This window comes from Porphyrobacter sp. TH134, assembly GCF_002855495.1.
GTDB lineage: Bacteria > Pseudomonadota > Alphaproteobacteria > Sphingomonadales > Sphingomonadaceae > Erythrobacter.
Map to the genome: position 1 here is coordinate 1 of NZ_PKRO01000022.1, position 48,406 is coordinate 48,406.

A 48,406-nucleotide genomic window follows, 5' to 3' on the forward strand; every position below is an offset into this window, starting at 1 on the left:
TCAGCCGCTCAGCGCAAAACCTCTGCATCCAAAGCGTGAATCAGATTTTACGCCAAACGGGAATCCCCTAATCCCCACTTTCGCAACAGGTCTATTGTTGCGCTGCCACATCGCGGTAATCTCGTAGACGGCGCCCGCTGGCATATGCAGGGCAAAATCCTTGCAGCCGGGCAAGGCGTGGAACAGCCGCACGCTCACCCCGGTTTCGGATACATCGCGGATAACACACACGAATTCGCCCTGCGCGGAGACCAGCTTGGCCGCGCGGATCAGCAAGGTAAAGCGCGGCGCGGCGCGCTGGTCGGATTCCGGCGTGCCCGGCGCCGGGTCAAGCCGCGCTGTATTGGTCCCTGTGTCCATCGGTTATTGTCCCAATCCGTCAGCCCCTGGTCCTGGCACTGGCGAGACGCACGAGGGCAAACCCCGCACTTCAAGCCAAGGAGGGTTACGGGAAAGGCGTTAAGGGCGAGATAACCGGGGCGGCTGCGGCCGTCAGGGCGGCTACGCCAAATGACGCAGGTGGTACGGGCGGCGGGACTCGAACCCGCACGAGCAAAGCTCAGGGGATTTTAAGTCCCCGGCGTCTACCATTCCGCCACGCCCGCATCGGTCTGGCCCTTGCCACAGATTGCGGCATGAATGCCAGAGCTTGCCACCCGCAGCATCATCGCCCATCCCGCACACAGCAATTTCACAAGCGGGGCGCGGGACATGGCGGGCGAAGCATCTGACGCGCATTCGGTGGTGGCGACCATCCAGCCGGCGATTACGTTGCTGGGCCTCGGCATTGGCGCCGCGCTGGCGAGCCGCGCGCTGCGGCTGAACCCGATTGTCGGCTATCTCGGGCTCGGGCTGGGTCTGGCCAGCCTTGGCATGGCGCAGGATTTCAGCGGGCCGGTGGTGGCCGCCATGGCCGAAGCGGGCGTCATGTTCCTGCTGTTCAATCTTGGCCTGCATTTCTCGCTGGGCCGCATCCGGGCCGAGGCGGGCAATATCTTCGGCTTCGGCAGCTTGCAGATGCTGGTGGCAGGCGGGGCCTTTGCCGGGCTGCTGGCGCTGCTCGGCCTGCCGGTGATGTTTGCGGTGATTGCGGGCTTTGCGCTGGGGCTCTCGTCCACGGCTGTCGTGATCGGGCTGGTGCGCGAGCGGGGGCAGGAAGATTGCCCGGTGGGCCGCGCGGCGCAATCGATCCTGATCTTTCAGGATATCGCCGCGATCCTGCTGCTGGTGACGGCAGGCGCTTTGGCGAGCGGGGGGGCGTTGGCACCCGCATTGGGTATTGCCGGGGCCAAGGCGCTGGCCGCCTTCGCCATCGCCGTGCTGTTCGCCCGCTATCTGACCGAGCCCCTGTTCGGCCTGATCGCCCGCGCTGGCACGACCGAGGTCTATACCGCCACCGCGCTGTTCATCGCGCTTGCTGCCGGGTGGGCGACGGGGATGGCCGGGTTATCACTGACGCTGGGCGCGTTTCTGGGTGGGATGGCGGTGGCCGATTCGCGTTACCGCATTCTGGTGCAGACCGAGATCGACGCCTTTCGCGGGCTGTTTTTGAGCTTTTTCTTCATCTCGGTCGGCCTCAGCATCGATCCGGCGCTGCTGATGCGGGACTGGGCGCTGGTGGTGGGTGTGGCGCTGGGGATGATCGCGCTGAAATGCGCCTTCAATGTCGCCGCCGCGCTGCTCAACCGCTGGTCTGTGCCCGGCTCGATCCAATTGGGCTTTCTGCTGGGGCAGGGGAGCGAATTTGCGCTGGTGCTGCTGGCGCTGCCTGCGGTGGCAGGGCTGGCCGAGCCGCGGCTGGTCTCTGCGCTGGTGACCGCGATTGCGATCAGTCTGGCGGTCACGCCGCTCATCTCCAACATCGGACGCAAGCTGGCCGGGCGCCTGCGCGCCGGGCCGCCGGATGCCAAGCTGGCGGGCGATGATGCGCCGGTGCTGATTATCGGCATGACCCCGGCGGGCCGGACGCTGGCCGATGCGCTGGACTTCAACGACATCGCTTATCTGGCGCTGGAGGCGGATCACGACCGGTTCCAGCTCGCGTTGGCCGATGGCTACCACGTCCACCGCGCCAATCCCGCCGATCCGCGCAGCTGGGATGCGATCGGCATCCACCGGCGCGAGGTGCTGGTGGTGGCGACCGGCGATACTGCCGTCTCGCGCGAGGTCACACCGCTCGCGCAGCAGCGCCTGCCCGGTGTGGCCCGGATTATTGCTGTGCCGGGGCCGGACGAGCTCGATGACATGACCGCGCTGGGCCTGCTGCCGGTCGACATGAGCCTGAGCGGCGGAAGCGAGCGGCTGATCGAGCTGGTTTTCGCCGCGCTCGGGCAGGAGCGCGCGCTGCCAGTGCCGGGTCTTGCGCGCGCGGCGTAGCATGTTTGCGAAGGCGCCTGCGCGCCTTCGTCCTCGGTGCGTTTTAAGCCCTGCGGGCTTGAGCACCTGCGGGCGGGCAGTCGCCCTTGCGGCCCGTCCGTTGGCGGGCCGATACATTGCTTAGGTTGGTGTGTCGCGCTGGTCACGGCCCCGCAGGGGCCGCGAGCGCACGGCGCGAGCCGCAGGCGCCCCGTAGCAAAGCGGAGGGAACAGCGCCGAGGACGTGCCCGCGGAGGCGGGCACGCAATCCTATTTATTCAAGCGCTCGCGGATTTCCTTGCCGGCCTTGAAATAGGGCACGCGCTTGGACGGCACATCGACCGTTTCGCCGGTGCGCGGGTTGCGCCCGCTGCGCGCTTCGCGTTCGCGCGTCGAGAATGCGCCAAAGCCGCGCAGTTCGACCCGGCCGCCTTCGGCCAGACGTTGAGCGATTTCATCAAAGAAAATATCCACCACCTGCTCGATCTCGTCGGCGCGCAGCTCGGGATTTGCTTTGTGCAGTTCCTGCAACAATTCGGATCTGATCATCGTGATCTCCGGGCGTGCATCAACGGGTTGTCCGCCATGTTACGCCGCAATGCGGGTTGCCCCATGTTACCTGTTATCGCCCTCGACCCGTAAGGCGGCCCCATTAGTCGCACAGCGGGGGCAGATGCAATCCCGCATAATACGAAGATATACAAAGTGTCACATCATGGGAAAGTGCGCAATGTGCATTTATGTCAACGGCCTGAGCGCGTCGGCGTCACCGCAAGGTCCGCAGGATCAAGACCGAGGCGCTGCATCCGGCTGCGGATCTCGGGCCATTCTTCGCGCAAGAATGCCTCGCGCTCGGCCATGCGCAGCCGGGCGGCGGCGCCGCGCACCACATACATGCCAACCCCGCGCTGGACTTCGACGAGGCCGTCGTTCTGGAATTGCTGATAGGCCTTGGCCACCGTCAGCGGATTGGCCCCCTGTTCAGCCGCCAGCGCCCGCACCGATGGCAGCATCGAGCCCTCGGGATAGACCCCGTCGATAATCGCCGCCGCGATCTGGTCGCGCAGCTTGAGATAGACGGGCCGGGTTGAGCTTGGGCGGTTGGGGTTCATGGCATGCCAGACATCGGTAAGAGCGTCCCTCGCGAGGTGCATCAGTGCCATAATACAGCCATGCGGTCAATTTGTTTGCGTGCGCGCCGCCGGGTTCCCATCCTCGGTGCTGTTCCCTTCGCCACGCTACGGGGCACCTGCGGCTCGCGCACGTGCGCTCGCGGCCCGTCCTGTGGCGGGTCGATGATTTGCACTGCCATGATCCTGCTGCACGCATTCCATTACGTCCTGACGCAACAAAAGCTTCACATGGGCGCGGCAGGCGCTAGGGTGCGCGGGCATGGGATCGCGTCCGAGGGGGCGCGCAGAAGGGATATCTGCTTACATGGCCACCGCCGATCTTCCGCACGGGGACAGCGCCGGGACTTTCCTCGGCCACCCCAAGGGCTTGTTCGTCCTGTTTTTCGCCGAAATGTGGGAGCGGTTCTCCTATTACGGCATGCGGGCGCTGCTGATTTTCTACCTGACCAAGCATTGGCTGTTTTCCGATAGCCAGGCTGGCGTGATCTACGGAGCCTATACCGCGCTGGTGTACATCACCCCGGTGCTGGGCGGCTATCTGGCGGACCGTTATCTGGGGCAGCGCAAGGCTGTGACCTATGGCGCAGTGCTGCTGACCTTCGGGCACTTGCTGATGGGCTTTGAAGGCAATGGTGGGCAGGACGCCGCCAGCCTGAGCATCTTTTGGCTGGCACTGGCCTTTATCATCGTCGGCTCGGGCTTCCTCAAGGCGAACATCTCGGTGATCGTCGGGCAGCTTTACCCCCGCACCGATGTGCGGCGCGATGGGGCCTATACGATCTTCTACATGGGCATCAATCTTGGCGCGTTCCTCGGCTCGCTGCTGTGCGGTTATCTCGGCGAAACCTATGGCTGGGCTTACGGCTTCGGCGCGGCGGGCGTGGGGATGTTGCTGGGCCTGATCGTCTTCATCGGCTTCAAGCCGCTGCTGCTGGGCCGGGGTGAGCCGCCTTCAGCGCTGGCCAAGGGTACCGAATGGGGCCTTTATGCCATCGGCATCGCTGCTGTCGGCGCGTGCTGGTGGATGGTGCAGAACCAGGCTGTCGTCGGTTATCTGCTGGGCGGCTTTGGCCTGCTACTGGTGGCCTATGTCATCTTCACCGCCGTGGTTAAGCTCGAACCGCATGACCGCGACCGGATCTTTGCAGCCATGTTCCTGATCCTCGGATCGATTTTGTTCTGGGCACTGTTTGAACAGGCGGGTTCGTCGCTCAATCTCTACACCGACCGTTATGTCGACCGGGGCGGAGTGCCCGCTTCGGTGTTCCAGTCGATCAACGCGGCTTACATCGTGCTGCTCGCCCCGCTGTTTGCAACGCTGTGGACGTGGCTGGGCCGCAAGGGGCTGGAGCCTTCGGCGCCGGCCAAGTTCGGCCTCGCGCTGATGCAGCTGGGCGGGGGCTTCCTCGTGCTGGTGGCAGGGGCGGCGACAGGGGACATGACCCCGGTACTGTTCATTTTCCTGATTTACCTCCTGCACACCACCGGCGAGCTGTGCCTCAGCCCCGTGGGTCTTAGCGCAATGAACCGTCTGGCCCCGGCGCACATGGCATCGCTGATCATGGGAACGTGGTTCTTCGCCTCGGCCACCGGCAACTTCGCTGCCGGACTGATCGCGGCGGCAACGGGTTCGGAGAAGGCCTCGGGCGAGGGTGCGGGCAAGCAGGTTGTGCTCGACGTTTACAGTCAGATTGGCTGGATCGCGATTGCTGTGGGCGTCGGCGTGCTGGTGATCAGCCCGCTGATCAGGAAGCTGATGCACCTCGACACGCTCAGGGACGATTCGATACAGGCGCAGATCGAGGACGTCTTCGGCGACGCCCCGGCAAGCGCCCGCCCGGCCGAGTAAGCCTCGCCAGACACCTAATTCGTCCAACGGCATGGACAGACCTTGCGTTTCCCGTCACACATCGTGACCGGGAAACGCAAAGGGGTTTGGATGATTATCGACATCAAGCGGCGCGCGCGCATGGGTGCGCTGGCCACGATTGCGAGCGCATTGGCGCTGAGCGCCTGCGCCACGACCGGCAGCAGCGGAGACACCGCCAGCGCCTCGGCCAAGTCGGATGACAAGGCCTTCGCCGCCACGCCGGCGGGCGAGCCGGTCTTTGCCTCGACCTACAAGCCCTTCCCCAATATCGCCACCGCGCTGACCGGCGCGACGGTCTATGATGGCAAGGGCGGGAAGATCGAGAACGGCACGGTCTTCTTCAGCGGCGGGAAAATCGTCGCGGTGGGCGGACCCGACACCCCGATCCCGGCCGACATCGCGGTGTTCGACGGCACCGGCAAGTTCGTCACCCCCGGGATCATCGACATTCACTCGCACCTTGGTGATTACCCCTCGCCCGGCGTGCAGGCGCATTCCGACGGCAACGAAGCGACCGCGCCGACCACGCCGGAGGTCTGGGCCGAACATTCGGTCTGGCCGCAAGACCCCGGCTTCAGCCGCGCGCTGGCCAATGGCGGGGTGACCGCGCTCCAGATCCTGCCGGGCTCTGCCAACCTGATGGGCGGGCGCTCGGTGACGCTCAAGAACGTGCCTGCCCGCACGGTGCAGGGGATGAAGTTCCCGGGCGCACCCTATTCGATGAAGATGGCCTGCGGGGAGAACCCCAAGCGGGTCTATGGCTCCAAGGGGCGGATGCCTTCGACCCGGATGGGCAACCTCGCCGTCAACCGCGAAACCTGGCTCGGCGCGATCGATTACGCCAATGATCCGAAGGCTAAGCGCGATCTCGGCAAGGAGACGCTGGTGGGCGTGTTGAAGGGCGAAATCCTGATCCAGAACCACTGCTACCGCGCGGATGAAATGGCGCTGGTGCTCGATATGGCCAAGGAGATGGGCTACAAGGTCGCCGCCTTCCACCACGCGGTCGAAGCCTACAAGATCGGCGATCTGCTGCGCGAGAATGACGTGTGCAGCGCGATCTGGGCCGATTGGTACGGCTTCAAGATGGAAAGCTACGACGGCATTCTGGAAAACGCCGCCTTCCTGCAACGCGAAGGCGCGTGTGTGGTGATCCACTCGGATGACCAGAACGATATCCAGCGCCTGAACCAGGAAGCCGCCAAGGCGCAGGCTGCCGGGCTGCGACTGGGGATGGATATTCCCGATGCGACGGTGATCCAGTGGCTCACCTTCAACGCCGCCAAGGCGATGGGGATCGACAAGATGACCGGCAGCCTTGAGGTCGGCAAGATGGCCGATGTGGTGCTGTGGAACGGCGATCCGCTGAGCGTTTACTCGCGCCCCGAAAAGGTCTGGATCGACGGCGCGCTGATGTTCGATGCGATGAACCCCAAGATAAGGCCCGTCAGCGATTTCGAGCTTGGCCAGCCCGGTGAAGGAGATGTGAAATGAAGCGCCTCCTTGCACTTGCGGTGAGCGCGCTCGCCCTTTCGGCCCCTGCCTTGGCGCAGGATGTCACCATCACCAATGCGAAGGTCGTGATCGGCGACGGGAGCGCGCCCATTGAAGGCGGCACCGTGGTCGTGCGCGGCGGCAGCGTGGTCTATGCCGGGCCAGCCAGCGGCGCGCCTGCGGGCGGCACGGCGGTGGATGCGGGCGGCGCGTGGGTCACGCCGGGGCTGTTCGCCACCGTGACAACGCTCGGCCTCGCCGATGTGTCAGCGGTTGACGAGAGCAACGACATCACCGCGCGCGAAACCCCGTTCAGCGCCGCGCTGGATGCTTCGACCTCCATCAACCCGACCTCGCAGCACATCCTTGTCCACAAGGCCGCCGGGATCACGCGGGCAGCGACCGCGATGATGCCCGCAGGCTCGATCTTTGCCGGACAAGGCGCGATCATCGATCTGGATGGCGATGCGACCCCCGTGATGCAGGCGCGTGCGTTCCAGATGATCAATCTGGGCGAGGCCGGGGCTGACCGCGCGGGCGGCAGCCGCCCTGCGGCCCACGCGCTGCTGCGCGCGGCCTTGCGCGAAGCGCAGGCGCTGTCAGGCAAGACCGGCATCCCCGAAACGACCGAAATCGGCAAGGCGGATGAAGTCCTGCTCAGCCGCTTCGATGCCGAGGCGCTGGTGCCGGTGGTGACGGGCAAGCAGAAGCTCTATGTCGCGGTGGACCGCATGGCCGATATCCGCGCCGTGCTTGCACTCAAGACGGAATACCCCCGGCTCGATCTGGTGCTGGTCGGCGCGACCGAAGGCTGGCTGGTGGCGCGTGACATCGCGGCAGCCGGCGTTCCGGTGATCGCCAACGGGCTCAACGATCTGCCCGAAACCTTCGAGCAACTGGGGGCAACCCAGTCCAACGCCGGGCGGATGGCCGCCGCAGGGGTCAAGGTGGCGATCAATGCCGACACCCTGCAAAACCCGCGCCGCTTGCAGCAGGTGGCGGGCAATCTGGTGGCGCTGACGCGGATGCCGGGGGCGAGCGGGATGGACTGGGGCAAGGCCTTCGCCGCGATCAGCTCTGTCCCTGCCGACATCAGCGGCATGGGCGGCAAGGCGGGCGTGCTGAAAGCGGGCGCGCTGGGCGATGTGGTGCTGTGGACCGGCGATCCGCTGGAGGTCGGCTCTGTGCCGACGCGGGTGTTCATCGGCGGGGTCGAACAGGATCTCACCAACCACCAGACCCGGCTGCGCGACCGCTATATCGACCTTGATGAAAGCGACCGGCCCAAGGCTTACGACTGGTAATGCGGATGCTGACAAAGACAGGCGCCATGCTGGCCGCGTCGCTCCTGCTCGCCGTGCAACCGGCACAGGCGCAGGACGCACCGGCCGATCCCAACGCGCAAAACCCCGCGTGGCATATGCAGCAACAGGCCTATCTGCTGGGCCTGACGGCTGAGGACGGCTGGCATTTCGAACCGGGCGGGGTGCGCTGGCGCTGGCTGCAATACCGCGCGGCGCAGGCCAAGCCCACCGTCGCGGACGTGGTGACGGTGCATTACGAGGGCAAGCTGCTCGACGGGACCGTGTTCGACAGTTCGTACGCGCGCGGGGAGCCGGCCACCTTCCCGCTCGCCCGGCTGGTCAAGGGCTGGCAGATCGCCATCCCGCGGATGGGCGTGGGCGAGATCATCGAGATCGCGATTCCCGCCGACCTTGCCTACGGCCCGGTCGGGCGCGGGCCGATCCCCGGCAATGCGACACTGGTGTTCAAGGTGGAACTGATCGGGATCGGCGGCTAGGCTTCCAACCTCGGTTCGGGGGATGGGGTAATGAACAACGCTTTGTGGCTTTTGGTCGCGGCGAATATCGCCTTTGTCGGCACGCATTTTGCCATGTCGCACGCCCTGCGGGCACCGATGGTGGGAGCACTGGGCGAAAAGGGCTTCAGCCTTGCCTATACCGCGGTCAGCTTTGCGACGCTGGCGTGGGTCTATTTCGCCTTCATCGCCGCGCCGCCTGCCGACTTGCCCGGATCGGGCGCGGCGGGCTGGACCGCGGCGACGATCATCACGTGGCTCGCCATGATCCTGCTGGCGGGATCGTTCATCGGCAATCCCGCGCTGCCCACACCCATGGCCGAAGCACAGGCGCGCGCCGAGCCGGGCGGGGTCTTCAAGGTCACGCGCCACCCGATGATGTGGGCCATCGGGCTATGGGCGGCCTCGCACATCATCCTGTTCTGGAGCACCCGCACGCTGATCACAGCGCTGGCGATGGGTGTGCTGGCGCTGGTCGGCGCGAAGATGCAGGACGCCAAGAAGCAAACGCTCATGGGCGCGGCGTGGGCCGAGTGGGAGCGCAAGACCAGCTATTGGCCCCGGCTGGGCCGGCTCCTCAGCGTTGGCGCGGTGCCGCTGCTTGCGGGCACGGCGCTGTGGCTGGCGGGCAGCTGGGCCCACCTGTGGCGCGCGGGCATTCCGGCAGGGGTGTGGCGGTGGATCGGGTGATTACTCGCCCGTAAACACCGCCGCGCGCTTCTCGATCAGCGCGGCGACCCCTTCGGCATGGTCGGCGGTGGTGTGCATCATCGCCTGTGTGTTGGCAGCGAGTTCCAGCGCGGTGTCATAGCTGGTCTGCTGGCCCTGCCGCAGCAGGTTCTTGGTGTGGCGCAGCGAATGGGGCGGGAGCAGCGCAATCTTCGCCGCCAGCGCGCGGGCTTCATCCATCAGCGCGTTTGCCGGAACCACGCGGCTGACAAGGCCCCAGTCCTTGGCCGTGGCCGCATCGATCACATCGCCGGTGTAGAACAGCTCCGCCGCCCGGCTCATCCCGATCACGCGCGGCAGGATCCAGGTGCCGCCATCGCCGGGGATGATCCCCAATTTGAGGAAGGTGACGCCGAACTTCGCCGCCTCGCTGGCGATGCGGATATCGGCGAGGCAGGCGACATCGCAGCCCAAGCCTATGGCGGGGCCGTTAACCGCCGCGATCACCGGCACCCGCAACCCGTACAGCGCACGCAGCATCTGGTGGATATTGTCGCGGTAGCCATCGGAAATCGCAGGTGTGGTGCCGCCGAAGGTGCCGGTCTTGTCGCGCATCGCCTTTACGTTGCCGCCCGCGCTGAAAGCCCGGCCCGCGCCGGTCAGGATCACCACGCGGCATTCCATGTCGCGGTTCACAGCGTTGGCGACGCTGACAAACTCGTCCCCGTCGCCCGGCGCGCCCAAGGGGTTCATGGTCTCGGCCCGGTTGAGCGTGAGGGTGGTGACAGGGCCGTCTTTGGCGATCTGGATCAGGGACATCAGGAACCTTGCAGGAATGTGGCGAATAATTCACCTTGCGTATAGGCGGGGGGTGCCAAGGGCAAGGCTCGCGCCCCGTGGCCTGTGCTATTGATAGGGCCGATGCGGAGAATGTGATTGCCCAGTTTGAGCCTGCTTGCCACGTCGCCTTCGCTGCTGAGCGCCGCTCTGGCGGTGGCCACGCCGACGCCTGTGGCCGAGCAGCCCGATATCGCGCCCGTGGCATGGACTCTGTCCGCCGCGCAGGAAGCCCCCGCCGCCCCGCCCGAAGAAACCCCCGCGCCGCCGCCCGAAGATGACGCAGCGCCGGTGAACGAAATTCTGGTCGAGGGCACCTATGGTCCGCCCAAAAGCGATCCGCTGGAAGACCTGAACGAAGAAAGCTTCCGCGTCACGCAGGCGCTCGACGGGGTGTTCCTCGAACCGGTCGCTTACGCCTATCGCGATGGCCTGCCCGAACCGATCCGCGATGGCCTCGGCAATGTCGTGCGCAATCTGGGCGAGCCGAGCAACGCGCTGAATTACCTGCTGCAAGGCAAGGTCGGCAAGGCGTTCAAGACGCTGGGACGGCTGGCGATCAATTCGACGCTGGGGATTGGCGGATTGTTCGACGTGGCGGGCAAATCGAACATCAACCTGCCCTACAAGCGCAACGGGTTTGCCAACACGATGGGCTATTACGGGATCGGGCCGGGGCCATACATGTATCTGCCCGTGACCGGCGCGACCACCGTGCGCGACCTGATTGGCAACACGCTCGATCAGGCGCTGCTGCCGTTTGCCGTGGGCGCGCCGTTCAACCGACAGGATTATTCGGCGGCCTATTTCGTGGTCAATTCGCTGGAGCTGCGACTGGAGTTCGATGCGGAAATCGCTGAAATCCGGGAGACAGACGATCCCTATCTGGTGCGGCGCGAGACCTACCTTGCCCAGCGCCGCCGCGAAATCGCCGCGCTGAAAGGCAAGGTGATCCCGCGGGATGAGGACCGCTTCATCCTGCGCAGCCAGGACCCGGTTGAGCCGCCGACACCGCAATCAAACGCTCCGGTCGAAGCGCCCGAAAACCCCGAAGCCCTGCTGATCACCCGTCCGCGTTAAAGGCGGGGCGCAGCGGCAAAGCTGTTACGCCCGCACTTCCTCGCCCGTTTCCACGCCCGTGCTGTTGTGCTTCAGTGCTTTCAGCACTGTATCCACGATCTGCGGGGCGTTGAGGCCAGCCTCGTCATATTGCTTCATCGGATCGTCGTGATCGATGAAGGTATCGGGCAGGCGCAGGGTGCGCACTTTCAAGCCGTTGTCCGTAAGGCCTTCGTCGCTGGCGAAGGTCAGCACGTGCGCGCCCAGCCCGCCGATGGAGCCTTCCTCGACCGTGACAATCACCTCGTGGGTGCGCATCAGCTTGGCGATCAGGTCTTCGTCCAGCGGCTTGGCAAACCGCAGGTCGGCGACGGTGGTGGAGAGGCCCTTGGCCTCTAGCGTGTCGGCTGCCTTCAATGCTTCGGCGAGGCGGGAGCCCAGCGAGAGGATCGCAACCTTGCTGCCTTCCCGCACCAACCGGCCCTTGCCGATTTCCAGCTTCACCGGAACTTCGGGCATGGGCACGCCGGTGCCGTTGCCGCGCGGGTAGCGGAAGGCGATCGGGCCGTCGTCATATTCGGCCGCCGTGTAGGTCATGTGGACTAGCTCGGCCTCGTCGGCGGCGGCCATCACCACCATGTTGGGCAGGGTAGCGAGATAGGTGATGTCAAAGCTGCCAGCGTGCGTGGCCCCGTCGGCGCCCACCAGCCCCGCGCGGTCGATGGCGAAGCGCACGGGCAGGTTCTGGATGCACACATCGTGCACCACTTGGTCATAAGCGCGCTGGAGGAAGGTCGAGTAAATCGCCGCAAAGGGCCGCATCCCTTCCGCCGCCAGGCCCGCCGCGAAGGTCACTGCGTGCTGTTCGGCAATGCCAACGTCAAACGTGCGGGTGGGGTGCGCCTTTGCGAACTTGTCGACGCCCGTGCCCGACGGCATGGCGGCGGTGATTGCGCAGATGCGGTCATCCGTTTCGGCGAGCTTCGCCAGCGTCAGACCGAACACGTCCTGATAGGCGGGCGCGGACGGCGCGCTCTTGGCCTTTTCGCCGGTGACGACGTTGAACTTGGGCACGCCGTGATACTTGTCGGCGGAGTTTTCAGCCGGGGCATAGCCCTTGCCTTTTTCCGTCACGACATGGATCAGCACCGGGCCTTCGGAGGTATCGCGGACGTTCTCCAGCACCGGCAGCAGGTGATCGAGATTGTGCCCATCGATCGGGCCGACGTAGTAAAAGCCCAGTTCCTCGAACAGCGTCCCGCCGGTCACCATGCCGCGGGTGAATTCTTCCGCCTTGCCGATGGTGTCGTGCAGGCGGCGGCTCATCTTCTTGACCGCGCGGCTCGCAAGGCTGCGGATGCCGAGGTATTCGCTCGAAGACACCATGCGTGCAAGATAGGCCGAAAGCCCGCCCACCGGCGGCGCAATCGACATGTCGTTATCGTTGAGGATCACGATCAGCCGGTTGCCCGCCTGGGCTGCGTTGTTCATCGCCTCGTAGGCCATGCCCGCGCTCATCGAGCCATCGCCGATCACCGCGATGCCGCGGCCTTCCTTGCCTTGCAGCTTGTTGGCAATGGCAAAGCCCAGTGCCGCGCTGATCGAGGTCGAGGAATGCGCCGCGCCGAAAGGATCATATTCGCTCTCGGACCGCTTGGTGAAGCCCGACAGGCCTCCGCCCTGCCGCAAGGTGCGGATCCGGTCACGCCGGCCGGTGATGATCTTGTGGGGATAGCACTGGTGCCCCACGTCCCACACCAGCTTGTCATCCGGCGTGTTGAACACATAATGCAGCGCCACGGTCAGCTCGACCACGCCCAGCCCGGACCCCAGATGCCCGCCTGATGTGCTGACCGCATCGATCATCTCGGTGCGCAGTTCATCGGCGAGTTGGCGGAGCTGTTCAGGCTTGAGGCGGCGCAGATCGTCGGGCGTATTCACCTGATCGAGCAAGGGCGTGTAAGGCGATTGAGTCATAGCGCCAGCCTTACACACGGAAATCAGGCCTGTCGATTGAAGGCTTGAGCCAGATCAATGTTGCCGGGCCAACCGTGCCGAACCGCGCGGCTTGCCAGAACGCCTCAGGCGCAGGATTTGCACAGCCCGCGGATTTCCAGCACCGGACGCTCCGCCTTGAAGTGGCGGGCAACGGCGATAGCGCGCACGGCGCGGCTCACGTCTTCATCATCGACATGCGCGGCCTCGCCGCATTCATCGCACACCAGGAAGATGCAATCATGCGCGCAGCCGGGATGCGTGTTGGCAAGGTAGGCATTGGCGCTTTCCACCCGCATCGCCAGATTATTGGCCACGAACACATCAAGGATGCGGTAGACCGAATTGGGGGCGACCCGCTTGCCGCGTGCGGCGGACAGGTTGTCGGCAATGTCATAGGCAGAAACGGGGCGATCATGCCGGGCCAATTCGGCGAACACGGATTCGCGCATGGCGGTCCACTGCTCGCCCGCCGCGCTCAGCGCGCGCGCTGCTTCTGCCACAAGGCCGGGGCCGGAATGTTCATGATGGCTGTGCGCGTGCTGTCCCATAGCGCGTGATATAGGCGCGCCGGGTCGAATCGCAAAGCGTGCTTGTGCGGGGATCTAGCCCGCGTCGCGCAGGAAGCTGGCCCGGTAGAGCGAGGGGAACATCGTCTTGAGCGCCGCCACCTTGGGCGCATCCCAGCGGGTGATGTACCCGTGGCGCGGGTTGTTCGCCATGAAGTCCTGATGATAGGCCTCGGCCGGGTAGAAGGCCTTGTACGGTTCGATCGCGGTGACAATCGGCTTGTCCCACAGGCCTGATTTGCCGAGCTGCGCGATATAGGCCTTGGCGACGGCGGCCTGTTCGGCATTGGTGGGCACGATCGCGCTGCGGTAATGCGCGCCGACATCCGGGCCTTGCCGGTTCTTCAGGGTCGGATCGGCGACCACCGCAAAAAAGATGCGCAGCAGCTGGTCGTATCGCACCACAGCCGGATCATAGGTGATCTTCACGCTTTCGGCATGATTGGTCACGCCGGAGACCACGATGTCATATTTGGCACCCGCAGCATTGCCGCCGTGAAAGCCGGATACCGCTGCCGTCACGCCCTTCACATGGCTGAACACGCCTTCGACGCCCCAGAAACAGCCGCCTGCAAAGACTGCGGTCTTGAGGCCCTTTGCTTCCTTGGCGATACGGGTGGCAGCCGGCGCAGCAACGGGCTCTTCTGCGGCCGTGGCTGGCCCGGCGCAGGCGCTCAGGCTCAGCGTGGCGGCGGCAAGCACAAGAGCGATGGTGCGCATGGGATCAGCCTTGGTCAGGCGCAATCACGAATTCATCTGAAGGTGCAGGTGCCTGAGGCACTTCAGCCGCCTGTGCGGGCGAGGCGACCGCCGCGCTCCAGCTGTCCGCCTGCGCGCCCACCACCAGCACCGCCCCAAGGACGAAGCCAATGCCGAAGTTGCGGTAAAGGTCAGAAGCAAAAAGTCGCATGGGATGCTCGCAGTGAATGGGCGTGATTCGCAGTGGTTTCTGCCGGTCAGATGCCCGCCACCGAATTGCGGCGGGATGAACATGGCAGTCAGGCCGGATTAGATCATGGCCCATAAGTGGTTACGGAACGCCTGAAGAATAGTTGCGCGCACACGGGGCAGGCCGAAGCGTGCGGCGGTTGCGGCGGGGGGAGGCGTGCGCAGGCCTTTTCTTCAAGCGGGCGGCAAGCCTCGGCGCACAGCGCCGCAAGGCCGACCGGCCGCCCGCAGGTGCTGGGTCCCGCAGGGATCGAAGCGCACCGAGGACGCTCGCCCGGAGGGGCGAGCGCAAACTATCAGTGCCGGAAGTGCCGCATCCCGGTGAACACCATGGCAAGGCCGGCTGCGTCAGCCGCGGCGATCACCTCGTCATCGCGGATTGATCCGCCCGGCTGGATCACGGCGGTCGCCCCTGCTTCTGCGGCGGAGATCAGCCCGTCAGCGAAGGGGAAGAACGCGTCCGAGGCGACCGCGCTGCCCACCGTGCGGGGGGCGGCCCAGCCGTGGGTTTCGGCGGCTTCCTGCGCCTTGATCGCAGCGATGCGCGCGGAATCGCGGCGGTTCATCTGGCCAGCGCCGATACCCGCGGTGGCCCCGTCCTTGGCATAGACGATGGCGTTGGATTTGACGTGGCGGGCCACGGTCCAGGCGAACAAGCAGTCCTTCAACTCCTGTGTCGTGGGCGCGCGCTTGGTGACGACCTTGAGATCATCCGGCCCGATCGCCCCATTGTCGCGCGACTGGATCAGCACGCCGCCGGCAATGGTCTTGAGCGCCAGCCCGGGGCGGCGGGGGTTGGGCAGGGCGCCGCATTCGAGCAGGCGCAGGTTCTTCTTCCTGGCGAAGATTTCGCGCGCTTCGGCCGAGACGCTGGGGGCGATCACCACCTCGGTGAAGATCGCGCTGATGGCCTCAGCAGTGGCGGCATCGAGTTCGGTATTGACCGCGACGATCCCGCCAAAGGCCGAGACGCTGTCACACGCCAGCGCCGCTTCCCACGCCGCCAGCAACGAGCCGCCCTGCGCGACGCCGCAAGGGTTCGCGTGCTTGACGATCACCACGGCAGGTTCTTGCCCGGCAAATTCCGCCGCCAGCTCCAGCGCGGCGTCGGCGTCGTTGAGATTGTTGTAGCTCAGTTCCTTGCCCTGAAGCTGGCTCGCTTGCGGAACGCCCGCGGTGCCCGAGACCTGCGGCACATAAATCGCCGCCTGTTGGTGCGGGTTTTCGCCATAGCGCAGCGTATCGGCGCGTTTGAGGGCGATGGGGAGGGTGTCGGGGAACGGCGCAAGCTCGCCCTCGGGATCGCCAAAGGCGAACCAGCTGGCAATCGCCGAATCATAGGCCGCGGTGCGGGCATAGGCTTTGCCTGCCATCCGCGTGCGGAACCCTTGCGTGGTCGCGCCGCCGTTCGCGTCCATTTCCTCCACCAGCGTGGCATAATCGGCGGGATCGGTGAGGATCGTCACGAACCCGTGGTTCTTCGCGGCCGAGCGCACCATCGAAGGCCCGCCGATGTCGATATTCTCGATCACCTCCGCGCGGTCCGCACCCTTGGCCACGGTCGCTTCGAAGGGGTAGAGGTTGACCACCACCAGATCGATCCCGCCGATCCCGTGGGCCTGCATCGCGGCGACATGTTCGGGGTTGTCGCGCAGGGCGAGCAATCCGCCGTGCACCGTGGGATGGAGCGTCTTCACCCGCCCATCCATCATCTCGGGAAAGCCGGTGAGGTCGGACACGTCCTTGACGGCGAGGCCTGCATCGCGCAGCGCCTTGGCGGTGCCGCCGGTGCTGACCAACTCGACGCCGCGCGCTGCAAGGGCCGCGCCGAGTTCCGCCAAACCGCTCTTGTCGGACACTGACAGCAGCGCCCGCTTGATCACACCCTTGCTCATCGCAAAAAATCTACCCTGTTTTCCTGAACAGCCAGGAGAATTGCCCCCCGCTGCGCAATGCCAGCCCTTCGATCACCAGCTGTTCGGTTGCATGGGGCCGGCCGTCACCGTCGACCCACAGGCTATCCTCGGCAGTCAGAGTGATTGCGTCGGCGCCGCCCCTATCGCCGCCGAGCCGGAATTGCCAGAGCCGACCGTCGGGCAGCAGCAGGCTGGCCCCGCGCTTGTCGGGCGAAAGCTGCACCTCGACCCCGCGCCCCAGATGGAACCGCAGCGCGAAGGCGATCTTGCCGCGCTTGCCGTTCTTGCTCGCCGGGATCAGAATATCTTCGCCCGCCAGTTCGGTGCCATCACCCGTCAGCGTTACGATGCGCTGGTGGGTGAGGCCAAAGCGGCTGGCATAGCCATCATGCGCCGCTTCGATCCGGGTCGCCTCGCGCCCGCCCCGGCTGGGCACCATCCGGCGGTCGAATTCGACGGTTTCGACCCCCTTGCCCAGCTGCCCGTTCAGCAGCACGGCGGTGGAATTGGCATTGTCGAGCACCAGCGTCGAAAAGGCGGCGGTCGCGCGCAGCCCTTGCCCGATGCGCGCAGGCACCTGTCCGCCAGCGAGCGCGGCGCCGCCGCAATTGACCACGATCCGCTGCGGCCCGTCCGACAGTTCAAACGCCAGCGTCGACGCGCAGCCGGTGCGCGCGTGGCGGGTGCGCGGCGGCGGGGCGGTGTCGAACTGCAGCAGGGTCTCGCCCGCCTTGATCCGTTGATAGCCCCAGCTTTCGGTGACGCTGAGCGGGCGGGTGCGCACGCCGGACGCTTCGATCACAGCGTTCACCCGGTCGGCAGACACAGCGCCCTGTCCTTGCCAGCTGCCCAAGGCGCCGTCCCCGTGACGCAAGGCCAGCAGCGGCGGCACCAGCAGTTCGCGCATGACCGCCAGCGCCGGGGGCGGGGTGACCTGCGCTGCGTCATAGCAGGCCAGAATATCGGTCAGCAGGCGGATCGCATCCAGCTGCGCGCCGGGGCAGCGCGACAGCACGCCGCCATCCGCGCCCACCATATCGCCCAGCGCCTTGACGAGGCCCGCTTCGCCGAACAATCGCCGGGGCTTGCCGAGCGGCAGCAGCAGCCCCGCCGCCACGATCCCCGCCCAGGCGGCGACCGCGGCAAACCCGGCAGCCTCGCGCGGGGCGCGCTTGTCGAGCCAGCCCGCCGTGTCACCGATGGCGGCCAGCAGCCGCGATTTTAGCGCCTTGTCCTGCCCGCCCAGCATCAGCGGGGCATGGACCAGCCATGCCACCAGCCTGAGGCCCGCCAGTTCCACCTCCCACGCCGGCCCCTTGCCGGGCGTGCTGTGCGCATGGAGCCACCGGGTCGCGATCCGTTCCGCCACACCGGCCCCATCGGCCCGCGCTGCACTGGCGGCGAGATCGGCCAGCCAGCCAAAGCTGTGGACCACCCGCTCCACGCCGGGCGCATGGCGCGCCGCCGGAGAGAAATCGAAGCTGCCGATAGCGAGGCGAACACCGTGGATCAGGAAATGTCCGGCGCGCAGGGCCGTGCCGGCGGCGCGATCGCCGCGGTTGGGGCTGTCCACCGTCGCGAGCACCCGCAAGGGCTGCGGACGGCGGAAGGGGGCCGCCAGCGCATGGCCCGGCACGCCCAGCCGATAGGCCAGCCGGATCAGCGTGTCGCCCGGCCCCGCCTGCACCGCGATCACATCGGACAGCGCGAGCGCGCGGGACGGCTCGGCCAGGCGTGGCTGCACTGGCTGCGGCGCAGCCGCTGCGTCGCTATCCGCCCCCGCCAGCATCAGCATCGGCGCATCCGCCACCCGCTCCACCAGCGCATCGGCACGTTCGCCGGCCGCGGTGCGCAGCAGCGTTGCCATTACCTCGCGCCTTTCAGCGCCGCGATATTGGCAGCATAGTGATCGGGCCCGCCCTTGAAGGTGGCAGAGCCTGCCACCAGCACATCGGCCCCCGCCTCGACACACAGCCGCGCGGTTTCGGCATTGACCCCGCCGTCGACCTCAAGGTGGATCGCCCGGCCCGAGCGCGTAATCATCGACCGGATGCGGGCAATCTTGTCGAGCTGGGAGGGAATGAAGCTTTGTCCGCCAAAACCGGGGTTGACGCTCATCACCAGCACCAGATCCGCCAGGTCCATCAGGTTGTCGAGCACTTCGACCGGCGTGCCGGGGTTGATGACCACGCCGGCCTTCTTGCCCAGCGCCTTGATTGCCTGAAGGGTACGGTGGATATGCGGCCCGGCTTCGGGGTGGACCGTGATGATGTCGGCGCCGGCATCGGCGAAGGCCTGAAGATAGGGATCGACCGGGGCGATCATCAGGTGGACGTCGAACGGCTTGGCCGAGTGCGGGCGCAGCGCCTTGATGACATCCGGCCCGATGGTGATGTTCGGCACAAAATGCCCGTCCATCACATCGATATGGATCCAGTCGGCCCCGGCGGCGTCAACGGCGCGCACGTCTTCGCCCAGCCGGGCAAAATCGGCGGACAGGATCGACGGGGAAATCAAAGGTGCGGGCATGGCGGCGGCAATGGCCTTTATGATGACGCTTTACCAGCCATACGGGAGGCGCGAATCGGGCGACAAGGCGCGCGGGGCGGTTTTTCCACCATGTTGCGCCTTTGGCCGCGGGATTAAGCCGCAATTCAGGCGCGGTCCGCCATAGGGCACGGCCTGCCAACGCCGCAACCAGCGCCAACAGCTTGCGCGCAGGCCGCTCTCCCCTTAACCAAGGAAGCCCATGAACGCTTTTCTGCCTGTAACCCTGCCTGATACCCGGCGCGTTCCTGCGCTTGGGCTGCGTATGGCAGCGGGGCTGGCGCTGGCCGGTCTGGTGGCGACGCCTTCGGGCGCGCAAGGCCCTGCCTATGCGCGCACCGGCCCTAATGATCTGAACATGTGCGCGCCCGGCCAGGGCCCGGCGGTGCGGGTGACGATCAGCGGGCTGAAATCGGGGCAAGGCAATGTGTTCGTGCGGGCCTATGTGGCCGACAGCCGTGACTGGCTGGTGAGCAAGCGCTACATCATGCGGGTCGATGTCAAGCCGCAAGCCGGCGCTGTGACCGCGTGCGTTCCACTGCCTGCGGCGGGTGATTATGCGATCGCGGTCCACCATGATGTCAACGGCAACCGCAAGTCCGATCTGTCGGACGGGGCCGGCATGTCGAACAACCCGAAGATCAAGAAGATCCTCGGCCTCATCCCGCGTGCGCCATCGGTCGACAAGGTTCGCTTTTCGGCCGGCAGCGGCGTGACCCGGGTGCCGATTACCATTCAGTACATGTAAGGTGTAAGGACGCGCGCTAACCGCCGCTGCGCTGGCTGCGGCGGTGCGCGCGCAGTTCCCACAGCACTTGCGGCGCGGCGAGCAGCGGGTAGCGTTCGCGGAACGCTGTCAGCTTGACCGGCATCCCGGTGTGCCGTTCGATCTTCCAGGCGGCATAGCGTGCTGCGCCTTCAAAAGTGGTGCTGGCCTTGACCAGCCGCAGCAGGTTCAACGGCTTGCCCATCCGGCGGCGGCGGTTCCACCAGCCCAAAATGCGCCCGCGCTCACCCGGCATCAGGCGCGGGGTCAGGATCGCGCCATGCTGGCCGGCCGGAATCCCCGCCGCCTCCAGCGCCTGCGGAAGCAGCCCGGCGAAATGATCGGCGTTGACGCTGAGGATATCATTCTCGCGCCCGCCTTTTTCGACCCGGAATTCCGCACTGTACGTCGCGCGGAACAGCGCGCGCCAGTAATCTTCGGCCGTGCCGCTGACCGGCCCCAGCGCCGCAGCCAGCCGCGCGGCGGTGGCGGACGCGGCGGCAATCGCAGCGACAACCTCGGCGCGGGCTGCGTCATCTTCGGCCCAGATCAGGGCGCTCGGCTGGACGAAGCGCGCCCAGATCGTGGTATCGGTCAACGCTCCGCCAGCGGCGCGGGCGAAGGTGACAAGGCGCATCGTGGCGACCTTGGCGCGCAGGGTCACCCCGTCATGATCGCGTTCGTGATAGCTGACGCGCGGCCAGATCGCGCTTTCCTGCGTGCCGGGGAGCAGGAGGTAGAAATCGAGCACGCCGTCGAGCGATCCGGTGCGCAGGTTCGATCCATAGAACAACACGGCGCGCGCGCCTGCTGCATCAGCCAGTGCGCGGGCGAAGGTGGCAACCGCAGGGTCGACGGGCGCCGCAAGGCGCGCGGCGATGCGTTCGGCCAGCGCCGAGACATCGCCGGTCATGGTGCGACGAAGGCGAGTTCCGGCCCCTGCTCGATGCGGTAATCGCCGGCGGGGAAAGCCTCACCATCCAGAATGAACTGGTCACCGATCGACAGGCTGAACTGTGTGGCGGTCAGCTGATGGATGCCGCGTTCGCGCAGCCCGTTCCTGATCTTGCCCATCAGCACCAGTGGCACCAGTGCGGTGGTGCGGCGCGAAATCTGATCGACAGCGACCAGCTTCAACCCGCCTTTCAACGCGCCAAACGGCTTGATCCCCGCAGGCAGGCGTTCCAGCGTCGAGGCGAAGAGCAGCTGGCGCATGGCCGGATCGCCGTGGCCGCTATGGGCCATCGGGGCATCGGCGCTGCCGAGACCGATCTGCATCGGCGCGCCCTTGCGCCAGGCATTGCTGCGGGTGGCGAACATTGATTGCAGCAGCGCCCAGGTGCCGGTGACGGCAACCACCATGCTGTCAAACGCGCCCAGCTTGTGCGCGCTCTGCCCGGCCTGGGTCGCCTTGGTGAAGGCCCCGGCGCCCATGATGAACCCGGCAACGCGCGAATCCGGCGCGTCCTTTCGGGACACCGCCATCGGGCGGCGGTAGACCCGGCTGCCGTGATCCAGCGCCTCGATCGCGTCCTGCAAGGTCCAGTCGTCGGGCACGCCAAGATCAACGGTCAGCGCATTGGTCTTGCCTTTGGGGAGCACCGCAACGGCGGGCCAATCATCCCCGAAGATCGCCTGCCCGCAGGTCAGCACATCGCGCACCGTGCCATCGCCGCCGTTGATAACCAGCAGGTCGATGCCCTTGGCAGCGAATTCGGCCAGGGCGACGGGCAGCTGTCCGCGCTCACGCGGCTGGGCGATGTGGACATGCGGACACACGCCGCAATCGAAATCGGCCCCCAGATTGCGGTGGCTGCGCGGATTGTAGATCACCCCGACCGTGGGCGCCTGCCCGGCATCGCGAACCCGCCGGACGCGCGTTTTGGCGCCAAGATCGGTCCGCGGGATTTTCGCAAATTCGTAGATAGGGGTCGCCATTATCGTCCTATACGTGTCGGAAATGTAACTTTCCACTGCAATAATGTCCCGGAACTGTAACCGGAAAGGCCGGGCAGATCGGGTTGCTGCGGGAAAAAACAAGCCCATGCCGGGCGCGCGGCAGCGCTATTCGCCGCCTTCCAATGTACGGATGGTGAACTGGCTCACCAGCCGCTGCACACCGGGCAGAGCCGAGAGGATTTCGCGGTGAATGCGCTCGTAGCTGTCATCATCGCGCACCAGCACCTTGATGAGATAGTCCGATGGCCCGCTCATCAGATAGGCTTCGGCGATCTGGGGCGTGCTTGCCATGGCCTGTTCAAAGGTCAGCATGGTCGCCTGGCGCTGATCGGTCAGCGTCACCTGCACAAACACGGTCGAGGGATTCCCGCGCGCCGCCTTGGACAAGCGCGCGCGGTAACCGAGGATCGCGCCGCTTTCCTCCAGCGCCTTGACCCGCCGGTGCGCGGCCGAGGGGGAGAGGCCGACCCGCTCGCCCAACTGCTCGCCGGTCAGACGCGAGTCTGCGGCCAGCAGTTCAAGAATTGTTCGGTCAATGCGGTCCATATGCCAAATCCCTGCGCTTTTGTGCCGTCACACGCAAGATTTGCGCGCAGTCCGCGGCTGTGCGCCCCCGTTATCGCTGAGATTGTGCAAGTGAAATAAGTTATAACTGCGCGCACAAAAATTTCAGGAGAGAGATCATGCGCGTCGGCGTTCCCACAGAGATCAAGAACAACGAATACCGCGTTGGCCTGACCCCGGCAGCCGTGGCTGAATTGACCCGTGCGGGCCACACGGTCGTGGTGCAGGCGGGCGCCGGGCTGGGTGTCGATTTTGCCGACAGCGCCTACGAAGCAGCGGGCGCGGAAATCCTGCCCGATGCAGCCGCGGTCTTCGCAGCCGCCGACATGATCGTGAAGGTCAAGGAACCCCAAGCCGCCGAGGTTGCGATGCTGCGCGCTGACCACGTGCTGTTCACCTACCTCCACCTCGCCGCCGACAAGCCGCAGACCGAAGGGCTGATGGCTTCGGGCGCGACGTGCATCGCCTATGAAACCGTGACCGCTCCCGACGGTACGCTGCCCTTGCTCAAGCCGATGAGCGAAGTGGCTGGCCGCATGAGCGTCCAGTGCGGCGCGCATTATCTTGAAAAGCATCAGGGCGGACGCGGGGTGCTGCTCGGCGGCGTGCCGGGGGTCGAACCGGGCAAGGTGGTGATCCTTGGCGGCGGGGTTGCGGGCGTGAATGCGGCGCAGATGGCCGTGGGCCTGCGCGCCGACGTAACGATCTTCGACATTTCCAACCGCCGCCTGGCCGAGCTTGACGCGCAGTTCGGCAACCAGATCAAGACCGCCTTCGCCTCCTCAGCCGCGATCGCCGATGCGGTGCGCGATGCCGATCTCGTGATCGGCGCGGTGCTGGTGCCGGGCGCCGCTGCGCCCAAGCTCGTCACCCGCGCCATGATCGCGAGCATGCGGCCCGGCGCGGTGGTGGTGGATATCGCCATCGATCAGGGCGGCTGCTTTGAAACCAGCCATGCCACCACGCACGAAAACCCGGTCTTCGTGGTCGACGGCGTGATCCATTACTGCGTCGCCAACATGCCCGGCGCGGTGGCCCGCACCTCCACCATTGCGTTGGGCAATGCGACACTGCCGTTTGTGCTGAAGCTGGCGAATATGGGCGCAGAAGCAGCGCTGGCCGCCGATCCGCATCTGGCCGAGGGGCTGAATGTGTCGCACGGCAAGCTCCACGTCGCTGCTGTGGCCGAAGCACTGGGCCTGCCACTCGGCTGAACGGCATACTGGCATCGACGAACGACCCTTCATCGCCTGTCCCCTGACCGCTAGGCAAGCGGGTAACGCGGGCCCCACGCCCGCCAAGGGGACAGACGATGATGCACAGGCTTTCTCTCACCGCGGCGAGCGCGCTCGCCCTTGCCATCCTTCCCGCAGGGCCCGCGCTGGCGCAGACGGCGCCTGCCGCTGCCTCTGTGCAAAGCGAAGACGCACGGCTGACCGCCTTTCTGGACGCCGAGTTTGCCGAATGGGTGAAGCGCCAGCCGCAGCTGGCAACCCGGCTCGGGATCAAGGACGGCGGCGATCGCTGGAACGACACCAGCGATGCTGCTGCTGCCGCCGAGGTCGAATGGCGCAAGGCGAGCGTTGCCAAGATGCGCGCGCAGTTCGACCGCGCCAAGCTGTCACCCGAAGCACAGGTCAATTTCGATATCTGGGCGCTGGAGGCCGAGCGGGCGGAACTGCAATTCGCCAACCGCATCTATCGCCCGCCGTTCTACTCGCGGCTTTATTCGGCGCACAGCCAGCTGCCCGATTTCCTCGTCAACACGCATACGGTCGCCGATAAGACCGATCTGACAAACTATATCGCCCGGCTCAAGGGCATGCCCGCCGTGCTCGATCTTGCGATTGAACGGACCAAGGCAAGCCAGGCCGCCGGGATCAACCCGCCGCGGTTCCAGATCGAAACGATCATTGCCGGCAGTCGCAATCTCACAAGCGGCGCGCCTTTTGGTGAGGGCGATGATGCCGCGCTCTGGGCCGATGTGAAGGCCAAGACCGAAAAGCTGGTCGCCAATGGCACCCTTCTCCGCGCCGAGGCTGATGCCTTGCTGGAGGAAGCCCGCACGGCCATCCTCGCGCTTGCGCCTGCCTATGGCCGCGTCATCGCATGGGCCGAGGCCAGCTTGCCCACCGCCCCCGGCGGCAAGGTCGGCGCGCTGACGCTGCCGGGCGGCGATGCCTATTACGCTGCCGAGCTGAAGCTCAACACCACCACCGACATGACTGCCGAGCAAATCCACGCCACCGGCCGCAGCGAAGTCGCCCGGATCGAGGCGGAGCAGGATGCGCTGGCCAAGCAGGCCGGCTTTGCTGACCGCCACGCCTATTATGCCGAGCGCGCGCGGTTGAACCCGCCGCGCCAGTATGATGATGCGGCGCGCAAGGAATATCTCGACACTGCCAACGCCTTTGTCGCGCGCACCCGCACGCTGCTGGCGCCGTATTTCGGCACGCTGCCCGCTTACGGGATCGAAGTGGTGCGCGAGCCGGCGTTTTCGGAAGTGGCAGGCGGCGCGGCCCATGCCTCGGCCCCCAGCCCGGATGGCAAGCGTCCGGCCAAGACCTATGTCCACCTCGTCGGCACCGTGCCCGACCCGGCGGCGATGTACACGCTGATGTGCCACGAAGCGGTGCCCGGCCATAATATGCAGGGCGATATTCAGGTGCGCCAGCAGGGCGGCCCGAAGTTCCGCGCGGTCACGGGCTATGTCGCGTTCGGCGAGGGCTGGGCGCTCTATGCCGAAAACCTCTGCAAGGAGATGAACGCCTTCCCCGATATCGCCGCGGATTTCATGCGGCTGGACGCCGAACTGTTCCGCGCCGCGCGGCTGGTGGTTGATACCGGCATTCACGCGATGGGCTGGACCGAGGACGAGGCGGTGACCTATCTCAATGAAACCGGGCGCCAGCCGATCGAGCGGTCACGCTCTGAAGTGCGGCGTTATATCACGCTGCCGGGTCAGGCGACCGGCTACAAGATCGGGATGCTCAAGATCATGGAGCTGCGCGCCCGCGCTGAAAAGACCTTGGGCGACAAGTTCGACATCAAGGGCTTCCACGATCTGCTGATCGCATCCGGTTCGCAGCCGCTGTCGATCCTTGAGCGGCGGGTGGATGAATGGATCGCCGCATCGGCGGGCTGACCACGCCTTGGCCAATAGCCCGGAGGAGCGGTTGCAATCCTCCTCCGGGTGGCCGACACCTGCTGGCCTGAACGCGGCGATCCGCCGGCAGGAGCAGCATGGTGACATCAACAGCAAGCGCCCATCCCGACGATCCCCATTACGTCACCCGCACCGGCTGGCTGAGAGCCGCAGTGCTGGGCGCGAATGACGGGATCATCTCGGTCGCGTCGCTGATTATCGGGGTCGCAGCCGCCACGCCCGATCCTGCGGCGGTGCTTGTCGCCGGGGTGGCTGCGCTGATGGCCGGGGCGATGTCGATGGCGGCGGGCGAGTATATCTCGGTCTCGTCCCAAGCGGATTCCGAACAGGCCGATATTCGCCGCGAGCAGGAGGCGCTGGCGCAGACCCCAGCCGCTGAGGAGGACGAACTGCGCGCGATTTACCGTGCGCGCGGCCTCAGCGCTGAAACGGCTGCTGCCGTCGCGCGCGAACTGACGGCGATCGATCCGCTGGCCGCGCATGTGCGCGACGAGCTTGGCCTGTCGGACCACCTTGCCGCGCGCCCGCTACAAGCGGCACTGGCGTCCGGGGTGACCTTCAGCACAGTGGCGGCGGTCCCGCTGGTGGCGGCGTGGCTGGCTCCGGCTGATGCGATCATTATGGTTGTGGTGGCGGTCTCGATTGCCGCCCTGGCGATCCTTGGCGCGTTGGGCGCCAAAGCCGGTGCCGCGCCGCTGGTGCCCGCGATGCTGCGGGTGGTGGGCTGGGGCGTGTTCGCCATGGCGATCACCGCTGCGGTTGGCCGCCTGTTCGGGGTGAGCGTTTGAAGCGGACGGGCACCGCGCATGGCCCGCCCGCTCCAGCCGTGTCTCAGGATGCTTGCAGCTTGGCTTCGCGGAAGCTGACGAGCTTGCGCTGCTGCTCGTCCCACAAGGTCAGCACCAGCGGCCGCAGGGTTTGCGACAGGGTAAAGCGGTTGACCTCGCGCAGTTCGGGATAGGCCTTGAGCACATCCGACAGCCGGTAAAACGGGATCCGGCTGACGAGATGGTGGACGTGATGCACCCCGATATTCGCAGTGAACCAGCGCAGCGGTTGCGGCAGATCCAGGTGCGAGCTGCCGCGCAGCGCGGCTTCGTGGAACGACCAGTCCGCAGCCTTGTCCCAATGCGCCGCTTCGAACTGGTGCTGGATGTAGAACAGCCACACGCCGGTGGACGCGGCGATCAGCAAGGTGGGGATGATAACCAGCGCCGTGGCGGCAATCCCGAACTGGAACGCAAGGCCGGCTAGCACGATGGTGGTCGCCAGATTGGTGACAATCGCGTTGACCCAATATTGTGACCCCGCCTTCATCAGGCCAATCGGCAAGCGGTGCTGCAGCATGAACAAGTAGGCCGGCCCGATGCCGAACAGCACCACCGGATGGCGATAGACACGATACTTCAGGCGTTGCAGCCGGCTGGCCGACCGGAACTCTTCCACCGTCAGCGTATCCACATCGCCAAAGCCGCGCGCATCAAGATTGCCGGTGTTGGCGTGGTGCAGCGTGTGCGACCGGCGCCAGCAATCATAGGGGGTGAAGGTCAGCACGCCCAGCGCCCGGCCGGTCCAGTCATTATGCGCCCGTTTGACGAAAAACGCGCCATGACCGCAATCATGCTGGATGATGAAGACTCTGAGCAAAAACAGCCCGGCCAGCGGGGTGAGCAGCAGCGCGGCCGCATAACCGGCCTGGACCGCAGCCAGCATTGCCAGAACGATGCCGATGAAGGGGATGACGGTGATCGCCAGTTCCCAGATGCTGCGTCCGGCCTGCGGGTTCGAGAACGGTTTGAGGTCGGCGACAAGTTTGCGCGGTTCAAGCGGAGCGGGGGTGAGGGTAGCGGTCTGGTCGGACAGGGAAAGTCTATGCAAGGTCGTCAATTCCGGCTGTTGGTGCCCGCGTCCTTGTCGGCCCGCCAGATGCGGCGGTCAACCCGGCTATGGGCGTGCTGTGGTATTGCTGAGAAAAATGGCAATCAGATTGCGCAGCCCGGCTGGGCGCTGGTTTGCGTTCAGCCGTGATCCGATCCGCAGCCAAGGCGGCACCGGCGGGGTGCGGCTGGCGGCTTGACAGTCGGGCCGTTGCAACAGGCCTGAACCAAGGGGCGGGATGGGGCGACTGTCACGCGGTCAGGCACCGACCCGCGGGTTGCGCACGCGGCTTTGGCGGACCAGTTCGGCCATGCGAATGCTGGCGCCGGCAGCGGTCACGCGGGCATGATCCGCGCCGACCGCCTTGGCCGTTTCCACCGCTTCGGCAAACAACCGTCCGCCAACCGAAATCACCATCGGCTGATCGGCAACTGCCAGGCGGCTGCGTTCGATGGTGGCGCGCAACCGGCTCACCGCATGCTGGCGCAGCATCGCGTCGGACAGACCGATATCCAGCGCATCGGGGTGCTGTGCGCTGACCTGATTGGCGAGCGCTTCGTTGCTGCCGGGAAAGGCCATTTCGACCCGCCAGCCCGCATCGGTGAACTGGTCGGCCAGCAGCGAGGTGCCCAGCATGTGCTGTTCGCCCGGCGCAGTGGCCAGCAAGATGCTGTAGCGGCTGTTCTTCATCGGCCGCCCGTTGGCCTCGTAACGCACCGCGTGTCCGGCCATTTGCAACATGCTCAGCCCGATGGTGAGATCAAGCTCGCTGCATTCATCAGCAAACCACGCATCACCCATGGCCCGCGCCGTCGGCTCGATCAGCAGGGTGAGGATGGCGTTGCTGGTCCAGCCTTCCTCCGCCAGTGCCGCGATAAAGGCGTTAAGGCCAAGATCATCGGCATTCAGCGCCAGCGTCACCAGCTGATCGATCTGCGCTGCGACAGCGACCGGCGCCTTGCGGGCTTTCGCGGTGGGTGCAGGCGCCTGATCGACGCGGCTGTGCAGCAGCAGATCCCAGTCGGAAAACAACCGTGCAGGCGCGATATGCTCGCTCAGCACTTCGATATGATCGTGCCGCGGGTCCTGCTTGATCGAGGTCCACAGCGCATCGAGCTTGTCCGGCGGGCCTTCCAGCGTTTGCAGGAATGCGCCTTCTTCGTAAAGCAGCATGCCGGTGATGCTCATCGAACGGTTGCGCCCGCGCGCTTTGCCGACCAGCGCGTGCAAATCGCCGGCGCTTGGGGAGGCCGTGGCGATGCTCTTGTATGTCAGGCAACCAATCCAGCCTGAATCGCCGGCAGCGCTGCTCGAATCTTGCAACATCAGCTTGTCCCCTCGTCAGCGGCAGGGGATCAGCGGTTGGCGGGAACGCGGAGGCCCCTTGCCTGAATTACCCGGTAGATGATCCCCATCCACCACCTTGTCTGCGCTGACGACAGTGCGGCTGCTACAACCGACTCGCCGCCGCCCGGTTCCGATCTTTTTTATCGGGCTGCGATGGAACATCAGGCAAGCGGGCCAAACCGTCAAGTGACAAGCGTGCAAGCCGGCGTGATTGCCCGCTCCGGCAGGATACCCTTGATCCGGATCGGTGCCCTGTTCGTCGATTAAGTCACGCGCTTCGTCGTGTGGCGGGCCCGGTGGCGGGGTGGGGTTGCTAGCGCTGCAACAACGGGGGCGCACCGCGCCGCAGCGCGGGTGCATGGCCGATGGTCAACACCAGCGCGCGCATGGCCCCGTCGCAACGCAACTGCCGGACGCCCTTCTGCTTCCTGAAGGGCGGGCCTGGCCGGGATGGGGAGTAAACATATGGATCGCAGGGATTTCTTGGCGCTCAGCACCTTTTTTACAGGTGCCGCGCTGTCGCCCTCCATCTTCGGCAAGGCGATTGCCGCCAGCCAGTTGCAGGATGGGATCGAAATGGCCGTCAAGAAACGGCTGGCTGACGCAGCGCTCAGCGCGGCGACCGCTGCCGGGGCGACCTATTGCGACGTGCGCGTCGGGCGCTACCTGCGCCAGTTCGTCATCACCCGCGAACGCAATGTCGAAAACATCGTCAACACCGAAAGCACCGGCACCGGGGTGCGCGTGATCGCTGACGGGTCGTGGGGCTTTGCCTCGACCAACACGATGACCGAAGATGCTGTCGCCGAAGCCGCCCGCCAGGCCACTGCGATCGCCAAGGCGAACGCCCGCATCCAGTCCGCAGCGGTCCAGCTTGCGCCCACGCCGGGGGTCGGCGAAGTCAGCTGGCGCACGCCGATCAAGAAGAACGCGATGGACGTGCCGATCGCGGACAAGGTCGACCTGCTGATGAGCGTCAACGATGCCGCGCTGGGGGCAGGCGCCAGCTTCGTCAATTCGCTGCTGTTTCTGGTCAATGAACAGAAGTATTTCGCCTCGACCGACGGGTCGTACATCGATCAGGATGTCCACCGCATCTGGGCGCCCATCACTGTCACGGCCGTTGATACCGCGACCGGCAAGTTCCGCTCGCGCGAGGGCCTGTCGGCACCGATGGGCCTGGGCTGGGAGTACATGGACGGGCGCGCCGAAGACAAGTTCGTGCTGCCCAACGGGCTCACCACTTACGGTAATTCCTATGACATGAAGGAAGACGCCATTGCCGCCGCCAATGATGCGCAGGCCAAGCTGAAGGCGCCTTCGGTCAAGCCGGGCAAGTATGATCTGGTGCTTGATCCCAACCATCTGGGCCTGACGATCCATGAATCGGTCGGCCACCCGCTCGAACTGGACCGCGTGCTGGGTTACGAGGCGAACTACGCCGGCACCAGCTTCGCCACCATCGACAAGCGCGATGCCGCCTTCAAATACGGCAGCGAGATCGTGAACCTGTTTGCCGACAAGACCCAGCCCGGAAGCCTCGGCGCGGTCGGTTATGACGATGAAGGCGTGAAGACCAAGCGCTGGGATCTGATCAAGGACGGCACGCTGGTCGATTATCAGACCATCCGCGATCAGGCCCATATCGTCGGCAAGACCGAAAGCGATGGTTGCTGCTATGCCGATAGCTGGTCGTCCGTGCAGTTCCAGCGCATGGCGAATGTCAGCCTCGCGCCCGGCAAGACCAAGATGAGCCCCGCCGATATGATCGCAGGGGTTGAAAACGGCATCTACATTGCGGGCCGCGGATCGTTCTCGATCGACCAGCAGCGCTACAACGCGCAGTTCGGCGGAACGGTGTTCTACGAAATCAAGAACGGCAAGCTCGGGCCAATGATCGAGGATGTCGCCTACCAGATGCGCACGCCGGAATTCTGGGGCGCCTGTTCGGCGATCTGCGACGAAAGCGATTACCGCCTGTTCGGCTCGTTCTTCGACGGCAAGGGTCAGCCCAGCCAGATTTCGGCCGTGAGCCACGGTTCGTCGACCACCCGGTTCGACGGGGTCAACGTCATCAACACCGCCCGGTCGCTGGGTTGAGCCAAGCGCAGGAGAAGCAGACATGAGCATTCTTACAGAAGCGCAGGCGAAAGCCATTCTCGACAAGGTCATCGCCTTTTCCACCGCCGACGAAGCCAGCGCGCAGTTGAGCGGCGGCACGCGAGGCAACGTCCGGTTTGCGCGCAACGATATCTCCACCTCGGGGATCGTCGATGATGTCGAACTGGCCGTGCAGGTCGCCTTCGGCAAGCGGGTCGGCACCGCCACCATCAACCAGTTTGACGATGCCGCGCTCGAACGGGCGGTGCGCCGGGCCGAGGATCTGGCCAAGCTGGCGCCGGAAAACCCCGAATTCATGCCCGCCGTGGGCAAGCAGACCTATCAGGCGACCAACACCTTCAGCAAAGCCACCGCGGCGCTGACCGCAGAGGCGCGGGCCAAGATCGCCGAAGCGTCGATCCTGCCCTGCCGTGACAAGGGTTTGATCGCCGCGGGTTTTCTTGAAGATGGCAACACCTTCTTTGCCCATGCCAATTCCAACGGCAATTTCGGCTATCAGCGGTCGACCGTGGCCGATTACACCTGCACCGTGCGCACCGAAGACGGGCGCGGTTCCGGCTGGGTTGCCAGCAATGTGCAGGACGTTGCGGCGATGGATGCCGGCAAGGATGTCCAGATCGCGATGCGCAAGGCGGCGGCCTCCGCCGATGCCCAGGCGCTGGAGCCGGGCAAGTATACCGTCATCCTTGAACCGGCGGCGGCTTCAGGCCTCATCAGCTTCATGATGAACTTCTTCGATGCGCGCTCGGCCGATGAAGGGCGCAGTTTCCTGTCCAAGCAGGGCGGCGGCAACAAGATCGGCGAGCAGATCATGGACCCGCGGGTGAATATCTACACCGACCCGGCCCACCCCGGCGTGCCCGCCATGCCGTGGGACGCGGACGGCCTGCCGCGCACGCGCACCACGATCATCGATGCGGGCAAGGTCGCCAACCTCCAGTATTCGCGGTATTGGGCGGCAAAGCAGGGCAAGCCGGAAACCGCCGGGTGGGGCAACACGATCATGGAGGGCGGCACCAAGTCGACCGCAGACCTGATCGCCAGCACCGAACGCGGCATTCTGGTCACGCGCACCTGGTATATCCGCATGGTCGACCCGCAGACCGTGTTGCTGACCGGGCTGACCCGCGATGGCACCTTCTACATCGAGAACGGGCAGCTGAAGTATCCGATCAAGAACTTCCGCTTCAACGAAAGCCCGGTCATCATGCTCAACAATATCGAAGAGCTGGGCCGGTCGGTCCGGGTCGAGGATGGCAGTTTCATGGTGCCGTCGATGAAGATCAGAGACTTCACCTTCACCTCGCTGTCTGACGCGGTCTAATCTTCCGGCGATGCGGGCGCGGGTGATATGAGCAAGACGGCGATCACCCGCGCCGGCTTTCTGCGCCTGGCCGCCGCCGGGCTGGCCAGCGCGCTGACCGCCCGCCCGCTTGCCGCCGCCCCGCGCCCCGGCGGTGCAGCGGCGGGCGGCTATGATTTCTGGTTCACCCGCCTCAAATACAATTCGGGCGATTGGGATGTGGACCAGCGCATGCCGGCCAACCTCATCACCTCGCTGATCGACTATACCAACCTGCGGGTCGATCCCAAGGAACACACCCTTGCGCTCGCCGATCCGGCGATGCTGTCAGCCCCGTTCTGCTATCTTGCGGGCCACAAGGCGGTGGAATTTTCGCAAGCCGAGCGCCGCAACTTTGAACGCTATGTCCGGAACGGCGGCTTCGTGTTCGTCGATGATTGCAACCACGATATCGACGGGTTGTTCGCCAAGTCGTTCGAGGCGCAGATGGCGGGGATCTTCGGCAGTACAGCGATGAAAAAGCTGCCCAATGACCACCCGCTCTATTCCAGCTTCTTCACGTTCAAGGGCCCGCCCGCGACCAGCTTTGAACTGAATGGCTGGGGCGACGACCTGATCCACGATTACCTGAAGGGCATCACCATCAACGGCCGTCTGGGCGTGCTTTACAGCAACAAGGACTATGGCTGCGAGTGGGACTATGACTGGCGCAACAAGCGCTTTCTCGCCGAAGACAACACCCGGTTCGGGGTGAACATCATCATGTATGCACTCAGCAATTGAAGGGTTTTGACGAGGTGGCTCAGCAAGCTGCGGCGAACGCCGCCGAGATCGAACAGCGCACCGCCAAGCTTGGCGCATTGAAGCGCGCGATTGCCACTGCGATCGTCGGGCAGGAGGATGTGGTCGAACAATTGCTGATCGGGCTGCTGGCGGGCGGGCATTGCCTGCTGGAAGGCGTGCCCGGGCTGGGCAAGACGCTGCTGGTGCGCACCTTGGGCGAGGCGCTGGAGCTGGATTTCCGCCGCGTGCAATTCACCCCCGATCTCATGCCGAGCGACATTCTCGGCACCGAATTGCTGGAGGAGGATCATGGCACCGGCCACCGGTCTTTCCGGTTCCAGCAAGGCCCGGTGTTCACCAACCTGCTGCTGGCAGACGAACTCAACCGCACGCCCCCCAAGACGCAGGCCGCGCTGCTGGAGGCGATGCAGGAAAAGACCGTCAGCTATGGCGGGCAGACCTATCAGCTGCCCAGACCCTTCTTCGTGCTGGCGACGCAAAACCCGCTGGAGCAGGCCGGCACGTACCCGCTGCCCGAAGCCCAGCTTGACCGCTTCTTGCTGCTGGTGCGCGTCGGCTATCCGACGGCGGAAGAAGAGCGCGATATTCTGGCGCTGACCACGGGCCGCGCGGGCGCTGCGGTGCCCTGCGTGATGCAGGCTGCCGATGTGCTGGCGCTGCAAGCCCATGTGCGCGAGGTCTATCTCAGCGATGACCTGCTCGGCTGGATCACGGCGCTGGTGCGCGCCACCCGGCCCGGCGATCCGGCGGCGCCTGCGGCTGTCGCCGATTATGTGCGTTGGGGCGCGGGGCCGCGCGCCGGGCAGGCGCTGGTGCTGTGCGCCAAGGCGCGCGCGTTGCTGCACGGGCGGCTGGCCGCCACGCGCGAGGATATCGCCGCGCTGGCCGCCCCGGTGCTGCGCCACCGCCTGCTCTTGTCCTTCGCCGCCGAGGCCGAGGGCAAGAGCGCCGATGATATCGTCGCCGCGCTGCTCGCCCACCTGCCGCCGCCTGCAGCCTGACCGATGGGGCGCACGCCGCTCACCCTGCCGCCCGAAATCCGCAGCCGGCTGAGGCGGCTGGCCCTGCGCACGCGCCGCGATTTGGGGTCTGGTGGGTTCGGAATGCATCCCAGCCGCAACAAGGGCGCGGGCCTCGAATTCGCGCAATACCGCGCCTACGAGCCGGGGGACGAGCCGCGCCGGATCGACTGGAAACTGTTTGCCCGCTCCGACAAGTTCTTCGTGCGCGAGGCCGAGCAGGAAAGCCCGGTCGCGGTCTGGCTGCTGATCGATGCCAGTGCCTCGATGGCGCAGGCTGACCGGGCGCGGCCCGACTGGTCGCGGCTGGATGCGGCCAAGCTGCTGGCGCGGTGCGTGGCCGAACTGGCGCTGATGCAGGGCGACCGCTTCGGGTGGATCGCCTTGCAGCAAGGCGCGCTCGCTCTGGCGGAGCCGCGCGGCGGGCGCGCGCAGCTTGACCGCTTTCAGATTGACTTCGCGCAGCTGGATGCTGGGGGCACCTTTCCCGATGCCGCCACGCTCGCCCCGCTGTGGGAACGGATCGCGCCGCACGATCTTGTGATCTTCCTCAGCGACTGTTTCGATGAGGGCGGGATCGCGCTGATCGAACGGCTGGCCAAGGCCGGGCGCGAGGTGCTGGCGGTGCAGATGCTCACGGTCGAAGAACGCGATTTCCCCTTCGACGGCGGTTACCGGTTCCGCGATCAGGAAAGCGGCGCGGCGCTGATCGGTGACGGCAAGGGGTTGCGCAGCGCCTTCCTTGCGCGCTTCGCCGCTGCCCGTGCAGAGCTTGACGCGCGGCTGGACAAGGCCGGGATCCGCCACACGGCCTATGTGCTGGACGAGGCGATCGACCGGCCCTTGCACAGCTTCTTCGGCCGGGGAGGCCTCCCTGCGTGACGCCGTTGCTGCTCGCCCCGCTTGGCCTTGCCGCGCTGGCGGCGCTGGTCATTCCGCTGCTGATCCATCTGCGGCGGCGGACCGAGGAAATACCGGTGGATTTCGCGGCGCTGCGCTGGCTCGATCCGCTGCCGCGTCCTCGGCGCAAGCTGCGGTTTGACGAATGGCTGCTGCTGGCCTTGCGGCTGCTGCTGATCGCGCTGTTGGCGCTACTGCTGGCGCGGCCTGCGGTGCTGGGGTGGGACGATGACAGCGCGCGCGTGATCGCTGCCCCCGGCGTCGATCCCGCCGCCGCCCGCGCTGTGGCCGGGGCGGAGGCCGACCTCCGCTGGATCGCGCCGGGCTTCCCGGGGATCGACGGTGCGCCCCCGCCCCCGCCCGCGCAGGTGTCAGCGCAAACCGCCAGTCTGATCCGCCAGTTCGATGCCGAACTGCCGCCGGGTGCGCCGCTCACGATTCTGGTGCCGCCGGTGCTGGACGGCGTCGATGCCGAGCGGCTGCGGCTCACCCGCAAGGTCACGTGGCAGATCGCAGGCAGCCCCGCTCCCGAAGCGACGCCCGCCCCGCCGCCCAGCCCGGCCCTGGCGGTGCGATACGCGCAAGGGCAGGGTGCGCCGCTGCGGTTCTTCCGCGCCGCCGCCGCCGCCTGGAGCGACACGCCGCGCTTTGAAGCCGCGGCCGGAGCAGCGCTGCCGCCGCGCGGGCAGGTGCTGGTCTGGCTGACCCCAGGCCCCGTGCCGCAAGCCGTGACCGACTGGATCAGCGCAGGCGGCACCGCAGTGCTGGGCACCACCGCTGACATCGCCATGCCTGCCGCGAGCGCGCCGCTGTGGTCCGACGCGGCGGGGAACGTGTTGGTAGAGGGCGGGCCGCTAGGCGCAGGGCGGGTGCTGCGCTTTGCCCGGCCGCTGGTGCCATCGGCGATGCCCGAACTGCTCTCCCCCGATTTTGCCGCCACCTTGCGCGATCTCGTCAGCCCGCCTGCGCCGCCGCCTGCGCGGGTGGCTGCCGCCACCTTCGCGCCGACCTCAGGGGCTGCGCCCTATGCTTTGCTGCCGCGTGATCTTGCGCCGTGGCTCGCGGTCATCATCACCCTCGTCTTTCTGGCCGAGCGCTGGCTTGCCGCCCGGCGGCGCAGGTTTGCCTTATGAGCCGCGAGGATCGGTTCCACGATTGGGTCCGCCCCGCGCGCCGCCGCGCTGCGCTGGACCGGGTGCTGGTGGGGGCTCCGCTGGTGACCGTCCTTGCCGCGCTGGCGTGGGCCATGGGCGGAGTCCTGCTGGCGCTGGGCGTTTTCATCGCCGCCGCCGCAGTGCTGGGTTGGAGCGCTGCGCGTCTGATGGCCCGCCTCGACCGGGGTTGGCTGGTGCGCCGCCTCAACGCGCGCGAGGCCAGCCTTGAAGACAGCGCCGCGCTGCTGTTTGCGCAAAGCCAGCTCGCCCCGCTTGAGCGCTTGCAGGCCGAACGCATCGCCGCGCGGATCGAGACGATTGAACCGGCCAGCCTTGCCGATGACTGGTCGCAGCGTCGGATCGCGCTGGCCTGGGGTCTGGGCGCGCTGGCGCTGGGGGGGATCGCCCTCTGGCAGGCGCAAGCATCCGCGCCCCCGCCGCTTGCCCCGGCGGCGCAGACCACCGCTGCCGCACCGGGTGAGCCGCGCCTCACCGGCCAGCGCGTGCGGATCGTGCCGCCCGCCTATACCGGCCTGCCCGCGCGCTATGCCGACAGCCTCGATATCCGCGCGCCGCTGGGGTCGCGGATTGAATGGACGCTTGCCTTCACGCCGCAGCCCGATGCCGCCGCGCTGCATCTGGTGGGCGGCCAGCGCATCCCGCTCGCGCGGGGGGATGAGGGATGGAGCGGGTCGCTGCGGCTTGATGTGCCCTCGCTCTACCGGGTCACCGCCGCAGGCCTGCGCGCGGCGCAGCCCTCGCACCGGCTGGAACCTATTGCCGACGAGCCGCCGCAGGTGCGCGTCGTCGAACCGGCATCGGGCCTTGTCACGATGCAGCCCGGCCAGCGCAGCTGGCGCATCGTGTTCGAGGCGAGCGATGATTACGCGGTCGACCGGCTCGCCCGCCTGACGCTGACCACGGCCATCGGCGAGGGCGAGAATGTCCGCTTTTCCGAACGCAGCCAGACCGTCACCGGAACTGGCGATCCGCGCCGCCGCCGGTTTGTGATCGACCTGCCGCTCGCGTCCTTCGGGCTTCAGCCGGGCAGCGATCTGGTGGCGCAGCTGACCATCGCCGACACCCGCACGCCGGGCCCGCAGGTGGTGCGCGGCCCCGGTGTGATCCTGCGTTACCCCGCGCCGCGCCCGGCCGAGGCCGAAGGGCTCGACATGATGGCCAAGCAGCAGATGCCCGCCTATTTCCGCAGCCAGCGTCAGGTGATTATCGACACCGAAGCCCTCATCAAACAGCGCCGCAACCTCAGCGCGGACGACTTTATGGTGCGATCCGACACCATCGGGGTCGATCAGCGCCTGCTGCGGCTGCGCTATGGCCAGTTTGTCGGGATGGAAGCGGAAGAAACGCCGCGTCCCCCCATGCCCACCGCCGACAAGGATGCTCCGGCCGAGCCTGAACATTACGACGGTGACGGCCACGATCACGGCGCTGCGCCCGAAAACCCGGTGTTCGGCGATCTGGGCAATATCACCGCCGAATATGGCCACGTCCATGACGAGAGCGAAGCGGCAACCTTGCTCGACCCGGACACCCGCGTGCTGTTGAAGGCGGCGCTCGATGCGATGTGGGAGGCGGAAGTGAACTTGCGGATGGGCAAGCCCGAAGCCGCTCTGCCGTTCGAGAACAAGGCGCTCGATTACATCAAGCAGGTGCAGCAGGCGACGCGGATTTACCTGCCGCGGATCGGGTCACAGCAGCCGCCGATTGACACCGCGCGGCGGTTGACGGGCAAGCGCGAAGGCATTGTCGGCGGCGGGGCGCAGCTCACCCCCTTCGTGATCGAGGACGCGGTCCCGGCGACCGCATGGCGCGCGCTGGCGCAGCCGGGGGCGATCGATCTGGACGGGCTCGGCGGATGGGTGCGAGCCAACATGGCGCGCATCGGTGAACCGCTGGCGGTGCTGGCGGCGAATGACGCGCTGCGCAATGACCCTGCGTCACGGGCGCTGCGGGACAGGCTGCGCGCCCAGCTGTGGACGGTCTTGACCCGTCCGCCGGCGCAGGTGCGGCGGCGTTCTGATGGCGGCACAACCGGCCAACGCTATACGCAGGGCCTGCGCTGATGCCTGGGCCTGAAACCCTTGCCGCACTGCTGACCGGTGCGGGCGCGCTGGCTGCGGCGGTCCGTTTTGCGCTGCTGCGGCGCGGCTGGCTGACGTGGGCGCTGGCGGGGCTGTCGCTGGTGAGCGGTCTGCTGCTCTGGCTGACGCTGTTTCCGCCGCGTTTGCCGATTGGCGGGGAAACCCTGCTGGTCGCCACGGCGGAAACGCCGCCGGGCACGCGCGTTGGAGCGGGCGAGCGGCTGGTTGCGCTGCCTGAAGCCCCTCCCCTTGCCGGGGCTGAGCGGGTGCCCGATCTGGCGACCGCGCTGCGCCGCCACGACGCCGTCCAGCGCATCCGGATCCTGGGACGCGGTCTGCCCGCACGCGACCGGGATGGCGCAGCCGGGTTGCCCGCTGCCTTCACGCCCATGGCCCGCCCGCGCGGGTTGATCCGGCTGGAACCCCCCGCCGATACGCCTGCCGGCGCGGCGTTTGCGCTGGCAGGTGAGGCGTCCGGGCTGGCTGGCGGCAGTGCCGAGCTGCTCGATCCCGCCGGGCGCCGGGTGGATGTGCGGGCCATCGGCGATGATGGCAGCTTTACCCTCGGCGGCACCGCGCGGGCCCCGGGGCTGGCGCAGTTCACGCTGCGGCTGCGTGGGCGTGACAAGAGGATCGTGTCAGACACCCCGGTTCCGCTGCGCACCCTGGCCGAGCCTGCGCCCCTGCGCGCGCTGCTGATCGGTGCGCCCTCGCCCGAAGCCAAATATCTGCGCCGCTGGGCCGAGGATGCGGGCATCGTGCTGCAAAGCCGGCTGGATGCGGGCGGGGGCGTTGATCTGGGCGGTGATGCGGTGCGGCTTGATCCGGCCTCGCTGCGCGCGGTCGATGTGGTGATTATCGATGATGTGTCGCTGGCGGCGCTGGGCAGCGCCGGGCGCACCGGGTTGGCGCAAGGGGTAGCCAGCGGGCTGGGCCTTGTGGTGCGGATGACGGCGCCCGCCACCGCTGCTGCCCGCAGCACCTGGCGCGCGCTGGGCCTGGTGACCGAAGGCGGCAGCGACATCGTACCGGTTGCGCTGGCTCCGCTTGCGCCGGACGCCGATGCCCTTACTGTGCTGCGCGGACCCGGTTCCCCTGACGCCCCGGCAGACGTGAACGCGGTGGATGACCCTGCCCCTGATCTGGGACGCTGGGATATTCGCACCGGAGCGGATGTCGTGGCCGCTGTGACCGACGCTGACGGGGGCATGATCGCAGGCTGGCAGCAACGCGGGCAGGGGCGCGTGGCGGTGTGGACGGTCGCCAACAGTTTCGCGCTGGTGCTGAACGGTCAGGCCGACCGTTATCAGCAATGGTGGAGCGACACCCTCAGCGCCGTCGCGCGTCCGGCCAGCCAGTTTCGTCCCGAGGTGCCGGCCCTCGTGCGCGCGGGCGAGCGAATGGCGATTTGCGCGCTTGCCGGACCGGCGCGAGTGATTGCGCCGGACGGGGCCGAGGCCGTGCTTGCCATCGATCCTGCCGCAGGCTCGCGGTCATGCGCGGCCTATTGGCCTTTGGTGCCGGGGGTGCACCGGGTGGTAGCGCAGGCAGGCCCGCGCCAGCAAACCTTCGCCATGCTCGTCCTGCCCGAAACCGCGCTGGCGGCCATCCGGGCGCGGGAAACGGGTGAGGCCACCAGCCTGTGGGCTGCTGCCCAGACCGCGCCGGCCTCTGCCGCCGCCGCCACAACGCCAGAACGCCGCGGCCCGGCATGGCCGTGGCTGCTGGGGTGGCTGGTGGTGAGCGCGGCCCTGTGGCTTGGCGAGCGCGCGCTGCGCACAAAGCCTGCGGCGTAGCGCTGACCCCGTCAGCGCCAGCCTCAGGTGCATTGGCGGATCACCGCATCCAGCGTGTAAATGCCGCCGTCCGGCGACACCGCGATGATGGCGCCGTCGTCCATGCAAATGCCAAGCCGCGCCGCCTGCTCGGGATCAAGCGCCAGTTTGAATGTGCCCGGCTTGACCTGCTCGATGAAATAGGTGCCGCCCCGCTCGGTCCGGGTCGATGCGGCGATCGCGCCCTCTTTGTCCAGCAGCAGCAACCGCAGGCCCGAAACCCCGCGCGCGCTGTCGGTCCCGGCAAAGGTGATGGTGCCTTCAATCTCGCTGAGGGCGACGACCGGGAAGTCCATCACGTGGAAACGGCCCGCGCGCGGCACGATCTCGACCCCGCGGGACACCGGCGCCAGCAGGATATCGGGCAGGCTGGACGGATCGATCTGCACCGCAACCGGGTTGCCATTGCCCAGCCGCGTCAGCTGCGCCAGGCCCTGCGCATCGGTGGTTGCCGTGGTGTTGAACACGCTGAACACCGCGTCCTTCAGCGGCACATCGCCCGCGCCAAAGGTGCCGTTGCCATCCTTGTCCTGAAACGCCCGCAGGCTGACAGCCCCTGACGAGGCTTGCCCCGGCGGCGCAAAAAAGGCGCTGCGCGTTAGCGGATCGCGGCCGAAGCTGAAGCCGATCCGCAGCGCGATCGAATAGGCCTTCTGCTGAAAGGCGTAATTGCCATCGACCGCCAGCGTAAACCGGTCAAACTCGCGCACCGCCGATGCGCCAAAGCCGAACTCGCCGGTTTTGAACCCATAGAACGCCTGACCGCTGACAAGGGTGCGATCATCGACCTGATAGGCGACCTGCGCGGACGCATTGGTAAGCTCGGGCCCTTGCTGCAGGCTATATCCCACCGATGCGCGCAATTGCACCTGCGAGCGGCTGAAGGTGGCAAGGTCGAAATTGCCGATAAGCTGCGCAAAGCGCGTGCCATCGGGGGCAATGTTGCGCGAATATTCCAAGGTGTTCGACAGCACCACACCGGGCAAACGGAAGGAATTGCGCAAGATCGCATCGGTCTCGGCGCGGCCGTCGGCAAAGGCGGTGTGACGGATGCGGGCAGCGACCGGGATGGATTGCGCGGCCAGAGTGATGCTGCCGTTGAAATCCAGTTCCGTGGCGCGGCGCAGGGGATCGCGCGAATTGCTGCGGATTTCGTCGCGAAACCCGCCGCCATATTCAAAGTGGGACAGCGAAAATGCGCCGCCCAGCAGACGCCCGCCAAGGCCCAGCCCGTAAGCGCTGCTGCCGTCGCTGCCCAGCGCGCTGTCAGCGCGGACGGCCAGTGCGCCCAGCCCGGTGCGCAGCCCTGCCGTGGCAATCGACAGATCGCCGCGCTCTTCCTGAAAATAGGCCAGGCTGGTCACTGCGGTGATGCCCGTGCTCAGCCCGTAGGACAACTGGGCGGCGGCTTGCCAGCTGCCAAAGCCTTCAATCGGGTTGAAATTGGGGCCGCGCACGCCCAGCAGATTTTCACCGCGCTGGACGATCCCGACATCATATTCCAGCTGCCCTTGCGCCAGCCGTCCGTCGCCCACGGTAATGCGCCGCACTTCCTCGCGGCGCTGGCCTTGCGGGCCGTAAAACACGAGGCGAAAGATATTGAGCCCGTAATCGACGGGCACCTGGAGGAATTCGTACTGGTCGTTCGCGGCCGCCGCAATCGAGCCGACGAGGATGTCGTTGCGATAGAGTTCGACCTCGTAACCCTTGGGCAGGATGCCGCGCAGATCAATCTGTTCGAACACGGATGCATTCTGGAACGGGCGATTGGTGACATAGGCGCCGCGCCCGGCCTGTCCGCGCAGGCCCAGCGGCATTGACGCGGTGGCCACATCGCCGAACTGGAAATCGGTGGCGGCCAGCGGGCCAAGCAGGCCGCCGTCCGCATCGCGCCGCCCCATCTGCATCAACGAGGCGACCAGGCCATCGCGCGTGGTGGCGGAGATATAGGACTGCGCGGTCATGAAGGCGAGGTCCGCACCGATCCGCAGATCGCCTTCAAGCCGGGTTCCCAGCGGCGAATCCGAGACAGCGCGCACCTCAACGTCGGTCAGCGGCATGGATGCGGCCAGCCACGGCGTCTCCTGCCGCGGCCATTTTGCCTGATCGGGCGCATTGTCCCTTGCGCCAAGCTGCGCGCGTTCGGCTTCGCGCCGCATGCGTTCCTCGAACGGAAAGGGTTCGCGCGTGGCGAGATACAGCGCCTGCGCCCGCAGGTTGGGTTGCAGATCAAGCGGGAAGATTTCGCCGAACACTTCGCTGCGCAGGAACAGCTCGCCATCGAAGGCCTGCGCCTCGCGGGGGAGCAGCGGGCGTTCGCCCCCCTTGGTTGTCAGCACCTGCTCGCGCAGATTGATGGTGAGAGTGCGGGTTTCGTCCAGAAACCAGCCGCTGGCGTAGTTGCCGTCATCGCTCACCCGGATCGCAAGATCGAGAACGCGCGCGATCTCTCCAAGCGGCAGGTACACCGCATCGCGGGTGCCATAGGCGACCACGGTGTCCGTGGCTTCTATTCCCTTGATCTTGAGCTGAAGGATCAATTCGTCATCAAGGGTAAAGGCCGGATCGGCGTCATCGCTGGGAAAGGTGCGGGTTCCGGGCCGGTAATCAAAGCTTTGCTGCTGCTGGCCCCCCAGTTCCTGAGTGGGCGCAGCCACCGGCAGGCTGGCGGCGGGCGTGGTGGGCGCCGGGGCGGACTGGGGGGCGACTTTGGGCGCAGCCGCCACCGGAAGTGCCGCGCTGACCGGCAGGGCCACCGTTCGCGTCCGGCCCTGGCTGGCGTCCGGCGCGATCGGCGGCAAAGCGCCGCCCGGCTGAGCTGAAGGCGGCTCTTGCACGGGCACGGCCGTCCGATCGCTCAGCGCGGGCACGCCAACATGGCCGGGCGACAGGCGATCATACGGCCCGCGCACCAGCGACCCGAAATCATTGGCCGCAGCCACGCGCTGGGCCGGGGCGAGGCTGAAGGTCGATGGCGTCACCGCGGCGAGGTGCGGCAGCGCTGGCTGCGGGCTAAGCGCAGGCTGGGACGCTGCCGGCTGCACGGATGCGGGCCGGGCGATGAATGTGCTGTCGTTCAGCTTTCCCGGCGCTGGCGTGCTGACCAGCGCAGCAACCCTCGGCGGCGGAACCAGCGGCGGCGCAGGCGGCGGCGCGGGCGGCGGCAAGGGGCGCGGATCGGCCGCGTGCCGGGCGTGAAAGGCCCGTCCCTGATCGGCAGCCTGCCATGGCTCGGCTGTCAGCGGCGCGCTCAGCAATCCGGGCAGAGCTGCTATCGCCGCAAGGACACCAAGCGGGCGCATCCTGTTCACGGGACGACAAATGTCTGCCTGGCAAGGGTGACGCCGGGGGTGACATCATCATCGATGAATGTCGCCGTGACAGTCATCCCAGAGCGCAGCTTGCCAAGATCAAACGCCGGATTGACGGCCAGTTGCACCTTGCGGGAAGCAATTTCCGGATAGACGCCGACGCCGCGCGCCACCACCAGCGGCTCGTCCTGTCCGGGCGCTGTCACGATCAGATCGCCATAGGCCGAGCGCGTGCCGCTGCGGTTGATCGTCAGCGTAACTTGCGCGCCGCCTTCGCCTTTGGAGAAAGCGAAGTCCGTCAGCCCGAGTTCAAGCGTGGTCTCGCCGACCCGAACGATCACCGGGATCGAAATGCCGAAGCGCGGGCGGATCGTCACGCCGACTTTGCCGGCGACCTGTTCTTCGCCGCCAATCGCATCATCGATCGAAAGGCCATCATCGACCCCGCTGGGGACCGACACGACAGTAAAGTGCGCGCGGTATTCCCCGTCCGGCAAGTCAGCGGGCGGTCTGGCCATGATACGGACGGTTTGCGCTTCACTGCCCAGCAGCAGCACGCGGCGCGGTGACCAGCGCAGCATATCGCTGGCGGTCTTCACTTTGCTGGTGTCGAGACCTTCGGGCAGGTTGCTGAAGGGGATGATCCGCCCCGTGTCGGTCATCACCATGTTGGCGAGCGAAATCTCGTATTCGCCCTCATACGGCATCTTGTTGTAGAGCCCGACCGACGCGACCCGGGCGCGCTGATCCATCACGATCCGGCGCGGATAGATATTGATGTCGCCCATCCCGCCGACCGAACCTTCGGGCGCTTGGCCCGGAGCGGCTTCGGGCAGCGCGAGCGGCGGTTCGGCTTCGGCTGCGTCTGCGGCCTCGCTGGCTCCCTCCAATGCAAGGCTTTGCGCCATGACCGGCATGGCGCAGCACAGCGCGCCAAACCCGAGGAAACCAAAAATGCCAGAGACGCTGAAAATGCCAGAGACGCTGAAAATCGAAATCTTGCGTGTCATGTTACCGCCCGAAAAACCCTGAAACCCCGGGTCTTCTACGGAAAACATGGTTAACTAATCGTAAGCTTACGCCCGATCAGTCGTAGATTACGGTCACAGCAAACTCGCCGCGATACGAACCGGGTGCCTGGTTGGCATTGATCCGCAAGGTGCCGCCCAGATCGAGCCGATAGACACGATTGCGGCCGACGCCTCCGGTCACCACCAACCGGCCGGTGATCGCGTTCACCGTCATGGTGGCGCTGCCATTGGTTATGCTGATGTTAGCCGGAATGAACACGGTGCCGCCCCGGTTGCCAGCCTGTTCAACGACAAACTGCGCCGGACCGCGCCCGCTGGCGGGTTGCGCCATGCGCGTCGATGAGACGACTTCGCCAACGGCATTAAAGGTGCCGTCAACATTGATCCGGATCGTGCTGGCATTGCCCGGAGAGGCAAAGCGGCCGAACCGCAGATCAGAAATGCGCCGGATGGTCGCCGGATCGGCGACTTCGGCGGCGGCAGTGCCGCTGCTCGCGGCGTTATCGCCGGGCGCTGCGGCTGCGGGGGCGGCGAGCACCGCTGCTGCCAGAGCAGCCCCGAAAAACAGAGTAAGCTGTCGCATAGCGGCTGGCTGACCGGGTCAGGCGGGTGCTGACCAGGGTTCCCGGAACCCCGGCCCGCAACCCGCCCACACGGATCAGTTGTAAGCAACCGTGACGCTGTACGAACCGGTGTAGGTGCCGGCCGATTCGCCGCCAGCGATGCTGAGCGCGCCGCCGACAGAAAACGCTGCGGTGCCCGAAGCGTTCAGCAGGCCCGACGTCGCCGCCGAGGTGGTGAAGGCCATGCTGTCGCTGCCGTTGCTGACAGTGCCGCCGGTGGTGGCGATCGTGAAGGCGCGGTTGGCATCGCCCGCCACGGTGAAGGCATCGGCAGCTTCAACCGAACCACCCAGCAGGGTCACTTCGCCAGTCGCGGTCCCGACGCCGGCCTGATCGACAACCACGCTGCCGCCGGCATCGCCGGTGGTGAAGGTGCCGAAGTTCAGCGCGGCGCCATTGGTGTGCGCAAGCGTGATCGGCGCCACGACTTCAGCAGTGGCAGCGCCCTGTGCGGTCGACGTATCGCCCGGAGCGGCCATGGCGGGGGCAGAGATAGCGGCTGCGGTCACAGCCAGAACGAGAAGCTTTTTCAAGGTTGGTCCCCTTTGGAATAGTTGGTCTTGGCCCATGAACAAGGTGGCGGGCCAACAGGAATCGTCCCTAAGAATTTCTTCCCGTCGTCCCCGTAGTTACCCCAGGCTCTCTTAAAAACTTACTTACCCGGGCTTTGGACGGAATTAACCATAAGCGGCGCGCTCCTCGGTAGAGGGGGTGCGGGGTTGGTTTACCCGGCATAATACGGGTTAGTCAGTTATAGGTGACGATGACCGGCAGGTCGGCGCGAAACACGTCGGGCCGTGTCCCGGCAGGCACTTGCAGTGTCCCGCCGACGAAGAAGCTATCCTGTCCCGCTTCATCGAGAACACCCTCGGCCAGAGCGGTCCCGGCGTTCACGCTGCGCACTCTGATCGCGACCACCGCCAGGCTGGCGCCGGTCCGCGTGCCGCGCGCCCGGATCTGATCGGGCAGGACGATGCGGTAGCTCCTGCGGGGTTCGCCGGCGACATCGAAGCGGGCCGGATGCGCGGCACATCCCGCTTCCCCCGAACAGGTCGATCGCGCCGCACTGGTATAGCGCGGCGGCGATCCGTCAGGGGCAACTTCGACGGTCCCGTCTCCTGCCGTGCCGACCACAATCAAACCAAACGACAGGTCGGATACCGGCACAGCGCGGATCGGAACGATCACTTCCGCTTCGGCGCGGCCTGTGGCCTGTGCGCCCGCCTGTATGCCCGATTGCGCATGACCCGCCTGCGCCGCTGCCAGCATGGCAAAGGCGGCAAACCCGTGCGCCGCCTGCCGCATTCTTTTTGTGCTTTTTGTGCAGGCCGTCATCACGCCCGCTCCCGTTCCACGATCCGGGCGTCGACGATGATCGGAAGCTCGACCGTGGCCCCGCCAAAGGTGCGCGTGATATCCAGCCGACCGCCCACGGTAAAACTGCGCGTACACACGCGGGCGCGGCAACCGGTCAGGCGAACCGTCAGGATCTCGCCCGAGGCGGCGCGGGGATGGCCGGGAAGGTCCGTCTCAAACCCCGACAACCGCGCCTCGACACCGCCCACCCGCACAGTGCCGGGCGCGGACATCACCAGTTCGATCGTGATGTCGAGCACCTGTTTGCTTTCATTCCCGCGGTCATATTCCACTGTGAAGCGCGCAGGACGGGGCGCGCTGCCATCAAGCGCGATAATGGCCGTGTCGATCACGGCGCCCGCCGGGCTGATGCTGCGCGTGCCCTTGCCAAACACCATGAAGGTTCCGAAGCTGAGCTTGCCCTGACTGCGAACGCGCACTTCCTGCGGCTTGGCCATAACCGGAGCCGCCGTCAGCGCTGCCAGCGCCAACAGGGCTGCAAAAATCCCGGCCATGGACCCTGGCTTGGTCATTGATCGGACACCTGCTCCAGCGCCGCCGCGCCGCACTGATGCAGCCGGGCCGGCATCCGATGGTATGAGCGCGCAGCTTAACAAACAAGCAGCACCGCCTGTGTTTCGCAGAAACCCGAAGGATGAGGAAAACCCCCGCACCGCAAGCTGGCGCACCCGACAGGATTCGAACCTGTGACCTCTGCCGTCGGAGGCATAAAATTGGCGGCACTTTCTGCACCGCAATAGAACGAAATGCACAAAGAACCTAATGATCTAACACGAGAAAATACGTTCTCGATATTGCAACTCGTTTGCATTTGTTGCACCGTGTTTGGTCACTTTGCACTTACATTTCACTTACGGATCGGCTAGAGTCCAGACGCAACCCCTGTCCCGCAGGCCCCTATGATGAACAACAAGATCGCTCAGCAGGCGCTACCAAAGACGAAGCCCTATGAACTGCGCGATGCCAAGCTGAATGGCCTTCTGCTGCGGGTACAGCCTTCGGGCGTAAAGACATGGTACCTTGAGTTCGAACGCGGCAAGCGCATCCGGCTCGGTCGGCTGAGCAGTATGGGTCACAGCGAAGCTGTTGAGGCCGCCAAGAATGCACTGGGCCCATACTGGGCGGGGACGGACCCGCGCATCGAGCGCCAGAAGCGTAAGCAGGTGTCGACCTTCGGCAACTTCATCGACGAGCATTATGCGGATTGGGCTGCTGCGCATCAGAAAACGGCTACCGCTACGATCAAGCGCCTGAAGGTCTCCTTCAGTAAGTTTCTGAACATGCCGATGGCGACGATTTCGCCGCTCGACATGGAGCGCTGGCGCGCCCAGCGAATGAAGGACGGCGTGAAGACCAATACCGTCAATCGCGACATCACCGCCATCAAGGCAGCCCTCAACCGCGCGGTCGAGTAGGAGCTCATCGCGGTCAACCCGATCGCCAAGGTGAAAAAGGCGCGAGAGGACAAGGAAGTCCGCGTCCGCTATCTTGATGAGGCAGAAGAGCATCGTTTGCGTTCGCAGCTCAAGAGGCGCGAGCAGGATGCAAGAGACGCGCGGGACCGGACCAACCAGTGGCGGCGGGATCGAAAGATGGAGCCGCTGCCGAGCCTTCATGCGGTTCCCTTCACCGATCACCTGATGCCGATGGTGCTTCTTTCGATCAACACCGGCATGCGCCGCGGCGAGCTGTTTGATCTCAAATGGTCCCATGTGAACTTCGACCGGCGGATCGTGACGGTGTCAGCGCAGACGGCAAAGTCGCGCAAGACGCGGCATATTCCGCTCAATGCCGAGGCATTCGAAACCCTTAAGGCGTGGCGATCGCAATGCGATCTGTGTCAACGGCGGAGTAAAAGTCGGCCATTGGGCGGCGCAAAATCAGGCCACTTGATCCGCGCCTTGGCGAGCGCTGGGAGGGCGTAGCCCGAGCGGG

44 protein-coding genes and 1 tRNA gene are annotated in these 48,406 nt (G+C 66.1%); 22 read left to right on the plus strand and 23 right to left on the minus strand.

All coding sequences use genetic code 11. The features are described from left to right. Both C0V72_RS16780 and C0V72_RS10385 read right to left on the minus strand, forming a co-directional pair. Nucleotides 1–360 carry a PilZ domain-containing protein gene (locus tag C0V72_RS16780; protein WP_324761533.1) on the minus strand — a complete coding sequence of 120 codons (360 nt, stop codon included), beginning with the start codon at nucleotides 358–360 and terminating at the stop codon, nucleotides 1–3. A gap of 160 nt (nucleotides 361–520) precedes the next feature. Further along, nucleotides 521–605 (minus strand) — tRNA-Leu (locus C0V72_RS10385). A 34-nt stretch (nucleotides 606–639) separates the two neighbouring features. Between C0V72_RS10385 and C0V72_RS10390 the strand changes: the two genes are divergently transcribed. Next, nucleotides 640–2,376 carry a cation:proton antiporter domain-containing protein gene (locus tag C0V72_RS10390; protein WP_233999895.1) on the plus strand — a complete coding sequence of 579 codons (1,737 nt, stop codon included), beginning with the start codon at nucleotides 640–642 and terminating at the stop codon, nucleotides 2,374–2,376. Between the two features lie 249 nt (nucleotides 2,377–2,625). Here C0V72_RS10390 and C0V72_RS10395 read toward each other — a convergent pair whose 3' ends face one another. Both C0V72_RS10395 and C0V72_RS10400 read right to left on the minus strand, forming a co-directional pair. Next, complete coding sequence (locus C0V72_RS10395; RefSeq protein WP_101794069.1) at nucleotides 2,626–2,904, minus strand: integration host factor subunit beta; 279 nt, start codon at nucleotides 2,902–2,904, stop codon at nucleotides 2,626–2,628. Nucleotides 2,905–3,098: 194 nt separating this feature from the next. Then, a complete protein-coding gene (locus C0V72_RS10400; RefSeq protein ID WP_101794070.1) occupies nucleotides 3,099–3,467 on the minus strand; it encodes a GntR family transcriptional regulator in 369 nt (122 codons plus the stop codon). A 325-nt stretch (nucleotides 3,468–3,792) separates the two neighbouring features. Between C0V72_RS10400 and C0V72_RS10405 the strand changes: the two genes are divergently transcribed. The 5 genes from C0V72_RS10405 to C0V72_RS10425 all read left to right on the plus strand — a co-directional run bounded on the left by C0V72_RS10405 (nucleotide 3,793) and on the right by C0V72_RS10425 (nucleotide 9,361). Then, nucleotides 3,793–5,337 carry a peptide MFS transporter gene (locus C0V72_RS10405; RefSeq protein WP_101794071.1) on the plus strand — a complete coding sequence of 515 codons (1,545 nt, stop codon included), beginning with the start codon at nucleotides 3,793–3,795 and terminating at the stop codon, nucleotides 5,335–5,337. A gap of 120 nt (nucleotides 5,338–5,457) precedes the next feature. Then, a complete protein-coding gene (locus C0V72_RS10410) occupies nucleotides 5,458–6,852 on the plus strand; it encodes an amidohydrolase (protein WP_101794105.1) in 1,395 nt (464 codons plus the stop codon). Next, a complete protein-coding gene (locus tag C0V72_RS10415; protein WP_101794072.1) occupies nucleotides 6,849–8,156 on the plus strand; it encodes an amidohydrolase family protein in 1,308 nt (435 codons plus the stop codon). The genes C0V72_RS10410 and C0V72_RS10415 overlap by 4 nt, the downstream gene beginning before the upstream one ends. Beyond that, the gene (locus tag C0V72_RS10420) at nucleotides 8,156–8,653 is read left to right on the plus strand and encodes an FKBP-type peptidyl-prolyl cis-trans isomerase (RefSeq protein ID WP_233999896.1); all 498 of its coding nucleotides are present in this window, start codon (nucleotides 8,156–8,158) and stop codon (nucleotides 8,651–8,653) included. The genes C0V72_RS10415 and C0V72_RS10420 overlap by 1 nt, the downstream gene beginning before the upstream one ends. Before the next feature lie 30 nt (nucleotides 8,654–8,683). Continuing rightward, complete coding sequence (locus C0V72_RS10425; RefSeq protein ID WP_101794073.1) at nucleotides 8,684–9,361, plus strand: NnrU family protein; 678 nt, start codon at nucleotides 8,684–8,686, stop codon at nucleotides 9,359–9,361. On the opposite strand, the gene C0V72_RS10430 is transcribed toward C0V72_RS10425, so the two are convergent. Next, nucleotides 9,362–10,159, minus strand: a complete 798-nt coding sequence (locus C0V72_RS10430; RefSeq protein ID WP_101794074.1) for a crotonase/enoyl-CoA hydratase family protein — start codon at nucleotides 10,157–10,159, stop codon at nucleotides 9,362–9,364. 126 nt (nucleotides 10,160–10,285) lie between these two features. Here C0V72_RS10430 and C0V72_RS10435 point away from each other — a divergent pair, with 126 nt between their 5' ends. Further along, entirely contained in the window at nucleotides 10,286–11,257 is a 972-nt protein-coding gene (locus C0V72_RS10435) for an MlaA family lipoprotein (RefSeq protein WP_172438993.1), read from the plus strand. Nucleotides 11,258–11,281: 24 nt separating this feature from the next. Here C0V72_RS10435 and dxs read toward each other — a convergent pair whose 3' ends face one another. The 7 genes from dxs to rpe form a co-directional block, all read right to left on the minus strand. Further along, the gene (gene dxs, locus C0V72_RS10440; protein WP_101794076.1) at nucleotides 11,282–13,213 is read right to left on the minus strand and encodes a 1-deoxy-D-xylulose-5-phosphate synthase; all 1,932 of its coding nucleotides are present in this window, start codon (nucleotides 13,211–13,213) and stop codon (nucleotides 11,282–11,284) included. Nucleotides 13,214–13,317: 104 nt separating this feature from the next. Continuing rightward, complete coding sequence (locus tag C0V72_RS10445; RefSeq protein ID WP_101794077.1) at nucleotides 13,318–13,782, minus strand: Fur family transcriptional regulator; 465 nt, start codon at nucleotides 13,780–13,782, stop codon at nucleotides 13,318–13,320. A gap of 54 nt (nucleotides 13,783–13,836) precedes the next feature. Then, nucleotides 13,837–14,520, minus strand: coding sequence for a peptide-methionine (S)-S-oxide reductase MsrA (gene msrA / locus C0V72_RS10450; RefSeq protein ID WP_101794107.1), 684 nt, complete (start codon nucleotides 14,518–14,520; stop codon nucleotides 13,837–13,839). 4 nt (nucleotides 14,521–14,524) lie between these two features. After that, nucleotides 14,525–14,710: a hypothetical protein gene (locus tag C0V72_RS10455; protein ID WP_101794078.1), complete on the minus strand. Its 186-nt coding sequence runs from the start codon at nucleotides 14,708–14,710 to the stop codon at nucleotides 14,525–14,527. A 334-nt stretch (nucleotides 14,711–15,044) separates the two neighbouring features. Continuing rightward, the gene (gene purH, locus C0V72_RS10460; protein WP_101794079.1) at nucleotides 15,045–16,643 is read right to left on the minus strand and encodes a bifunctional phosphoribosylaminoimidazolecarboxamide formyltransferase/IMP cyclohydrolase; all 1,599 of its coding nucleotides are present in this window, start codon (nucleotides 16,641–16,643) and stop codon (nucleotides 15,045–15,047) included. 10 nt (nucleotides 16,644–16,653) lie between these two features. Next, nucleotides 16,654–18,531 carry a heparinase II/III family protein gene (locus C0V72_RS10465; protein WP_101794080.1) on the minus strand — a complete coding sequence of 626 codons (1,878 nt, stop codon included), beginning with the start codon at nucleotides 18,529–18,531 and terminating at the stop codon, nucleotides 16,654–16,656. Next, nucleotides 18,531–19,193, minus strand: coding sequence for a ribulose-phosphate 3-epimerase (gene rpe / locus C0V72_RS10470; RefSeq protein WP_101794081.1), 663 nt, complete (start codon nucleotides 19,191–19,193; stop codon nucleotides 18,531–18,533). Before rpe ends, C0V72_RS10465 begins: the two co-directional genes overlap by 1 nt. 220 nt (nucleotides 19,194–19,413) lie before the next feature. On the opposite strand from rpe, the gene C0V72_RS10475 reads away from it, so the two are divergent. After that, entirely contained in the window at nucleotides 19,414–19,959 is a 546-nt protein-coding gene (locus C0V72_RS10475) for a DUF2141 domain-containing protein (protein ID WP_233999897.1), read from the plus strand. A 16-nt stretch (nucleotides 19,960–19,975) separates the two neighbouring features. Here the strand turns inward: C0V72_RS10475 and C0V72_RS10480 are convergent, their stop codons facing one another. The 3 genes from C0V72_RS10480 to C0V72_RS10490 form a co-directional block, all read right to left on the minus strand. Continuing rightward, nucleotides 19,976–20,890: a hypothetical protein gene (locus C0V72_RS10480; protein WP_101794082.1), complete on the minus strand. Its 915-nt coding sequence runs from the start codon at nucleotides 20,888–20,890 to the stop codon at nucleotides 19,976–19,978. Next, complete coding sequence (locus C0V72_RS10485; protein ID WP_101794083.1) at nucleotides 20,887–21,915, minus strand: diacylglycerol/lipid kinase family protein; 1,029 nt, start codon at nucleotides 21,913–21,915, stop codon at nucleotides 20,887–20,889. Before C0V72_RS10485 ends, C0V72_RS10480 begins: the two co-directional genes overlap by 4 nt. A 126-nt stretch (nucleotides 21,916–22,041) precedes the next feature. Continuing rightward, on the minus strand, nucleotides 22,042–22,482 hold the full coding sequence (locus tag C0V72_RS10490) for an Lrp/AsnC family transcriptional regulator (RefSeq protein WP_101794084.1): 441 nt from the start codon (nucleotides 22,480–22,482) through the stop codon (nucleotides 22,042–22,044). Between the two features lie 137 nt (nucleotides 22,483–22,619). On the opposite strand from C0V72_RS10490, the gene ald reads away from it, so the two are divergent. From ald to C0V72_RS10505, 3 genes are all read left to right on the plus strand, one after another. Continuing rightward, nucleotides 22,620–23,714, plus strand: coding sequence for an alanine dehydrogenase (ald, locus tag C0V72_RS10495; protein ID WP_101794085.1), 1,095 nt, complete (start codon nucleotides 22,620–22,622; stop codon nucleotides 23,712–23,714). 101 nt (nucleotides 23,715–23,815) lie between these two features. Further along, entirely contained in the window at nucleotides 23,816–25,645 is a 1,830-nt protein-coding gene (locus tag C0V72_RS10500; protein ID WP_233999898.1) for a DUF885 domain-containing protein, read from the plus strand. A gap of 98 nt (nucleotides 25,646–25,743) precedes the next feature. Continuing rightward, nucleotides 25,744–26,454, plus strand: a complete 711-nt coding sequence (locus C0V72_RS10505; protein ID WP_101794087.1) for a VIT1/CCC1 transporter family protein — start codon at nucleotides 25,744–25,746, stop codon at nucleotides 26,452–26,454. Nucleotides 26,455–26,497: 43 nt separating this feature from the next. Here the strand turns inward: C0V72_RS10505 and C0V72_RS10510 are convergent, their stop codons facing one another. Together C0V72_RS10510 and C0V72_RS10515 are read right to left on the minus strand one after the other, a co-directional pair. Then, a complete protein-coding gene (locus tag C0V72_RS10510; protein WP_233999900.1) occupies nucleotides 26,498–27,544 on the minus strand; it encodes a fatty acid desaturase in 1,047 nt (348 codons plus the stop codon). Nucleotides 27,545–27,802: 258 nt separating this feature from the next. After that, nucleotides 27,803–28,870: a BLUF domain-containing protein gene (locus C0V72_RS10515; protein ID WP_101794088.1), complete on the minus strand. Its 1,068-nt coding sequence runs from the start codon at nucleotides 28,868–28,870 to the stop codon at nucleotides 27,803–27,805. 78 nt (nucleotides 28,871–28,948) lie between these two features. On the opposite strand from C0V72_RS10515, the gene C0V72_RS16435 reads away from it, so the two are divergent. From C0V72_RS16435 to C0V72_RS10560, 9 genes are all read left to right on the plus strand, one after another. Next, nucleotides 28,949–29,158: a hypothetical protein gene (locus C0V72_RS16435; protein WP_101794089.1), complete on the plus strand. Its 210-nt coding sequence runs from the start codon at nucleotides 28,949–28,951 to the stop codon at nucleotides 29,156–29,158. 198 nt (nucleotides 29,159–29,356) lie between these two features. Next, entirely contained in the window at nucleotides 29,357–30,991 is a 1,635-nt protein-coding gene (locus tag C0V72_RS10525) for a TldD/PmbA family protein (protein WP_101794090.1), read from the plus strand. A gap of 22 nt (nucleotides 30,992–31,013) precedes the next feature. Then, nucleotides 31,014–32,336: a TldD/PmbA family protein gene (locus C0V72_RS10530; protein WP_101794091.1), complete on the plus strand. Its 1,323-nt coding sequence runs from the start codon at nucleotides 31,014–31,016 to the stop codon at nucleotides 32,334–32,336. A 27-nt stretch (nucleotides 32,337–32,363) separates the two neighbouring features. Continuing rightward, entirely contained in the window at nucleotides 32,364–33,098 is a 735-nt protein-coding gene (locus C0V72_RS10535) for a DUF4159 domain-containing protein (protein WP_101794092.1), read from the plus strand. Between the two features lie 14 nt (nucleotides 33,099–33,112). Beyond that, complete coding sequence (locus tag C0V72_RS10540) at nucleotides 33,113–34,120, plus strand: AAA family ATPase (protein ID WP_101794110.1); 1,008 nt, start codon at nucleotides 33,113–33,115, stop codon at nucleotides 34,118–34,120. A gap of 3 nt (nucleotides 34,121–34,123) precedes the next feature. After that, on the plus strand, nucleotides 34,124–35,020 hold the full coding sequence (locus C0V72_RS10545) for a DUF58 domain-containing protein (RefSeq protein WP_101794093.1): 897 nt from the start codon (nucleotides 34,124–34,126) through the stop codon (nucleotides 35,018–35,020). Continuing rightward, nucleotides 35,017–36,171, plus strand: a complete 1,155-nt coding sequence (locus C0V72_RS10550; RefSeq protein WP_101794094.1) for a BatA domain-containing protein — start codon at nucleotides 35,017–35,019, stop codon at nucleotides 36,169–36,171. The genes C0V72_RS10545 and C0V72_RS10550 overlap by 4 nt, the downstream gene beginning before the upstream one ends. Continuing rightward, nucleotides 36,168–38,276, plus strand: a complete 2,109-nt coding sequence (locus tag C0V72_RS10555; RefSeq protein ID WP_101794095.1) for a DUF4175 family protein — start codon at nucleotides 36,168–36,170, stop codon at nucleotides 38,274–38,276. Before C0V72_RS10550 ends, C0V72_RS10555 begins: the two co-directional genes overlap by 4 nt. Continuing rightward, nucleotides 38,276–40,090: a hypothetical protein gene (locus C0V72_RS10560; protein ID WP_101794096.1), complete on the plus strand. Its 1,815-nt coding sequence runs from the start codon at nucleotides 38,276–38,278 to the stop codon at nucleotides 40,088–40,090. Before C0V72_RS10555 ends, C0V72_RS10560 begins: the two co-directional genes overlap by 1 nt. A gap of 23 nt (nucleotides 40,091–40,113) precedes the next feature. Here C0V72_RS10560 and C0V72_RS10565 read toward each other — a convergent pair whose 3' ends face one another. The 6 genes from C0V72_RS10565 to C0V72_RS10590 all read right to left on the minus strand — a co-directional run bounded on the left by C0V72_RS10565 (nucleotide 40,114) and on the right by C0V72_RS10590 (nucleotide 46,983). Further along, nucleotides 40,114–43,440, minus strand: coding sequence for a hypothetical protein (locus C0V72_RS10565; protein ID WP_143704570.1), 3,327 nt, complete (start codon nucleotides 43,438–43,440; stop codon nucleotides 40,114–40,116). Continuing rightward, entirely contained in the window at nucleotides 43,437–44,450 is a 1,014-nt protein-coding gene (locus tag C0V72_RS10570) for a hypothetical protein (RefSeq protein WP_101794098.1), read from the minus strand. The genes C0V72_RS10565 and C0V72_RS10570 overlap by 4 nt, the downstream gene beginning before the upstream one ends. Nucleotides 44,451–44,526: 76 nt before the next feature. Next, nucleotides 44,527–45,054 (minus strand): DUF4402 domain-containing protein, encoded by a 528-nt coding sequence (locus C0V72_RS10575; RefSeq protein ID WP_101794099.1) that lies wholly within the window; start codon nucleotides 45,052–45,054, stop codon nucleotides 44,527–44,529. Between the two features lie 75 nt (nucleotides 45,055–45,129). Continuing rightward, the gene (locus C0V72_RS10580) at nucleotides 45,130–45,627 is read right to left on the minus strand and encodes a DUF4402 domain-containing protein (RefSeq protein WP_172438994.1); all 498 of its coding nucleotides are present in this window, start codon (nucleotides 45,625–45,627) and stop codon (nucleotides 45,130–45,132) included. Between the two features lie 214 nt (nucleotides 45,628–45,841). Next, on the minus strand, nucleotides 45,842–46,429 hold the full coding sequence (locus tag C0V72_RS10585; RefSeq protein WP_101794101.1) for a DUF4402 domain-containing protein: 588 nt from the start codon (nucleotides 46,427–46,429) through the stop codon (nucleotides 45,842–45,844). Beyond that, nucleotides 46,429–46,983, minus strand: coding sequence for a DUF4402 domain-containing protein (locus C0V72_RS10590; protein ID WP_101794102.1), 555 nt, complete (start codon nucleotides 46,981–46,983; stop codon nucleotides 46,429–46,431). Before C0V72_RS10590 ends, C0V72_RS10585 begins: the two co-directional genes overlap by 1 nt. Nucleotides 46,984–47,373: 390 nt before the next feature. Between C0V72_RS10590 and C0V72_RS10595 the strand changes: the two genes are divergently transcribed. After that, on the plus strand, nucleotides 47,374–47,886 hold the full coding sequence (locus C0V72_RS10595; RefSeq protein ID WP_172438995.1) for an Arm DNA-binding domain-containing protein: 513 nt from the start codon (nucleotides 47,374–47,376) through the stop codon (nucleotides 47,884–47,886). A gap of 177 nt (nucleotides 47,887–48,063) precedes the next feature. Then, nucleotides 48,064–48,396 carry a tyrosine-type recombinase/integrase gene (locus C0V72_RS10600; RefSeq protein WP_143704571.1) on the plus strand — a complete coding sequence of 111 codons (333 nt, stop codon included), beginning with the start codon at nucleotides 48,064–48,066 and terminating at the stop codon, nucleotides 48,394–48,396. Nucleotides 48,397–48,406 lie beyond the last annotated feature (10 nt).

Excerpts from the sequence above, each read along its gene's own strand:
- C0V72_RS10545 (WP_101794093.1), top strand. The coding sequence starts at position 34,124 with ATGGGGCGCACGCCGCTCACCCTGCCGCCCGAAATCCGCAGCCGGCTG.
- C0V72_RS10390 (WP_233999895.1), top strand. The coding sequence starts at position 640 with ATGCCAGAGCTTGCCACCCGCAGCATCATCGCCCATCCCGCACACAGC.
- C0V72_RS10415 (WP_101794072.1), top strand. The coding sequence starts at position 6,849 with ATGAAGCGCCTCCTTGCACTTGCGGTGAGCGCGCTCGCCCTTTCGGCC.
- ald (WP_101794085.1), top strand. The coding sequence starts at position 22,620 with ATGCGCGTCGGCGTTCCCACAGAGATCAAGAACAACGAATACCGCGTT.
- C0V72_RS10595 (WP_172438995.1), top strand. The coding sequence starts at position 47,374 with ATGAACAACAAGATCGCTCAGCAGGCGCTACCAAAGACGAAGCCCTAT.
- dxs (WP_101794076.1), bottom strand. The coding sequence starts at position 13,213 with ATGACTCAATCGCCTTACACGCCCTTGCTCGATCAGGTGAATACGCCC.
- C0V72_RS10535 (WP_101794092.1), top strand. The coding sequence starts at position 32,364 with ATGAGCAAGACGGCGATCACCCGCGCCGGCTTTCTGCGCCTGGCCGCC.
- C0V72_RS10420 (WP_233999896.1), top strand. The coding sequence starts at position 8,156 with ATGCGGATGCTGACAAAGACAGGCGCCATGCTGGCCGCGTCGCTCCTG.
- C0V72_RS10560 (WP_101794096.1), top strand. The coding sequence starts at position 38,276 with ATGCCTGGGCCTGAAACCCTTGCCGCACTGCTGACCGGTGCGGGCGCG.
- msrA (WP_101794107.1), bottom strand. The coding sequence starts at position 14,520 with ATGCGCACCATCGCTCTTGTGCTTGCCGCCGCCACGCTGAGCCTGAGC.
- C0V72_RS10430 (WP_101794074.1), bottom strand. The coding sequence starts at position 10,159 with ATGTCCCTGATCCAGATCGCCAAAGACGGCCCTGTCACCACCCTCACG.
- C0V72_RS10515 (WP_101794088.1), bottom strand. The coding sequence starts at position 28,870 with ATGTTGCAAGATTCGAGCAGCGCTGCCGGCGATTCAGGCTGGATTGGT.
- C0V72_RS10455 (WP_101794078.1), bottom strand. The coding sequence starts at position 14,710 with ATGCGACTTTTTGCTTCTGACCTTTACCGCAACTTCGGCATTGGCTTC.
- C0V72_RS10505 (WP_101794087.1), top strand. The coding sequence starts at position 25,744 with ATGGTGACATCAACAGCAAGCGCCCATCCCGACGATCCCCATTACGTC.
- C0V72_RS16435 (WP_101794089.1), top strand. The coding sequence starts at position 28,949 with ATGATCCCCATCCACCACCTTGTCTGCGCTGACGACAGTGCGGCTGCT.
- C0V72_RS10445 (WP_101794077.1), bottom strand. The coding sequence starts at position 13,782 with ATGGGACAGCACGCGCACAGCCATCATGAACATTCCGGCCCCGGCCTT.
- C0V72_RS10475 (WP_233999897.1), top strand. The coding sequence starts at position 19,414 with ATGAACGCTTTTCTGCCTGTAACCCTGCCTGATACCCGGCGCGTTCCT.
- C0V72_RS10525 (WP_101794090.1), top strand. The coding sequence starts at position 29,357 with ATGGATCGCAGGGATTTCTTGGCGCTCAGCACCTTTTTTACAGGTGCC.
- C0V72_RS10480 (WP_101794082.1), bottom strand. The coding sequence starts at position 20,890 with ATGACCGGCGATGTCTCGGCGCTGGCCGAACGCATCGCCGCGCGCCTT.
- C0V72_RS10465 (WP_101794080.1), bottom strand. The coding sequence starts at position 18,531 with ATGGCAACGCTGCTGCGCACCGCGGCCGGCGAACGTGCCGATGCGCTG.
- C0V72_RS10585 (WP_101794101.1), bottom strand. The coding sequence starts at position 46,429 with ATGACGGCCTGCACAAAAAGCACAAAAAGAATGCGGCAGGCGGCGCAC.
- C0V72_RS10410 (WP_101794105.1), top strand. The coding sequence starts at position 5,458 with ATGGGTGCGCTGGCCACGATTGCGAGCGCATTGGCGCTGAGCGCCTGC.
- C0V72_RS10570 (WP_101794098.1), bottom strand. The coding sequence starts at position 44,450 with ATGACACGCAAGATTTCGATTTTCAGCGTCTCTGGCATTTTCAGCGTC.
- rpe (WP_101794081.1), bottom strand. The coding sequence starts at position 19,193 with ATGCCCGCACCTTTGATTTCCCCGTCGATCCTGTCCGCCGATTTTGCC.
- C0V72_RS10500 (WP_233999898.1), top strand. The coding sequence starts at position 23,816 with ATGCACAGGCTTTCTCTCACCGCGGCGAGCGCGCTCGCCCTTGCCATC.
- C0V72_RS10490 (WP_101794084.1), bottom strand. The coding sequence starts at position 22,482 with ATGGACCGCATTGACCGAACAATTCTTGAACTGCTGGCCGCAGACTCG.
- C0V72_RS16780 (WP_324761533.1), bottom strand. The coding sequence starts at position 360 with ATGGACACAGGGACCAATACAGCGCGGCTTGACCCGGCGCCGGGCACG.
- C0V72_RS10425 (WP_101794073.1), top strand. The coding sequence starts at position 8,684 with ATGAACAACGCTTTGTGGCTTTTGGTCGCGGCGAATATCGCCTTTGTC.
- C0V72_RS10600 (WP_143704571.1), top strand. The coding sequence starts at position 48,064 with ATGGAGCCGCTGCCGAGCCTTCATGCGGTTCCCTTCACCGATCACCTG.
- C0V72_RS10530 (WP_101794091.1), top strand. The coding sequence starts at position 31,014 with ATGAGCATTCTTACAGAAGCGCAGGCGAAAGCCATTCTCGACAAGGTC.
- C0V72_RS10555 (WP_101794095.1), top strand. The coding sequence starts at position 36,168 with ATGAGCCGCGAGGATCGGTTCCACGATTGGGTCCGCCCCGCGCGCCGC.
- C0V72_RS10400 (WP_101794070.1), bottom strand. The coding sequence starts at position 3,467 with ATGAACCCCAACCGCCCAAGCTCAACCCGGCCCGTCTATCTCAAGCTG.
- purH (WP_101794079.1), bottom strand. The coding sequence starts at position 16,643 with ATGAGCAAGGGTGTGATCAAGCGGGCGCTGCTGTCAGTGTCCGACAAG.
- C0V72_RS10395 (WP_101794069.1), bottom strand. The coding sequence starts at position 2,904 with ATGATCAGATCCGAATTGTTGCAGGAACTGCACAAAGCAAATCCCGAG.
- C0V72_RS10405 (WP_101794071.1), top strand. The coding sequence starts at position 3,793 with ATGGCCACCGCCGATCTTCCGCACGGGGACAGCGCCGGGACTTTCCTC.
- C0V72_RS10485 (WP_101794083.1), bottom strand. The coding sequence starts at position 21,915 with ATGGCGACCCCTATCTACGAATTTGCGAAAATCCCGCGGACCGATCTT.
- C0V72_RS10590 (WP_101794102.1), bottom strand. The coding sequence starts at position 46,983 with ATGACCAAGCCAGGGTCCATGGCCGGGATTTTTGCAGCCCTGTTGGCG.
- C0V72_RS10575 (WP_101794099.1), bottom strand. The coding sequence starts at position 45,054 with ATGCGACAGCTTACTCTGTTTTTCGGGGCTGCTCTGGCAGCAGCGGTG.